At 62.2% G+C, this 56,966-nt stretch carries 53 protein-coding genes and 4 riboswitches (1 of these 57 running past the window's edge); of the genes, 31 read left to right on the top strand and 22 right to left on the bottom strand.

Annotated elements, in window-relative coordinates; all coding sequences use genetic code 11:
* The 3 genes in view from FJ977_RS24850 to FJ977_RS24840 are tightly spaced (each overlapping or abutting the next) and all read right to left on the bottom strand, a layout consistent with a single transcriptional unit that may run on beyond the window.
* Nucleotides 1-257, bottom strand: partial view of a DUF6492 family protein gene (locus FJ977_RS24850; RefSeq protein ID WP_140774823.1) — the beginning only. Its footprint begins 670 nt before the window's first position; only the first 257 of its 927 coding nucleotides appear in the window; it begins with the start codon at nt 255-257; the stop codon falls past the left edge of the window.
* Entirely contained in the window at nt 254-1,048 is a 795-nt protein-coding gene (locus FJ977_RS24845) for a WecB/TagA/CpsF family glycosyltransferase (RefSeq protein ID WP_140774822.1), read from the bottom strand. The genes FJ977_RS24850 and FJ977_RS24845 overlap by 4 nt, the downstream gene beginning before the upstream one ends.
* The gene (locus FJ977_RS24840; RefSeq protein WP_140774821.1) at nt 1,045-2,217 is read right to left on the bottom strand and encodes a glycosyltransferase; all 1,173 of its coding nucleotides are present in this window, start codon (nt 2,215-2,217) and stop codon (nt 1,045-1,047) included. Before FJ977_RS24840 ends, FJ977_RS24845 begins: the two co-directional genes overlap by 4 nt.
* Nucleotides 2,218-2,389: 172 nt before the next feature.
* On the opposite strand from FJ977_RS24840, the gene FJ977_RS24835 reads away from it, so the two are divergent.
* From FJ977_RS24835 to proC, 3 genes are read left to right on the top strand one after another with little or no spacing between them, the layout of a single operon-like run.
* Complete coding sequence (locus FJ977_RS24835; RefSeq protein ID WP_140774820.1) at nt 2,390-3,388, top strand: glycosyltransferase; 999 nt, start codon at nt 2,390-2,392, stop codon at nt 3,386-3,388.
* Nucleotides 3,357-4,685 (top strand): O-antigen ligase, encoded by a 1,329-nt coding sequence (locus FJ977_RS24830; protein WP_140774819.1) that lies wholly within the window; start codon nt 3,357-3,359, stop codon nt 4,683-4,685. Before FJ977_RS24835 ends, FJ977_RS24830 begins: the two co-directional genes overlap by 32 nt.
* A 60-nt stretch (nt 4,686-4,745) precedes the next feature.
* A complete protein-coding gene (proC, locus tag FJ977_RS24825) occupies nt 4,746-5,561 on the top strand; it encodes a pyrroline-5-carboxylate reductase (protein ID WP_140774818.1) in 816 nt (271 codons plus the stop codon).
* Nucleotides 5,562-5,563: 2 nt separating this feature from the next.
* Here the strand turns inward: proC and FJ977_RS24820 are convergent, their stop codons facing one another.
* Nucleotides 5,564-6,880 (bottom strand): NAD(P)H-dependent oxidoreductase, encoded by a 1,317-nt coding sequence (locus tag FJ977_RS24820; RefSeq protein WP_140774817.1) that lies wholly within the window; start codon nt 6,878-6,880, stop codon nt 5,564-5,566.
* A gap of 339 nt (nt 6,881-7,219) precedes the next feature.
* Between FJ977_RS24820 and FJ977_RS24815 the strand changes: the two genes are divergently transcribed.
* The 3 genes from FJ977_RS24815 (at nt 7,220) to FJ977_RS24805 (ending at nt 9,471) form a co-directional block, all read left to right on the top strand.
* A complete protein-coding gene (locus FJ977_RS24815) occupies nt 7,220-8,626 on the top strand; it encodes a PTS transporter subunit IIC (protein WP_140774816.1) in 1,407 nt (468 codons plus the stop codon).
* A 74-nt stretch (nt 8,627-8,700) separates the two neighbouring features.
* Complete coding sequence (locus tag FJ977_RS24810; RefSeq protein WP_140774815.1) at nt 8,701-9,162, top strand: PTS sugar transporter subunit IIA; 462 nt, start codon at nt 8,701-8,703, stop codon at nt 9,160-9,162.
* Between the two features lie 21 nt (nt 9,163-9,183).
* Nucleotides 9,184-9,471 (top strand): PTS sugar transporter subunit IIB, encoded by a 288-nt coding sequence (locus FJ977_RS24805; protein ID WP_140513359.1) that lies wholly within the window; start codon nt 9,184-9,186, stop codon nt 9,469-9,471.
* 37 nt (nt 9,472-9,508) lie between these two features.
* Here FJ977_RS24805 and FJ977_RS24800 read toward each other — a convergent pair whose 3' ends face one another.
* On the bottom strand, nt 9,509-10,903 hold the full coding sequence (locus FJ977_RS24800; RefSeq protein WP_140774814.1) for a multicopper oxidase family protein: 1,395 nt from the start codon (nt 10,901-10,903) through the stop codon (nt 9,509-9,511).
* A gap of 201 nt (nt 10,904-11,104) precedes the next feature.
* Nucleotides 11,105-11,319: riboswitch (cobalamin riboswitch) on the top strand.
* Nucleotides 11,320-11,420: 101 nt separating this feature from the next.
* Here FJ977_RS24800 and metE point away from each other — a divergent pair.
* Nucleotides 11,421-13,736: a 5-methyltetrahydropteroyltriglutamate--homocysteine S-methyltransferase gene (gene metE, locus FJ977_RS24795; RefSeq protein WP_140774813.1), complete on the top strand. Its 2,316-nt coding sequence runs from the start codon at nt 11,421-11,423 to the stop codon at nt 13,734-13,736.
* Nucleotides 13,737-13,812: 76 nt separating this feature from the next.
* Here the strand turns inward: metE and FJ977_RS24790 are convergent, their stop codons facing one another.
* From FJ977_RS24790 to FJ977_RS24780, 3 genes are read right to left on the bottom strand one after another with little or no spacing between them, the layout of a single operon-like run.
* Nucleotides 13,813-15,042, bottom strand: coding sequence for an aromatic ring-hydroxylating dioxygenase subunit alpha (locus tag FJ977_RS24790; protein WP_140774812.1), 1,230 nt, complete (start codon nt 15,040-15,042; stop codon nt 13,813-13,815).
* A 49-nt stretch (nt 15,043-15,091) separates the two neighbouring features.
* A complete protein-coding gene (locus tag FJ977_RS24785; RefSeq protein WP_140774811.1) occupies nt 15,092-16,153 on the bottom strand; it encodes a homocysteine S-methyltransferase family protein in 1,062 nt (353 codons plus the stop codon).
* Nucleotides 16,154-16,171: 18 nt separating this feature from the next.
* A complete protein-coding gene (locus tag FJ977_RS24780; RefSeq protein ID WP_140774810.1) occupies nt 16,172-16,471 on the bottom strand; it encodes a hypothetical protein in 300 nt (99 codons plus the stop codon).
* A 106-nt stretch (nt 16,472-16,577) separates the two neighbouring features.
* Nucleotides 16,578-16,784, bottom strand: a riboswitch (cobalamin riboswitch).
* 165 nt (nt 16,785-16,949) lie between these two features.
* A riboswitch (adenosylcobalamin (AdoCbl) riboswitch) is annotated at nt 16,950-17,039 on the top strand.
* Between the two features lie 44 nt (nt 17,040-17,083).
* On the opposite strand from FJ977_RS24780, the gene FJ977_RS24775 reads away from it, so the two are divergent.
* Nucleotides 17,084-17,293: a CbtB domain-containing protein gene (locus FJ977_RS24775; protein ID WP_140774809.1), complete on the top strand. Its 210-nt coding sequence runs from the start codon at nt 17,084-17,086 to the stop codon at nt 17,291-17,293.
* A gap of 119 nt (nt 17,294-17,412) precedes the next feature.
* Nucleotides 17,413-18,159, top strand: coding sequence for a CbtA family protein (locus tag FJ977_RS24770; RefSeq protein WP_140774808.1), 747 nt, complete (start codon nt 17,413-17,415; stop codon nt 18,157-18,159).
* Nucleotides 18,160-18,242: 83 nt separating this feature from the next.
* On the opposite strand, the gene FJ977_RS24765 is transcribed toward FJ977_RS24770, so the two are convergent.
* The 3 genes from FJ977_RS24765 to FJ977_RS24755 all read right to left on the bottom strand — a co-directional run bounded on the left by FJ977_RS24765 (nt 18,243) and on the right by FJ977_RS24755 (nt 23,480).
* Complete coding sequence (locus FJ977_RS24765; protein WP_140774807.1) at nt 18,243-19,361, bottom strand: ribonucleotide-diphosphate reductase subunit beta; 1,119 nt, start codon at nt 19,359-19,361, stop codon at nt 18,243-18,245.
* A gap of 24 nt (nt 19,362-19,385) precedes the next feature.
* Nucleotides 19,386-22,274, bottom strand: coding sequence for a ribonucleoside-diphosphate reductase subunit alpha (locus FJ977_RS24760; protein ID WP_140775207.1), 2,889 nt, complete (start codon nt 22,272-22,274; stop codon nt 19,386-19,388).
* A 105-nt stretch (nt 22,275-22,379) separates the two neighbouring features.
* Nucleotides 22,380-22,592, bottom strand: a riboswitch (cobalamin riboswitch).
* A 69-nt stretch (nt 22,593-22,661) separates the two neighbouring features.
* On the bottom strand, nt 22,662-23,480 hold the full coding sequence (locus FJ977_RS24755) for an alpha/beta hydrolase (protein WP_140774806.1): 819 nt from the start codon (nt 23,478-23,480) through the stop codon (nt 22,662-22,664).
* A 191-nt stretch (nt 23,481-23,671) separates the two neighbouring features.
* On the opposite strand from FJ977_RS24755, the gene FJ977_RS24750 reads away from it, so the two are divergent.
* The 5 genes from FJ977_RS24750 to FJ977_RS24730 all read left to right on the top strand — a co-directional run bounded on the left by FJ977_RS24750 (nt 23,672) and on the right by FJ977_RS24730 (nt 28,395).
* On the top strand, nt 23,672-24,925 hold the full coding sequence (locus tag FJ977_RS24750; protein ID WP_140774805.1) for an ABC transporter substrate-binding protein: 1,254 nt from the start codon (nt 23,672-23,674) through the stop codon (nt 24,923-24,925).
* A 3-nt stretch (nt 24,926-24,928) separates the two neighbouring features.
* Complete coding sequence (locus tag FJ977_RS24745) at nt 24,929-25,666, top strand: ATP-binding cassette domain-containing protein (RefSeq protein WP_140774804.1); 738 nt, start codon at nt 24,929-24,931, stop codon at nt 25,664-25,666.
* Complete coding sequence (locus tag FJ977_RS24740; protein WP_056566014.1) at nt 25,663-26,376, top strand: ABC transporter ATP-binding protein; 714 nt, start codon at nt 25,663-25,665, stop codon at nt 26,374-26,376. The genes FJ977_RS24745 and FJ977_RS24740 overlap by 4 nt, the downstream gene beginning before the upstream one ends.
* Nucleotides 26,377-26,488: 112 nt before the next feature.
* The gene (locus tag FJ977_RS24735) at nt 26,489-27,364 is read left to right on the top strand and encodes a branched-chain amino acid ABC transporter permease (protein ID WP_140774803.1); all 876 of its coding nucleotides are present in this window, start codon (nt 26,489-26,491) and stop codon (nt 27,362-27,364) included.
* Complete coding sequence (locus FJ977_RS24730) at nt 27,361-28,395, top strand: branched-chain amino acid ABC transporter permease (RefSeq protein ID WP_140774802.1); 1,035 nt, start codon at nt 27,361-27,363, stop codon at nt 28,393-28,395. Before FJ977_RS24735 ends, FJ977_RS24730 begins: the two co-directional genes overlap by 4 nt.
* Before the next feature lie 22 nt (nt 28,396-28,417).
* Here FJ977_RS24730 and FJ977_RS24725 read toward each other — a convergent pair whose 3' ends face one another.
* The 9 genes from FJ977_RS24725 to FJ977_RS24685 all read right to left on the bottom strand — a co-directional run bounded on the left by FJ977_RS24725 (nt 28,418) and on the right by FJ977_RS24685 (nt 38,564).
* On the bottom strand, nt 28,418-29,734 hold the full coding sequence (locus FJ977_RS24725) for an ArgE/DapE family deacylase (protein ID WP_140774801.1): 1,317 nt from the start codon (nt 29,732-29,734) through the stop codon (nt 28,418-28,420).
* 41 nt (nt 29,735-29,775) lie between these two features.
* A complete protein-coding gene (locus FJ977_RS24720) occupies nt 29,776-30,681 on the bottom strand; it encodes a MurR/RpiR family transcriptional regulator (RefSeq protein WP_140774800.1) in 906 nt (301 codons plus the stop codon).
* 171 nt (nt 30,682-30,852) lie between these two features.
* Nucleotides 30,853-32,505, bottom strand: coding sequence for a DUF882 domain-containing protein (locus FJ977_RS24715; RefSeq protein WP_140774799.1), 1,653 nt, complete (start codon nt 32,503-32,505; stop codon nt 30,853-30,855).
* A 224-nt stretch (nt 32,506-32,729) separates the two neighbouring features.
* Nucleotides 32,730-33,872: a hypothetical protein gene (locus tag FJ977_RS24710; protein ID WP_140774798.1), complete on the bottom strand. Its 1,143-nt coding sequence runs from the start codon at nt 33,870-33,872 to the stop codon at nt 32,730-32,732.
* Between the two features lie 209 nt (nt 33,873-34,081).
* Nucleotides 34,082-34,621, bottom strand: coding sequence for a prepilin peptidase (locus tag FJ977_RS24705; RefSeq protein WP_140774797.1), 540 nt, complete (start codon nt 34,619-34,621; stop codon nt 34,082-34,084).
* Nucleotides 34,622-34,630: 9 nt separating this feature from the next.
* On the bottom strand, nt 34,631-35,173 hold the full coding sequence (locus tag FJ977_RS24700) for a tetratricopeptide repeat protein (protein ID WP_082582534.1): 543 nt from the start codon (nt 35,171-35,173) through the stop codon (nt 34,631-34,633).
* A gap of 64 nt (nt 35,174-35,237) precedes the next feature.
* Nucleotides 35,238-36,161 carry a type II secretion system F family protein gene (locus tag FJ977_RS24695; protein WP_140775206.1) on the bottom strand — a complete coding sequence of 308 codons (924 nt, stop codon included), beginning with the start codon at nt 36,159-36,161 and terminating at the stop codon, nt 35,238-35,240.
* A 43-nt stretch (nt 36,162-36,204) separates the two neighbouring features.
* Nucleotides 36,205-37,176 carry a type II secretion system F family protein gene (locus FJ977_RS24690; RefSeq protein WP_140774796.1) on the bottom strand — a complete coding sequence of 324 codons (972 nt, stop codon included), beginning with the start codon at nt 37,174-37,176 and terminating at the stop codon, nt 36,205-36,207.
* Entirely contained in the window at nt 37,176-38,564 is a 1,389-nt protein-coding gene (locus tag FJ977_RS24685) for a CpaF family protein (RefSeq protein WP_140774795.1), read from the bottom strand. The genes FJ977_RS24690 and FJ977_RS24685 overlap by 1 nt, the downstream gene beginning before the upstream one ends.
* A gap of 529 nt (nt 38,565-39,093) precedes the next feature.
* Between FJ977_RS24685 and FJ977_RS24680 the strand changes: the two genes are divergently transcribed.
* From FJ977_RS24680 to FJ977_RS24625, 12 genes are all read left to right on the top strand, one after another.
* Nucleotides 39,094-39,273, top strand: coding sequence for a Flp family type IVb pilin (locus tag FJ977_RS24680; protein WP_140774794.1), 180 nt, complete (start codon nt 39,094-39,096; stop codon nt 39,271-39,273).
* A 46-nt stretch (nt 39,274-39,319) separates the two neighbouring features.
* Complete coding sequence (locus FJ977_RS24675) at nt 39,320-39,499, top strand: Flp family type IVb pilin (protein WP_140774793.1); 180 nt, start codon at nt 39,320-39,322, stop codon at nt 39,497-39,499.
* Between the two features lie 118 nt (nt 39,500-39,617).
* The gene (locus FJ977_RS24670; RefSeq protein WP_140774792.1) at nt 39,618-39,800 is read left to right on the top strand and encodes a Flp family type IVb pilin; all 183 of its coding nucleotides are present in this window, start codon (nt 39,618-39,620) and stop codon (nt 39,798-39,800) included.
* Nucleotides 39,801-39,875: 75 nt separating this feature from the next.
* Complete coding sequence (gene cpaB, locus FJ977_RS24665; RefSeq protein ID WP_140774791.1) at nt 39,876-40,931, top strand: Flp pilus assembly protein CpaB; 1,056 nt, start codon at nt 39,876-39,878, stop codon at nt 40,929-40,931.
* 55 nt (nt 40,932-40,986) lie between these two features.
* Complete coding sequence (locus FJ977_RS24660) at nt 40,987-42,432, top strand: type II and III secretion system protein family protein (RefSeq protein WP_140774790.1); 1,446 nt, start codon at nt 40,987-40,989, stop codon at nt 42,430-42,432.
* Between the two features lie 4 nt (nt 42,433-42,436).
* Nucleotides 42,437-42,715 carry a hypothetical protein gene (locus FJ977_RS24655; RefSeq protein ID WP_246683326.1) on the top strand — a complete coding sequence of 93 codons (279 nt, stop codon included), beginning with the start codon at nt 42,437-42,439 and terminating at the stop codon, nt 42,713-42,715.
* Nucleotides 42,716-42,793: 78 nt separating this feature from the next.
* Nucleotides 42,794-44,296 carry a pilus assembly protein TadG-related protein gene (locus tag FJ977_RS24650; RefSeq protein WP_140774788.1) on the top strand — a complete coding sequence of 501 codons (1,503 nt, stop codon included), beginning with the start codon at nt 42,794-42,796 and terminating at the stop codon, nt 44,294-44,296.
* Between the two features lie 5 nt (nt 44,297-44,301).
* Nucleotides 44,302-44,844, top strand: coding sequence for a TadE/TadG family type IV pilus assembly protein (locus tag FJ977_RS24645; protein WP_246683325.1), 543 nt, complete (start codon nt 44,302-44,304; stop codon nt 44,842-44,844).
* 2 nt (nt 44,845-44,846) lie between these two features.
* A complete protein-coding gene (locus FJ977_RS24640; protein WP_140774786.1) occupies nt 44,847-45,482 on the top strand; it encodes a TadE/TadG family type IV pilus assembly protein in 636 nt (211 codons plus the stop codon).
* The gene (locus tag FJ977_RS24635) at nt 45,479-46,642 is read left to right on the top strand and encodes an AAA family ATPase (RefSeq protein WP_140774785.1); all 1,164 of its coding nucleotides are present in this window, start codon (nt 45,479-45,481) and stop codon (nt 46,640-46,642) included. The genes FJ977_RS24640 and FJ977_RS24635 overlap by 4 nt, the downstream gene beginning before the upstream one ends.
* A complete protein-coding gene (locus FJ977_RS24630) occupies nt 46,626-47,216 on the top strand; it encodes a L,D-transpeptidase (protein WP_140774784.1) in 591 nt (196 codons plus the stop codon). The genes FJ977_RS24635 and FJ977_RS24630 overlap by 17 nt, the downstream gene beginning before the upstream one ends.
* Entirely contained in the window at nt 47,213-47,791 is a 579-nt protein-coding gene (locus tag FJ977_RS24625) for a hypothetical protein (protein ID WP_140774783.1), read from the top strand. Before FJ977_RS24630 ends, FJ977_RS24625 begins: the two co-directional genes overlap by 4 nt.
* 58 nt (nt 47,792-47,849) lie before the next feature.
* On the opposite strand, the gene FJ977_RS24620 is transcribed toward FJ977_RS24625, so the two are convergent.
* Complete coding sequence (locus FJ977_RS24620; protein WP_140774782.1) at nt 47,850-48,386, bottom strand: hypothetical protein; 537 nt, start codon at nt 48,384-48,386, stop codon at nt 47,850-47,852.
* A 446-nt stretch (nt 48,387-48,832) separates the two neighbouring features.
* On the opposite strand from FJ977_RS24620, the gene FJ977_RS24615 reads away from it, so the two are divergent.
* From FJ977_RS24615 to FJ977_RS24600, 4 genes are read left to right on the top strand one after another with little or no spacing between them, the layout of a single operon-like run.
* A complete protein-coding gene (locus FJ977_RS24615) occupies nt 48,833-50,281 on the top strand; it encodes a TolC family protein (RefSeq protein ID WP_140774781.1) in 1,449 nt (482 codons plus the stop codon).
* A 40-nt stretch (nt 50,282-50,321) separates the two neighbouring features.
* On the top strand, nt 50,322-52,454 hold the full coding sequence (locus FJ977_RS24610) for a type I secretion system permease/ATPase (RefSeq protein WP_140774780.1): 2,133 nt from the start codon (nt 50,322-50,324) through the stop codon (nt 52,452-52,454).
* 44 nt (nt 52,455-52,498) lie between these two features.
* Complete coding sequence (locus FJ977_RS24605; RefSeq protein WP_140774779.1) at nt 52,499-53,788, top strand: HlyD family type I secretion periplasmic adaptor subunit; 1,290 nt, start codon at nt 52,499-52,501, stop codon at nt 53,786-53,788.
* Nucleotides 53,778-54,419 carry a ribbon-helix-helix domain-containing protein gene (locus FJ977_RS24600; protein ID WP_181180054.1) on the top strand — a complete coding sequence of 214 codons (642 nt, stop codon included), beginning with the start codon at nt 53,778-53,780 and terminating at the stop codon, nt 54,417-54,419. The genes FJ977_RS24605 and FJ977_RS24600 overlap by 11 nt, the downstream gene beginning before the upstream one ends.
* A gap of 144 nt (nt 54,420-54,563) precedes the next feature.
* Here the strand turns inward: FJ977_RS24600 and FJ977_RS24595 are convergent, their stop codons facing one another.
* Complete coding sequence (locus FJ977_RS24595; protein WP_140775204.1) at nt 54,564-55,508, bottom strand: transglutaminase-like cysteine peptidase; 945 nt, start codon at nt 55,506-55,508, stop codon at nt 54,564-54,566.
* A 323-nt stretch (nt 55,509-55,831) separates the two neighbouring features.
* Between FJ977_RS24595 and FJ977_RS24590 the strand changes: the two genes are divergently transcribed.
* A partial coding sequence (locus FJ977_RS24590) for a hypothetical protein (protein ID WP_210243862.1) occupies nt 55,832-56,966 on the top strand: 1,135 nt, incomplete at its 3' end.

Here is a 56,966-nt window from a genome sequence, read left to right as displayed (position 1 = left end):
AACCAGCGCGGCAGCAGGTCGCGCTCGTCGACGACAGTGCGCCGGCTTGTTTCCAACTGGCGGAAAAGCGCAACGTCTCGATGCTCGACCAGGATATAATGGTGCGCGGCCCCCGAAACATGCCGGTCGAGGGTCTCGCACAACAGGCGGCAGCGCTCGAAATCCGGCGCGTAGCTTGCCGTCACCACTGCCGCCGCCGGCGTCTTCGGCAGCAGGCCCGGGCCGGCAAGCACGTCTGGAACGAACCGTTTGTTCAACGGAGTTCTCCCGCCGTCTCGGCTCCGCGCGACCATCTCTGCCTGACGACCCGCCACAGGAACACCGGATTGCCGACCACATAGCGGCGCCAGAGCCGGCCCGGCTCGACCGCCAGCCGGAACAGCCACTCCAGGCGCAGGCGACGCATCCACAGCGGCGCGCGCGGCACCGAGCCGCTGAGGAAATCGAGCAGCGCACCGACAGCGACCGGCATGGTGCAATGGCGTTCGTCGATATGGCGCGCTATCCACAGTTCCTGTCTTGGCACGCCCATGGCGACAAGCAGCATGTCGGGCTGCAGCGCCGCGATCCGGCCGATGATCTCGGGTTCCTGCGCGGCGGAGAAATAGCCGTCATGAACGACCACGAAATTGTGCTGCACGGCAAGAGCGGCCAGCTTGACCGACGCCGCTTCGGCATTGACACGCGTCGCGCCGAGCAGCCCGACGGTCAGCGGCCGTGTCGAGGCCTGCAGGAAGGCCGGCACGAAATCTGTGCCGTTGAGATTGTCCGGAAACGGCGAGCCATAGAGAAGCTTGGCTGCGAGATCGACGCCGATGCCGTCCGGCAGGATGAGGAAATCGTCGAGCGCCTCGGCGAAGACGGGGTCGGTATAGGCGATGTTGGCATTGTGGGCGTTGAGGAAACTGACCTTGGTGAAGCGCCGCTCGGCTATCAGCCGGTTCAGCAGGGCGATCGCATCGTCCCAGCGGATGGCAAGCACCGAAATGCCTAGGACCGTCTTCAGGCTGTCGAGGCCGAATGCGGCGCGGGCGGTGTGCATGTTCATGCAAACACCTCCCGCCTGACCGCCCCCAGCTTTTCCAGGCCGAGTTGGATGGCGGCATCGAGCGCCTTGACCTGCCGGCGATGGAACGCGCTGCCATCGACGTCCCGGATGTCGGCCGCGGCGGCCTCCAGCGCCCTGGCGAAAGCGGCTGGATCGTCGGTGACGACGCAATTGTCGGGACGATGGTCGATGCCGCGCAGCGAGCGGCCGGTGGCGACCGACGGCAGGCCGAGTTCGAAGGTTTCGATGGTCTTCAGTTGCACGCCGCTGCCGGCGGTGCTGATCAGCGGGATGACGGCCGCGCCGCTTACGAACGCCCTTGCATCCGGGACACGGCCGACAAACTCGACACCCGGATGCGCCGAGGTCACACCGGAAGGCATGTGGCCGGCGATGCGGATGCGGAAATCCCGCCGCAGATGCGGCACCACCTTGCCCAGGAACCAGTCGAGGCCGATGCGGTTCGGCTGCCAGGTCCAGGTGCCGATCAAGGCGGCGTCGCAGTCGATCTGGCGCGGGCCTTTGCGGGCGGGCGCGCTGGCGCCAGTTGCCAGCGGCAGCACGGCCGAGCGGTTATCGGTGGCGACGCCGAGTGCCGCGCGATCTTCCTCGGCCAGCGTGAAGACGAAGCGCGCGCGGCGGCAGAGACGCTCTTCGACGATCTCGAGCAGCCTTGCCTCGCGGCGGAACAGCAGGCGCTGGAAGAGGCCGCTGGCGGTGGCCGCGTTCTCCCGCGCCGAGAGATGCTCGACATTGTGGGCGACGAAGAGCGAAGGCCGGTCCTCCAAGAGCTTTTCGAAGGCACCGGCGAACTGCACGGAATTCAGCACATAGCCATCGAACGGACCAGCCCGTTCGAGAGCGGCCTGAACATCGCGCTCGGACACCGCGCGCAACTTGACGGATGCGAAGGTCAGGCCCGACAGCATCGCCTTGCCGACCCAGATGAGCTTTTTCAATGCCGAGGCACTTTCCGTGCGAACGTCGACTGCACCCAGCACCACGGTGTTTTCGGGATCGGAAGCAACTTTCCCGGGCCAGATGAAGCCGATGACCGTGACGCGCGCGCCAGCCCGCCGCAAAGCGGCGATGATCGCAGCATTGGCGATCTCGTAGCCCGAGGCGAGAGCACCGTCGGGCACGATCGATGTGGCGAACAGCAGATGCATCTCACCTATCCTGTGGTGTAGCCGGTAGCAAAACGCGGTGAACCCTTGATTAAGCGAGCACAATCAACGCCCGAAAGCCCCTGTCCGTCGGGCTTCTCCGTGCAAGGTGATTAACGAAACCTTATCACCGTACTGCTACCAGAGCCCCAACTCACCATGTGGCTGGACACGGATGATCCCTTTGCCATCGGATGGTTCGGTATCGATCGCTGGACGGTCTCCCCGGCTTGACGTGGAGGCTGTCGAAGCGGTGGTCACCTTGCCGACCTTCAAGCGGCCCGAACAGGTGCTGGAGACGCTGGCTTCGCTCCGCGCACAGCGGACCGGCAGGCGCTTTGCCGTCATCGTCATGGAGAACGAAGCCGAGGCGCGTGACGGCGCCAAGGCGGTGCTGCCGCTGTTCGAGAGCGGCGAGATACCGGGCATGGTCATCATCGCGCATGAGCGCGGCAATTGCAGTGCCTACAATGCCGGCTGGCAGACGGCGATCCTGCACTTCCCGAACTTCAGGCATCTGCTGGTCATCGACGATGACGAGATCGCCGATCCGCATTGGCTGGAACGCATGTGCCTGGCCGCCGAGACGCTCGGCGCCGATATTGTCGGCGGCCCGCAAGTGCCTGTCTTCGCCGACCCCGCCCATTCGAAATGGGCCGAACATCCTGTCTTTGCGCCACCCTACCGGGAGACCGGACGCGTGCCGGCGCTCTATTCGTCGGGCAATCTCCTGGTCGGTCGCAGCGTGCTGATCGCCATGGGGCCGCCCTTCCTCGATCTCAGATTCAACTTCATGGGCGGCGGCGATTCCGACTTCCTCAGCCGATCGGCGCAAAGGGGCTTCGTGCTCGGCTGGTGCGCCGAGGCAAAAGTGCACGAAACCGTTCCGGCGCGGCGTATCGAAGCCGACTGGATCCGGGCCCGCAGCCTGCGCAACGGCGTGATCTCGACATTGGTCGAAAAGAAGAAACGCGCGGGCACGCCGCTGGCCGGCGCCAAGGTATTCGCGAAGAGCCTGGCGCTGCTTGCCGCTTCGCCGTTTCGCGGCCTGATCCGGCTGGCGCGAACCGGATCGCCGTCGATCGCCATCTACCCCATGCATGTGGCGCTCGGCCGCGTGCTGGCCGAATTTGGATATGCCAATGAGCAGTATCGCCAGCCCGAGAAAAACTGAGCGCGCCCCGCTCAGCGCCGCGTTCACGCGCGCCGGCGTGGCGACCGCGATCGCCGCACTCCTGTTCACCGTCATCATGGTGTCCTTCCGCCCGTTCCAGCCGGCCGGCGCCGAACTCACCGGCGAGGGCGGCGACATCGTCAACCAGCTCGGCTTTGGTTCGCTCGGCGCCATTTCGATCTTCTCGTTGATGGCCTTCGCCGATCCCCGCATCGTGCGCTCGCTGCTCAGCCCCTCCTGGGTGCTGATGCTGGGTTTCTTCTTCCTGTCGGTGGTGCTGGCGACCGACCCGCCCTCGGCCATGCGCGCGGCTTCCTTCACAATGATCGGCATCCTGACCATGGCAACGATCCTGGCGCTGCCGCGTGATGCCGAGTCCTTCTCGAAAGTCATCATCTTCACCGCCGTCGTGGTCATGGGCCTTTCCTATCTCGGCCTGATCGTCTTTCCGCACGAAGCGCTGCACACGGCCGACTCCCAGGAACCGGAACATGCCGGCCTGTGGCGCGGCGTTTTCACCCACAAGAACATCGCCGGCCCGATCATGGCCTGCTTCAGTTTCGCCGGCCTTTACCTCTACCGGCGCGGGCAGCGCTGGTGGGGCGCGGGGATCTTTTGCGCGGCGATGATCTTCATGCTGCACACCGGCTCCAAGACCACCGCCGGCCTGGTGCCGTTCTCGATCCTGATCGTGGTGCTGCCGAGCCTGATGGGCATGCGGCTCGGCACGCCGATCCTGTTTGCGCTGGCGATCATCGCGACGGCGGTCGGCACGCTGGGCATTGTCTTCCTGCCGCCGGTGAAACATCTGGCGGCGATCTATTTCCCCGACATGACCTACACGGGCCGCACGACGCTGTGGGAGTTCGCCGGCTCGATGCTGGCGAAGAAGCCCTGGACCGGTTACGGCTATGAGAGCTTCTGGGGCACGCCGTTGCTGCTCAACCAGGATCAGCCCTTCGATCGTCCCTGGGACATCAGAACCATCGTGCACGGCCATGACGGCTATCTCGACATCGCCGTGCTGATGGGCGTTCCGGCGCTTTGCGCGGCGGTCTACACTTTTCTCATAGCGCCGCTGCGCGACTACATGCGCATTCCGCTGCGCAAGGAAAACATCTATCTCGGCGACTTCTTCATGATGGTGGTGCTGTTCACCGCGCTGAACGCCTTCCTCGAAAGCTTCTTTTTCCATCGCGGCGATCCGGTCTGGCTGTTCTTCGTGCTTGGCGTGCTTGGCCTGAGGCAGGTGTCACTGCGTCCGATCGCGGTGCGCAACCCTTCCCGCCCGGCCTGACAGGGCTTTCCGGACGCGGCGCGAACGTTTATGTGAGGCCTTTCCTCGGAGGGCTTTCAGATGACGATCAGGCTTGTTCTCGCCGGCTGCGGTAATATGGGTTACGCCATGCTCGCGGGTTGGCTGAAATCCGGCAAGCTTGCGCCGTCGGCGGTTTTCGTCGTCGAGCCCAACGCCGATCTTCGCCAGCGCGCCGCCGCACTCGGTTGCGGCACGGCTGGAGATGCCGGCGCTCTTCCAGCCGACGCAGTGCCTGATCTGGTCGTCATCGCGGTGAAGCCGCAAGTGATCCGCGACGTCACCGCCGACTACAAGCGTTTTGGGGACGGGCGCACCACGTTCGTCAGCATCGCCGCCGGCACACCAGTGGCGACCTTCGAGGAAATCCTGGGAAACCGCGCGCCGATCGTGCGCTGCATGCCCAACACGCCTGCTTCGATCGGCAAGGGCATGATGGTGGTGTTCTCCAATCAACTGGTTTCCGACGACACCAAGCGTTTCGTCGCCGACCTGCTGTCGGCGAGCGGCGAAGTGGCTGATATCGACGACGAGGGCCTGATGGATGCCGTGACCGCCGTGTCGGGATCGGGGCCGGCCTATATCTTCCACTTCATCGAAGCGCTGACCGTGGCCGCGGAGAAGGCGGGCCTGCCGCCGGCAACCGCCAAGCTGCTCGCGATGCAGACGGTCTATGGCGCCGCCTCGCTCGCCGCCGAAAGCCAGGAGGAACCGGGCGTGCTGCGCCAGCAGGTGACCAGCCCGAACGGCACGACAGCAGCCGCCCTTGGCGTGCTGATGGGCGAGGACCGGCTGACCAATCTGCTCACCGAAGCGGTTGAGGCGGCGCGGCTGCGGTCGATCGAACTGGGGAAATAAGCTCAGGTTGCCCCGTACAGCATCTCGTCCTGCAGCCGGCGCAAGGCGAATAGCCTCGTCGTCGGGTCGGGCGCGGCGTTATCGGCGGTCAGCAGTTCGCCTTTCCTGACCGGCTTCAGCACCTTGCCACCCTCGAGCAGGCCGACCGGCAGGGCGCGCTGGGCGCGAGCATCCTCGACCGTCATCGTCCAGGAGCGATAGCAGGTCTCGCCGATCGCATCGAAAATCTCGCCGGCGGCCAAGTCCCGCTTGGCGACGGCGCAGACTTCGGCGACGGGCCTTCGCAACGGCACCATGTCGGGCTTGCCGAAAAGCATGATGCGGGCGGCGGTCAGCGGCACTTCCAGCGATGTCAAATGATAGGGCCGGAACAGGCTGTAATAGGGACCGTGGCCGATATGCAAATCGTCCATGCGCTCGATGACGCGCGGATGCGTCGCCTCGACGATGACGAAGACGCCGGGCGCGACGCCCTTGCCGATGGTGTAGTCGACGACGCCCTTTTTCGTGAGCAGCCCGCCATCCTCGCGCGGGATCAGCACCTTGACGAGGTCGTCACGGTCGGCCTTCGGGCCATGCATGCCGGGCACGTCGGGCACCAGGCCGGTGGCGTTGGCGATGGCGCACATCTCGACCATGGTCTTGGAACCGTCGACGAACTCGACCAGCATGCGCGGGTTCATGTTGCGGCGGATCGCTTCCTCGCGATAATCGTCGGGCACGGCGTCACGATTGAGCGGGTTGTTCTTGCCCTTGCCGGCCGAGACGATGGTCAGGCCGAGCGCGGAAGCAAACTCGATCAGCTCCATGCAACTCGACGGCTCGTCGCCGGCGCCGACCGAATAGACCACGCCAAGCCGGTCGGCCTGCTGCTTCAGATAACAGCCGATGGTGACGTCGGCCTCGACATTCATCATCACCAGATGCTTGCCATGCTCCATCGCCATCAGGTCGAAATCGGCGGCGACGCCCGGCTTGCCGGTGGCGTCGATGACGACGTCGATAAGCGGATTGGTGACCAGCATCTCGTTGGAGGTGATGGCGATCCTGCCGCTCTCGATGGCACCGGTGACTTTCGACGCGGTGTCGGCTTCGACCGCCATCGCTTCATCGCCATAGGCGATGCGAATGGCCTCGCGCGCGGTGTGGGGACGCCGCGTGGAGACGGCGCAGACCGAAATGCCCGGCATCAGCATGCCTTGCGTGACCAGATCTGTGCCCATTTCGCCCGAACCGATGACGCCGATGCGCACCGGGCGGCCCTCTTCGGCACGATGGGCGAGATCGCGGGCAAGGCCGGTCAAGGCGACATTGGTCATGCAGGATGTCCACAGCTTCTTGATTTGCGGCCGGATTAGCAGGGACCGGTCGCGTGTGCCAATGAAACCGCTCGCAAGCCGCGATTCCGAGCCCAAAATGCCCGAAAAAGGCACCTTCCCCGGACCGATTGGCCCAAAGGGTTGCCAATTGACATTGTTGTGAACAGTCTAAATAAAACATTCGTTTGCTGACAAAGGCAAATGTTCATCGAGCCGATAGGTCGACGGGCATTCGCCGCGGGCAATCTGGGGAGTGCCTTTGCGCCAGACTGGCGGCAAAGGCGTGGATGAGATCAAGGAGCATTGCGAGGCGTAGGCTCGGGCTCCAGGGGAGGAAGAATGGATACAGTTCTCGCTGGCCTGAAGGGGGCCATCGACACGCTCGGTGCGACAATCCTGCTGCCGATCGTCATTTTCATCATAGCCGTGGTCTTGGGTGCCAAGGTCAGCAAGGCCTTCCGTGCCGCCGTCACCATCGGCGTCGCCTTCATCGGTATCAACCTTGTGCTTGGGCTGATGTTCACATCGATCGGCGACGTCGCCAAGGCCATCGTCACCAACACCGGCATCCATCGCGACATCATCGATGTCGGCTGGCCCTCGGCGGCGGCGATCGCCTTCGGCTCGTCGGTCGGCCTGTGGGTCATTCCGGTCGGCATCCTGGTCAATATCGTGCTGTTGCTGACGCGCATGACACGCACGCTCAATGTCGACGTCTGGAATTTCTGGCACTTCGCCTTTGTCGGCTCGCTCGTCGTCGCCGCCACCAACAATCTGGCCTACGGCATTGCGATCGCGGCCCTGGTCGCAGCCCTGTCGCTGCTGTTCGCCGACTGGTCGGCGCGCGCGGTGCAGCAATTCTACGGCGTGCCCGGCATTTCGGTGCCGCATCTCGCCTCGGCGCAGATCCTGCCGATCGCCATCATCCTGAACTGGATCATGGACCGCATTCCCGGCATCAACCGCATCAACATCAACACCGAGACCATCGAGCGCCGCTTCGGCGTGTTCGGCGAACCGGTTGTGCTCGGCCTGATCATCGGCCTCGTGCTCGGCGCCATCGCCTTCTACAACGCCGGTGATCTCAGCGTGGTGCTGGCCAAGGTACTGGGCACCGGCATGACACTGGCGGCTGTCATGCTGCTCCTGCCGCGCATGGTGAAGATCCTGATGGAGGGCCTGCTTCCGGTTTCCGACGCGGCGCAGGAGTTCGTGCGCAAGCGCACTGGCGACCGCGAGCTGCTCGTCGGCCTCGATTCGGCGATCCTGATCGGACATCCGGCCGCGATCTCGTCGTCGCTGATCCTGGTGCCGATCGCGATCATCCTGTCGGTGATCCTGCCGGGCAACCGCGTCATCCTGTTCGCCGACCTCGCGGTCATCCCTTTCATCGTCGCCATGACCGCGCCTCTGGTCAAAGGCAATGTGTTCCGCATGGTGGTGATCGGCACGGTGACGCTGGCCATCGGCTTCTACGTCGCCAACGCGCTGGCGCCGCTGTTCACCAGCGCGGCCGTCGCATCGGGCTTCAAACTGCCGGCGGATGCGCTGCAGATCACCTCGGTGGTCGACGGCTTCCTCTGGGTTCCCTATGTGATCATCGAAGCGATCCAGGGACTTGGGCTGCTCGGCATCATCCTGATCGCAGTCGTCATCGCCGCGCTGTTCATCCTCTACCGCCGCAACCCGCTCGGCTGGGAACGGGCAGCGGGCGCCGAGGACGAGCCGGCCGAAGGCACCGCCTAAGCGCCATCGCGCCTTGAATTTGAAACGGTCGTGCGCCCTCCTCGGGCGCACGACTTTTATAGACGGAGCAGAACATGTCCGACAGCCTCATGCAGCTTCTGGATCCCGAAGCGATCGTGCTCGGATCGGATGCCTCGACCAACGAGGAGATCATCCGCGTCCTGGCCGGCCGGCTCGAGAGCCTTGGCTATGTCAAAAGCTCCTATGCCGACGCGGTCGTGCGCCGCGAAATGACCATCCCGACGGGACTGCCGCTGGAACGCGCCGACAATGTCGCGGTGCCGCATACCGATCCCGAGCATGTGCTGAAGCCCGGCATCGCGATGGGCACGCTGAGAAAGCCGGTGACGTTCGCCAACATGGAAGATCCCGACGAGAAGCTGCCGGTCGGCTTCGTCTTCCTGCTTGCCATCAATGACAAGGACAAGCAGATTGAAGCGCTGCAGTCCGTCATGGCCACCATCCAGAATCCAGAGGCATTGGACGGCTTGAGGTCCGCCAGGACGCTTGACGACGTACGTGCCGTGCTCGGCTGATAACCCAAGGAGAAGCAAGAGATGTCCAGACAGAAAACTATTCTCTTTGCCTGCGGCACGGGCATCGCGACATCGACGGCGGTCAATGTCGCCGTCACCGAGGCCATGAAGCAGCGCGGCCTGACCTTCAACGCGCAACAGGCAAAAGCCACCGAAGTGCCGGGGCTGGCCGACAGCGTCGACTTCATTGTCGCCACCACCCCGATCTCGGCTTCGGTGACCAAGCCGGTCATCAAGGGCCTCGCCTTCCTCACCGGCATCGGCAAGGACAAGGTGCTCGACGAGATCGAGGCGCAACTGCGCAAGTAGATCACCGACGACGCGGCTCCGGCGACGGTGCTCGGCTTCAGGCCACCCTGACGTAGCTCGTCATGCCCGATTTCTGGTGCTCGATGATGTGGCAGTGCAGCAGCCAGTCGCCCGGATTGTCGGCGACAAAGCCGAGTTGAACCTTCTCGTTGGGCTGGATGAGATAGGTGTCGGAAATCAGCGGCTGCACCTGGCGTGTCGAGGACGACAGCACCTTGAAGCTCATGCCATGCAGGTGCATCGGATGCGACTGCGGCGTCAGGTTCTCCATGTCGATGACATAGCTCTTGCCGAGCTTCAGTTCGGCCAGCGGCGCGGTCGGATCGGATGTATCGCCTGGCCACGGCACCTTGTTGATGGCCCAGAAACTGTAACCGAGCGAACCGCAGATGCCGTCGCTCGGGACGTTCTCTGCCGTGGCGCTGAGTGCCAACGAAATATGCTGGGCGGCGGTGAGATCGACTTCCGCCACCGGATTTGCTTCCAGCGGTGGAAGATCGCGAACATCCCGCTTGAGCGAACTACCCGTCGCGTGCAGGCTAGCCAGGATTTTTGGCTTGGTGCCCCTGACGTCTCGCAGGCTGACGACCGCGCCCTCCTCGTCCGGCATGCGGATGGCGAGTTCCATGCGCTGGCCCGGCCCCAGCAGCAAGGCATCGGGCGAAAAACGTTGCGGCACGGGATTGCCGTCCAGCGCCATCACGATCGCCTCGGCGCCGTCGACCCGAAAGGCGTAGATGCGGGTAACGTCTGATATCGCAACCCGCAGGCGCACCAGCCCGCCGGCCGGCGCGTCATATCGCGGCTGGTCGAGCCAGTTGGCGGTGCGCACCGTGCCGTAGGTGCCGGTCCTGGCGGCATCGCGCGGCCGGAACTGGTCGATGAACTGGCCGTCGTCGCCAAGGCGCCAGTCGCGCAGATTGAGGACGAATTCGGCGTCGAATCTCGGATCGTTCGGATTCTCGACCACGATCACGCCGGTCAGGCCGTGGCCCATCTGCTCCAGCGTGTTGCAATGCGGGTGATACCAGAATGTGCCGGCGTCGGGCGGGGCGAAGGCGTAGTCGAAATGATCGCCGGTGTAGACATAGGGCTGCACCAGAAAGGGCACGCCATCCATCTTGTTGGGCAGACGAATGCCGTGCCAGTGGATGGTCGTCGGATCGTCGATGCCGTTGACGAGGAGCGCGGCGAACGGTTCGCCCTTCTTCATTCTCAGCACCGGCGGCATTCCGGCACTGCCATAGGTCAGCACATTGTTGGTCGGGCCGACGTCCATCAGGCTGGCCTGGATTTTCGCCGTCTGCAGCACCACCGGTTCAGGACTGGCGGCGGCCCAGCTGCCAAACCTGCCGATGGCCGAGAGCCCGACCCCGCTGGCGCCAGCAACCGCTGCCGTTTTCAAGAGCCCGCGGCGTGTCAATCCGGTCATTCAGCGCTCCAACTGCAAAGCGTGGGATTTATCGTCGCCTTGGATCACAGGCCAGCCACCAGTGCAAATGCCGATATTGGCACACCGCATCTCGCCATTGCCATGGCGATGTCGGTGGCATTCGCCGGCGATCATAGCATCACAACACGTAAAGATATAAACATCTCTTTATATCTTTCTTGACATGAAGCCTGTGTTGGTGGAACATGGTGGGGTCGTGGTTCTCCGGTCCTCATCGGGGTCGGAGCTAAGAGGGAATCCGGTGAGCATGGCCCGTGCCATGGCGATGCCGGAGCTGCCCCCGCAACTGTGAGCGGCGAGCCGCTGTCCAGAATGTCACTAGGCAAATGCCTGGGAAGACGGACAGAAGCGACGACCCGTGAGCCAGGAGACCTGCCCCGACGAACTGAAACGTCCACGGGCGGGGTGTCCCGGTGGTAGCCTGCAGGCCGCGGCCTTCGCTGCTGGTTCTGCATGCATCCGCTTGACCCATGCCCCCAACCTTATGGGGTATGCAATGTCTACTTTCTCAGTCCCGACCGCCACGCTCGGTGTTCCACGCATCGGCCGGCATCGCGAGCTCAAGGCCGCGTTGGAAAGCTACTGGTCGGGCAAGAGCTCGGCCGAAGACCTGCTCCAAACCGCCAAGCGCTTGCGCGAGGCCAACTGGATCGAACAGCGCGATCGTGGCATCACGAAAATCCCCTCGAACGATTTCTCGCTCTACGATCATGTGCTCGACACGGCCATCATGGTCGGCGCGATTCCGAAAGCCTATGGCTGGAACGGAGGCGAGGTTCCGCTCGACGTCTATTTCGCAATGGCGCGCGGCGATCAGGGCAACGACCATGAAGCTTGCGCCCACGGCGTTGCCGCGCTTGAGATGACGAAGTGGTTCGACACGAACTACCACTACATGGTTCCCGAACTGTCTGCCAACCAGACGTTCGAACTCCGTTCGACCAAGCCACTCAGCGAGTTTCGCGAGGCCGCAGCCCTCGGCATCCGCACGCGCCCGGTCATTCTCGGCCCGGTCACCTTTCTCAAGCTGGCCAAAGCGCGCGGCAGCACTTTCGACCCGATAGCGTTGCTGCCAAGGCTGCTCCCGGTTTACGCCGAGCTTCTCAAGCAATTGTCGCAGGCCGGTGCCCGCTGGGTGCAGATCGACGAACCCTGCCTCGTGCTCGACCTCGATGCGGCCGAACGCATCGGTCTCGAACTGGCGTATCAGAAGTTCGCGGCGGCGGCTCCCGATCTCGACATCATGCTGGCAACCTATTTCGGCGCGTTGGGCGACAATCTGGAAACGGCGCTGGCCTTGCCTGTCGCCGGCCTGCACATCGACCTTGTGCGGGCGCCGGAGCAGTTGGAACCCGTTGCCCGATTGTCGCGAAAGGACCAGGTCCTTTCGCTCGGATTGATCGACGGCCGCAACGTCTGGCGGGCCGACCTGCCCGCCATTCTCGACCGCATCCGCCCGGTCGTTGCCGGCTGGCCGCTCGACCGCATCGAGATTGCGCCCTCCTGTTCGCTTCTGCATGTCCCAATCGATCTGGAACTGGAGACCACGCTCGATGCGGACCTCAAATCCTGGCTGTCTTTCTCGGTCCAGAAGATGGACGAGCTGACGCTGCTCGCGGAGGCGCTTGTCGAAGGCAAGAGCGCGGTTGCGAAGGAGTTGCAGGCATCGGCCGAGGCCGTCCAGTCCCGCGCCACATCGCTCAAGGTGCATGATCCGCTGGTGGAAGGCCGGCTGCTGGCTGTCACGGAGCCGATGCGGCGCCGGCAGGGCGCGTTCGCCGAGCGGCGCGAGTTGCAGGCACGAAAACTTGGCCTGCCGAACTTTCCGACGACCACGATCGGCTCGTTTCCGCAGACCCCGCAAGTGCGCAAGGCGCGCTCCGCCCATGCCAAGGGCGAGTTGAGCTATATCGATTACGAGGCCTTCCTGAAGAAGGAAACCGAGACGGCGATCCGCTGGCAGGAAGAGATCGGCCTCGACGTGCTGGTTCACGGCGAGTTCGAGCGCAACGACATGGTGCAGTATTTCGGCGAGCAACTCGCCGGCTTTGCCTTCACCAAACATGCCTGGGTGCAGAGCTATGGCTCGCGCTATGTCCGGCCGCCGATCATCTTCGGCGACGTGTCGCGGCCACGTCCGATGACGGTCTCGTGGTGGAACTACGCGCAGTCGCTTACGGACAGGCCGGTCAAGGGCATGCTCACCGGGCCGGTGACGATCCTCAACTGGTCCTTCGTGCGCGACGACATCCCACGCAGCGTGGCCTGCCGCCAGATCGCACTCGCCATCCGCGACGAAGTGGGGGACCTGGAGGCGGCGGGCGCGGCAATGATCCAGATCGACGAAGCCGCCCTGCGCGAAGGGCTGCCGCTGCGCAAGTCCGACTGGCAGACCTATCTCGACTGGGCGGTCGAGTGCTTCCGCCTGGCATCGTCAGGCGTTGGAGACGGCACGCAGATCCACACTCATATGTGCTATTCCGAGTTCAACGACATCCTCGATGCGATCAGCGCGATGGACGCCGACGTCATCTCGATCGAGACGTCGCGGTCGAAGATGGAGCTTCTCGACGCTTTCCGGACCCACAAATATCCAAATGAGATCGGCCCGGGCGTCTACGACATCCACTCGCCGCGCGTTCCGGCGGTCGGCGAAATGATCGATCTGATGACGCTGGCCCGGCAACGCCTTGCCGACGGGCAACTCTGGATCAATCCGGATTGCGGCCTGAAGACCCGCGGATGGGACGAGGTCCGTCCGGCACTGGTCAACATGGTGGAGGCGGCAAGACAGCTCAGAGCCGCGGCCTGATCGGAGCGGAGCCGCCAGCGCATCCGATGGCGGCTCCGCTATCTCATCGTCTTGACGCATTCCCAAGGGAAAGCCCTCAGGGTCGGCTGATCTCCTCGAGATACCAGCCGATATAGCGCAGCTCGTTGTACTCCATCGGCGCGATCGGTCCGGGTACGAAATAGTGCGATCGCACGCCGCGCGCGGTGTGCTCGATGATTTTCTTGTCCTCGTCGGTGGTGACCTTCCACAGCCAGGTCAGTTTCTCCAGATCGTAATCCTGGCCCTCGACCGCGTCACCGCGCACCAGCCAGATGAGTTCCATCTCGCAGGTATCAGCCGTCTTCGGAATGAAGCGGTAGATCATGCCGTGGTCGGGGTAGCAGACGAGGAAGCTCGTGCCGCCGAGATGGATGGAGGTGACGCCACCATCGTAATCGGTGAAGCGGCCCATCAGCGGTGCCACCGGCGAGCCGTCCTGGCTGCCGCTCGAAACACCATCGTAGAGCGCGTAGCGGAAAGTGTGGATGGCTTCCTGTCCAGCGGCCGAATTCCGCCAGCGGTCGCCGCTGCCGATCTCGATACCGAGCGCGCGGGTGCGTTGCTCCATCGCGGCGTTGAGCTGTTCGATCATCTCGGTCGGTTTTTCCAGAGTATGCGTCTGCGAATATTCCGGATGCGCCGGACCGCAATGATAGCACTCGACATAGTTCTCGACGGCGAGCTTCCAGTTGGCGTCAACCTGATAGGTCTCGCGATGCGCCACCCTGGCATCAGCCCAACCATACTGGCCGCAGCTGGTTCGCAGCGACTGTTCGACCGGATCGAAATCCGGTGGCATCTCGGCGAAGGAAATGAACACCAGACCTTCGGCGAGGCGGACATGCAGCTTCTTCAATCCATGCGCGGCGCGGTCGAAATCCTTCGGCATCAGGCGGGCGGCGCGCAGCGAACCGTCACTGGAATAGGTCCAGGCGTGATAGGGGCAGACGAAGGCTTTCGCATTGCCCTTCTGCCTGGTGCAGACCTCGGCGCCGCGATGACGGCAGACGTTGAGCATGGCATGGATGGCGCCATCCATGCCACGGGTCAGGATGATTGCTTCATCGCCGAGTTTGAACAGCTCGAAATCGCCGGGGTTTGGAATGACGCTGGAATGCGCGAGGCAATGCCAGTGGCGGCGAAAGACGCGTTCCATGTCGCGCTCGAAGATCGCCCGATCATGGTAGAACGCACGCATCAGGCCGTGGCCCGGCCGGTGCGCGGCCACCAGCCGGTCGATCGTATCGCCGTCGGCATGGGTTTGCTGGAGAGGATGCACGTTCATAACCCATTCCTGTCTGGCGATTTGGATGTCTGTGGTGGCCTGGTGCGTGTCAGATCTCGAGGCGCCGGCCCTTGTAGGCTTCTGGGATCGCCGCATCGCTGCCGAAGAAGGCGTGCCTGGACATGTCGGGCGAATAGCGACTGCCGGGTACGCTGCGGCCAAGCGCTTCGGCCACGGCACGGATGTGATGCGGGGCCGCGCCGCAGCAAAGCCCGATATAACGGACCCCGAGATCAAAGGCTTCCCGTGCGAATTCGGCGCATTCGTAGCGATTGCAGGTGAACGGGTCGAGCGCGGTCGGGAACGGCCGGTTGCCGGGAATGCAGGAACAGGCGCGGTCGGTCAGCGACTGGAAGGTCGGTTCCGCGTCAGTCGTGCGGTAGGGCACCGGCAGTGCGGCGACATGGCATGAGATGGCGTCGCGCACTTTGCGCACCACCGGCATCAGCGTCTTCGGCCCGCGCTGGCAGTTCAGTCCAACGACGTCGGCGCCCGCCGCCTCCAGCCGCTTGCAGGCATCGACGACCGAGACGCCGTCGAACATCTTTTCCTCACGGTGGACGGAGAGCGTGACCACGGTCGGCAGGCCGGTTTTCTTCATCACGTCGAGCGCGATCTCGGCCTCGCCGCACCAGTCGATGGTCTCGGCGATGAGGAAGTCGGCCCCCTCCTCCACCGCCCAGCCGATCTGCTCCTCGAACATGGCGCGCACGGCATCGTGGGTCTTCCTGTCGTCGGCTTCATAGGCATTGGTGTTGCAGATGTTGCCAGCCATAAGGCAATCATTGCGGTCGGCGACATCCTTGGCTATGCGCAACGCCTGACGGTTGATCTTTTCCAGAATATCCTCACGGCCGATCACCCTCAGCTTCTGGCGGTGAGCGTAATAGGTGAAGGCTTCGACAACCTCCGAGCCGGCATGGACGAAATCCTCATGCAGACGTGTCACCGCGTCCGGATGTTCGAGAACCACTTCCGGTACGAACGGGCCGGCCTGCAGATAGCCGCGACGTTCGAGTTCGAACAGATAGCCTTCGGCACAGATGACGGCGCCGGCGTCGAGACGTTCGAGCAGGCCGCGCTTGGCCGTGAGAGTAGATTTTGCAGACATGATTTCTTTCCTCGGCACTTAGAGATTGCGGACGCGCGACGGCCAGGCGCTGGTTCCGGCGACGACGGCAAGCAAGGTGCGCAGCCGCAAGACGTCCGGATGCAGATGGCCGCAGCGGTCGATCAGCGCGATCTTTTTCAAGGCCGCGGCCTCCAGATCGGCGTCATGCGGCACCGACAGCAGCCAGTCGGAGAACACTTCTTCCGGTGGCGGCAGCGGCGAGACGGCGCGCATCGTCGCCGCATTGACGCGACGCACCGTGCGAGGGCGTTGCGGTCTGCCGGGCGCGAGCCCCGGTATTTCATTGTGCGAATCCATGTTCGTCCTTCTTTGCAAGGACTGAACCTGGTGGTGATGGAGGAAAGCCACGGTCGGCGCTGAGGCCGGTCCGCATCTACCTCTTGACCGCCCACCGCGATCAGTCGAGTTCAAATCTGTTCGAGGCTGGTTTCCGGGCTCCGAAGGGGTCTTTTTGGACCGGTTCCGACACCTTCCCAGGCATTTGCCCAGTGGTCTGTTGTCGGAACGCACGCTTCGCTACCGTTGCGGGGGCAGCGCCGGAATCTCACCGGCTTCCCAATTATCCCTCCGGCCGAATCGACTGAAGGGCACCTTGAACCCCACGATATAAGCACCTGCTCGCCAAGGCCGTCCACACGGAAACGACACGGTCGGGGCGGAAAGCCGATAGAGCACCGACACGAGGGCCTCGTTCCGGCAGGTCGAACACATTCCCGTGTGATCGATCACATCTCGTTGACAGTAACAGCGCCGGCTGAATAGGCTGGCGTCAGAGTTACGGGTTTGGAAGCCGGTGAAATTCCGGCACGGTCGCGCCACTGTGATCAGCAATTGTTCTTGCTGAAAGTCAGGCCTTCTCCCGTGAAAATGGTTTCGATCAACGGGACGCTGAATCCCAGGAGAGCCTTAATGTCCAATACCACCTTTGCACCAACCTACGGTCCGGTTCCGATCCCGGCGAAAGAGCTTCTTCCGTGGGCGATCTTCGGCGGTCTCTTGTGCCTGCTTGCGATCTATTTCGTCGGCGCGGAAGAAGGTGCCACCTCGATGATTTCGGGCATGTATGTCCATGAATGGGTACATGACGGTCGCCACCTGCTCGGCTTCCCTTGCCACTAAGAGTTGGCCATTGAGAGCTGGCCATCCCGAAGGGATGCCGTCCTGATCATTTGTTTTAGCGCGTGACAGCAACCGAAAGGCCGGGGGCTTTTCGAGGTCATGCTTCGGGGATCATGAACATGGTTGGTAGTCTTCTGCTGCGCGGCATGCTGGTCGGCATCGTCGCAGGGCTTCTCGCATTTGGTTTTGCCAAGATCTACGGCGAGCCGCAGGTCGACCGGGCCATTGCCTTCGAGGAACAAACCGCCCAGGCCGCTGGCGAAGCGCCCGAGCCTGAACTCGTCAGCCGTCCTACACAGGCCGGGTTCGGCCTCCTGACCGGCGTGCTGGTCTATGCCACGTCGATCGGCGGGCTGTTTTCGCTGGTCTTCGCCTACACCTATGGCCGCATCAGCAGCCTGGGACCGCGCGCCACCTCCGCAGTACTGGCCCTGGCAGCCTTCGTTTCAATCGTTCTGGTTCCGGACCTAAAATATCCCGCCAATCCACCTTCGGTCGGCAATCCCGACACGATAGGGTCGCGGACAGTGCTGTTCTTCATCATGCTGGTGATCTCCATTGCCGCATTGACGGCGGCGGTCGGGCTGTCACGAAGGCTTTGGGCACAGTATGGCCCTTGGAACGCAACGATCATTGCGGGCGCGGCATTCATCGCGGTCATAACGGTCGCCATGTACGTGCTGCCAACCATCAACGAAGTGCCGGAGAAATTCTCGGCCGATCTCTTGTGGCGCTTCCGTGTTGCCTCGCTTGGCATCCATATGGTGCTGTGGACCACCATCGGTCTTGTCTTCGGCGCCATCGCCGAGCGCAGCTTCGCCGATCAGGGCTCGCGTTCGGCGTCCTCTCGTCCTGCCTTGCGTTAAATACGTTCCGAAGGTTGAGGAGGCTGTATAGTGCGGCGCCCTTCATGGCCGCCGTTCTATCGTTCGCGAATAGCTGCGAGCTGTTAGTCCCAGGCTAGCGCACCGCCATTCTGGTATTCGATGACGCGGGTCTCGAAGAAGTTCTTTTCCTTCTTCAAGTCCATGGCCTCGGACATCCACGGGAACGGATTCTCGACCTCGGCGAAGACCAGTTGCAGGCCAAGCTGGGCGCAGCGGCGGTTGGCGATAAAGTGCATGTAGGTTTCGCAGAGGGCCGCATTGAGGCCAAGGAAACCGCGCGGCATCGTGTCCCGTCCGTAGGCGGCCTCGAGTTCGGCCGCCGTGCGGATCATGCCGCGCACCTCCTCCTGGAACGCCTTCGTCCACAGATGCGGATTCTCGATCTTGATCTGGTTGATGACGTCGATGCCGAAATTCAGATGGATGGATTCGTCGCGCAATATGTACTGGTACTGCTCGGCGATACCCACCATCTTGTTGCGGCGGCCAAGCGACAGGATCTGCGCGAAGCCGGTGTAAAACCACATGCCCTCGAAGATGACGTAGAAGGCGACGAGGTCGCGCAGGAACGACTGGTCGGCCTGCGGCGTGCCGGTGCGAAAATCCGGATCGTCGAGATGCTGCGTGTGCTTGAGCGCCCAGGCCGCCTTGTCGGTGATCGACGGCACCTCACGGTACATGTTGAACAGCTCGCCTTCGTCCAGGCCGAGGCTTTCGACGATGTACTGGAAGGTGTGCGTGTGCACCGCCTCCTCGAAGGCTTGCCGCAGCAGATACTGCCGGCATTCCGGGTTGGTGAGATGCCGGTAGATCGCCAGCACGATGTTGTTGGCGACCAGCGATTCCGATGCGGCGAAGAAGCCGAGATTGCGCTTCAGCATGCGCCGCTCATCCTCCGTCAATCCGTCCTTCGACTTCCACAGCGCGATGTCGGCCTGCATCGACACTTCGGTCGGCATCCAGTGATTGTTGCAGCCGTTGAGGTATTTTTCCCAGGCCCAGCGATACTTCAGGGGCAGCAGCTGGTTGACGTCGGCACGCGCGTTGATCATGCGCTTGTCGTCGACACGAACGCGGCCGCCGCCGCGTTCGATGAGACCAAGGCCGGTGGCATCGGCGAGCGGAGGCTCCGTCGGCGCGGGATGGCGGGCGGCGGTGGTTGGTTCTGACCAATCGAGCATTTTTTCTTCCTGTTCTTTTGCTGCTTACTGGCAGGCTTCGCATTCGGGATCGTCGACGGCGCAGGCCTTGCCCCAGGCGGCATCCTCACTGATGACGATTGGAGCGGCTGCAACGGCGGCAACCGACGACACCGCATTGAGCTTTCCGTCGGTGCCCTTGAGCGTCGATTTCTCGACATGCGAGGCCGAGCGCGAGCGCAGATAGTAGGTGGTCTTCAGGCCCATGCGCCACGCCAGCCGGTAGAGTTCATCGAGCTTCCTGCCGGAGGGATTGGCGATGTAGAGGTTGAGCGACTGCGACTGGTCGATCCATTTCTGGCGCCGCGACGCCGCCTCGATCAGCCAGGCGGAGTCGATCTCGAAGGCGGTGGCGTAGAGCGCCTTGAGGTCGTCGGGCACGCGGTCGATCTGGCCGACCGAGCCATCGAAATATTTGAGGTCGGAGACCATCACCTCGTCCCACAGGCCGCGGGCCTTGAGGTCATGCACCAGCGCGGCATTCACCACGGTGAAGTCGCCAGACATGTTCGATTTGACGAACAGGTTCTGGTAGGCGGGCTCGATCGACTGCGCGACGCCGCAGATATTGGAAATCGTCGCCGTAGGTGCGATCGCCATGGTGTTGGAGTTGCGCATGCCGGTCTTCCTGACCCGCTTGCGCAGGCTCTCCCAGTCGAGCGTCGATGAGCAATCCATGTCGCCCTTCGCGCCGCGCGCGTCCGACATCAGCCCGATCGAGTCGATCGGCAGCACGCCTTTCGACCAGAGCGAACCTTCGAAGCTGGGATAGCGGCCGCGTTCGGCGGCGAGATCGCAGGAAGCGGAAATCGCGTTGTAGGCGATCGCCTCCATGCTGATGTCGGCGAAGGCTATCGCCTCGGGCGAAGCATAGGCAATCCGCAGCGCCTGCAGCGCATCCTGGAAACCCATCAGGCCGAGACCGACCGGACGGTGGCGCAGATTGGACTGCCGTGCCTCGGGGATGGTGTAGAAATTGATGTCGATGACATTGTCGAGCATACGCATCGCCGTACCGGTCGTCCGCGCCAGGTGATCGAGGTCGAGGCCTTTCAGGGTGACGTGGTTGGCGAGATTGACGGAACCCAGATTGCAGACGGCGACCTCGTCCTTCGAGGTGTTGAGCGTGATCTCGGTGCACAGGTTCGAGGAATGCACGACGCCGACATGGCCTTGCGGCGAGCGGATGTTGCAGGGGTCCTTGAAGGTGATCCAGGGGTGCCCAGTCTCGAACAGCATGGTCAGCATCTTGCGCCACAGGTCGAGCGCGCGAACCTTCTTGAACACCTTGACACCGCCGGCGGCGGCCTTCGCCTCAAAGGCTTCGTAGGCCACCTTGAAGGCCGTGCCGTAGAGGTCGTGCAGGTCGGGCGTTTCATCAGGCGAGAACAGCGTCCACTCGGCATCGGCTTCGACGCGGCTCATGAACAGGTCCGGCACCCAGTTGGCGGTGTTCATGTCATGCGTGCGGCGGCGGTCGTCGCCGGTATTTTTCCTCAGGTCGAGGAACTCCTCGATGTCGACATGCCAGGTCTCGAGATAGGCGCAGACCGCGCCCTTGCGTTTTCCGCCCTGGTTGACGGCGATCGCCGTGTCGTTGGCGACCTTCAGGAACGGCACGATGCCCTGGCTCTCGCCATTGGTGCCCTTGATGTGGGCGCCGAGGCCACGCACCGGCGTCCAGTCATTGCCGAGCCCGCCCGAATATTTGGCGAGCAGCGCATTGTCCTTCACGGCCTTGAAGATGCCGTCGAGATCGTCGGCGACCGTGGTCAGAAAGCATGAGGACAGCTGCGGCCTGAGCGTACCGGAATTGAACAGCGTCGGGGTCGAGGCCATGAAGTCGAAAGACGACAGCAGGTCATAGAATTCGATGGCGCGCGCCTCGCGGTCGATCTCTCTGATGGCAAGCCCCATGGCGACGCGCATGAAGAAGGCCTGCGGCAGTTCGAAGCGCTTGCCGCTGGCGTGCAGGAAATAGCGGTCGTAGAGCGTCTGCAGGCCGAGGAACTGGAACTGCAGGTCGCACTCCGGCTTCAGCGCGGCGCCGAGGCGGGCGAGATCATAGCGGCCAAGTTCGGGATCGATCAGTTCGGCCTTGATGCCGGTGGACATACATTGCGGGAAATAGGAGGCGTAGCGGCTCGCCATCTCGGCATGCGTCGCCTGTTCCGCCCTGCCGGCGACAAAACTCAGCGCCTCGCGCCGCAGCCGGTCGAGCAGCAGGCGGGCGCTGACGAAGGCATAGTTCGGTTCGGTCTCGACCAGCGTGCGCGCCGCCAGGATCGGCGCCAGCGACAATTCATCCAGCGTGATGCCGTCATAGAGGTTGCGCCTGGTCTCGGTGAGGATGGTTTCAGCTGAAACCGCTTCCAGGCCGGCGCAGGCCTCGTCGATGACCCGACGCAGCCGCGCCTCGTCGAGCGGCGCCAGGCTGCCGTCGTCCGCCTTGACCTTGAGCACCGACGACGACGCGTCCGCCACGCTCGCGCTGTGGGCCTGGCGGTCGCGACTGCGCTCCTCGCGGTAGAGCACATAGGCGCGGGCCACCTTGTGGTGTTCGCTGCGCATCAGCGCCAGTTCGACCTGGTCCTGGATCTCCTCGATGTGGAAGGTGCGGCCAGCGTCCGCACGGCGGGTGAGCGCTGCCATAACCTGCGCGGTCAGTTCCTCCACGACGTCGTGGACACGCCGCGAACCGGCGGCCACCGAACCCTCGACCGCCAGAAAAGCCTTGGTCAGCGCAACCGCGATCTTGGTGGCGTCGAACGGCGTCACCGAGCCGTTGCGGCGGATGACCTGATAGGCCGGCCGCGCACGCTGGGCTGACGTATCGATGAGAGGGAAAGGAACCCGATCGGTCCCGTTGGTCTGGATGGTGGAAGTCGCCGGCATCATGATCCCCGATTGGTTGGAGACGGAGGCCTTGGCGCACGCATGCCTGAGTGACGGCCGGAGATCCGGCCGCAGCAAGCGCACCACCGGGACACCCCGCCCGTGGACGTTCAAATTCATCGCGGCAGGTCTCCTGGCTCGCAGGTCGTCGCTTCCGTCGGCCTTCCCAGCGCGTCCACGCCAGTGGCATTACTCGACTTAAGCTCGCTGCTTACAGTTGCGGGGGCAGCGCCGGCATTGCGAAGAATCGCTCACCGGCTTCCCTCTTAGCTCCCGAATCCAAACAGATTCGAAAGAACCACGATGGCTACATGTAGCGTCTCCGGACCCCAACCTGTCAATGGCTTGATGATTCGAATTTTTGGATCGTCAACAGGGGCGTCGACCCTAAGCCCTGTCGACGCTCGCCAGGAAGCGGGCGAAGATTGGATCGAAGCGGCCGGGCGAATCCCAGAACGGCGCATGGCCTGAATTGTCGAGCAGATGCGCCTTGCCTTCCCACAGGTTGGAAATCTTCACGGCCGCGACGAAATCGGTGTTGACGAACGGTTCGTCGATGCCGTTCAGAACGGCGATGGGCGGCGTCTTGCCGGCGACGATCTCGCGCTGGTTGCGGCCGGTGCCGGCCGCAAACTTCTCGAACATCAGGCGCCGTGCGCGACCGTCCGTGCGTGCGACAGTGTCGAGGAGAAACGGCTCGAACGGCTCACCACAGGTGCTGCGCGCATAGGCCTCGACATCGGCGGCAGTGAAACTTTCCTGTCCGGCAAGGTGCATGTGCGGGCTCGGTTTGAAGCCGTTGCCGACCTCCAAGGGCGCCACTGGCGGGGTGCCTGTGATCATCAGGCCGAGCAGGCCGGGAAAGCGGTCGATCATCTCCAATCCGATATGGCCGCCAAGCGACCAGCCGAAGACGATGGCCTTGTCGATGCCGAGCAGCCCCAGCACTTCGGTCATCGCATCGGCATAGCCCTCCATGCTGTAGGAGCGGTCCGGATCGATCGCATCACCTGATGCCCCGTGGCCCGGCAGATCGGGAGCGATGATACGGTAGCGCTCGCCCAACTGGCTCTCGAGCTGGTTGCGGAAAACAGCTCCGGAAGAGGAATTGCCGTGGATCAGCAACACGGCGGTGCCTTTGCCACCGGTCTCGCGAACGGCGATCTTGCCGTGGCTGGTTTCAAGGGTCTTCTGCGAGATCGTCATGGTCCGCTCCGTCTGGAATTGCCTTGTTTTAGTGCAGATGCGCAGCAAAGCGCCACGGCTTCCATACCTTTTGCGGGAACCGTCTTCCCGGTCAGGCTGCGTTGAAAAATCCTTTTCAAATAAGAACAATTATGCGTAGATTGTCAATTATCCAACTCCCGATGAACGGGAGGAAAACAGGGAACCGCACGATGAAATCCAAATCCGCAGGCAACAGAATCCGCCATATGCTGATGAGCAGCGCGCTGATCGGCGTGTTTGCCACGGCGAGCGCGCCCGCTTTCGCCGACGTCGTCAAGATCGGCCTGCTCGCGCCTATCACCGGGCCCGCCGCGGCGGACGGGCAGGAATTCCAGCGCGGCGTACAGATGGCGATCGACGAGGCAAACGCGGCCGGCGGCGTTGCCGGCAACACGTTCGAACTGGTGGTCGGCGACGTCAAGGATCAGTCCGCTGGCAATGTCACCAGCGCGGTCGAGCGCCTGCTTGGCGATCCCGGCGTGCAGTTCATGCTCACCGGTTACGCCAGCTTGACGAATTTCGAGATCGACAACATGGCCGAGGCCGAGATGCCCTACATGCTCGCGGCCACCTCGCAGCAGACCAAGGATATCATCGCGCCGAACCCTGACAAATACATGTGCTGCTGGTCGCTGACGCCGTCCTTCGACGCCTATAATACCGACCTCACCCTGTTCGTCGAGAAGCTCGCGGCCGACGGCAAGATCACCTTGCCGACCAAGAAGGTCGCCATCATCTCCTCCGACAACGCCTATTCCAAGACCATCTCCGAAGGCATGAAGAAGACCTTCAAGGAAAAGGGCTGGACCATCACGGTCGACGAGATCGTTCCGTTCGGCGAAGTGACCGACTGGCGCTCGATCCTCGCCAAGGTGCGCGAGAATGTCCCGGACGTCGTCATCAATACCGACTATCTGCCGGGCAATTCGGCATCCTTCCTGAACCAGTTCCTCGAGCAGCCGACCAAGAGCCTGGTCTTCCTGCAATATGCGCCGAGCGTTCCGGAATTCGTCGAACTGACCGGCAAGAAGTCGAACGGTGTGATCTACAATCTCCTGGGCGGGGCGCTGACGACGCCGAAGAACCCGCGCGCCGACGAGGTGGCGGCCAAGTTCAAGGCGAAATACGGTGTCGAGAGCGGGACCTACGGCGTTGGCCTCTACGAAATGACCAATGTCTATTTCGACGCGGTCAAGAAGGTCGGCGGCGCATCGGACCATGCCGCGATCATGAAAGCGCTGTCGGAGACCGACAAGCAGGTCGCCGAGGGTCGGCTGAAGTTCGATCCCGCAACCCACCTTGCCACGCAGGGCGACGACTATATCCCGATCACCTTCTTCCAGATCTGGGACGGCCAGCGCACGCTGATCTCGCCGGAGAAATACGCAACAGGCGCCTTCAAGCCACAGCCCTGGATGCAGTGAGGGATGGCCCTGCTTGAACTGGACGACGTGTCGAAGGCCTTCGGTTCGTTGAAGGCCGTCGATGGCGTGTCGTTCAAGGTCGAGGCCGGCGAGATTTTCGGCATCGCCGGCCCGAACGGCAGCGGCAAGAGCACGCTGTTCAACATCATCACCGGCATCCCGTTCGGACCCGACCGGGGCCGCATCCGCTTCGACGGGACCGCCATCAACGGCAGACCAGGGCACGCCATCGCGCGCCTCGGCCTTGCCCGCACCTTTCAGCGCGAGACCTCCTTCGACGGGCTGACCGTTTTCGAGAACGCCTTGATCGGCGCAAGCTACGGCAAGCAGGAAAAGGCGGCCGCTGCCGCCCGCGAAGCCGCCGCCGAAGCGTTGGAGTTCGTCGGACTGGGCTCCGCGTCGTTCGGGAGGCTGGCCGGCGAACTGTCCGTCTTCGAGCGCAAATGCCTGATGCTTGCGACCGCGATCGCCATGCAGCCGCGCATGCTGTTGCTCGACGAGCCGGCGTCGAGCCTGACCAAACCCGAGATCGAGACATCGATCGGCCTGATCCGCCGCACCGCCGAACGCGGCATCACCATCCTCCTGATCGAGCATGTGCTGACCTTCCTGATGAGCCTGTCGCAGCACCTGCTGGTGCTCAACAATGGCCGCGTACTCGCCGCCGGCGAACCGGGGAGCGTGATCGCCGACCAGCGCGTCATCGAAGCCTATCTCGGAACCAGGAGGGCGGTGGCGTGAATCCCATTCTCACCGTCGAGGGCGTGACCGCAGGCTATGGCCGCGTAACCGTGCTGCACGACATTTCGCTGGAGGCAGGCCGTTTCGGCAATGTCGGCCTGTTCGGGCCCAACGGCCATGGCAAGACGACGCTGCTGCGCGCCATCTCCGGGCTGCTGCAGCCGAAAAGCGGCCGCATCCTGTTCGACGGGCAGGACATCGCCGGCCGTAGCGCTCGCGCCATCGTCGGCACTGGGCTGATCCATGTGCCGCAAGGCAACCGGCTGTTTCCCGACCTCTCCATCGCCGACTGCATGGCGCTGGGCGCCTATTCGTCGCGCGCCCGCCCGCATGAGGCCGAAAACCGCGAGAAGGTGGTCAAGCTGTTCCCCAAACTGGCCGAACGCTGGCGCCAGCGCGTGCGCACGCTGTCGGGCGGCGAGCGCCAGATGGTGTCGATCGGCACGGCGCTGATGAGCCATCCGCGGCTATTGATCCTCGACGAGCCGACGCTGGGGCTGGCGCCCAAGATCAAGGACGAGCTCTGTGCGTCCGTCATGGACATTTCGCGCGGCGGCGTGCCGCTGATCGTCGTCGAGCAGGACATCGAATTCCTGCTCGAACTGACGCAGCAACTCTACCTCGTCAATCATGGCGCGGTGGCGACCGAGATCAAGCCGGGCGAAAGCCTCGACCACGGCGAGATCATGTCGATGTACTTTGGCCACTAGAGCGGGATGCAATTGAATTGGCTCCGGCATCCCGCTCTATCGGTTTGTTTTTGCCGCATTTCTGCGACGCCAAGCGATGCCGCTTGGCTGCAAAATGCTTGAGGATCCGAACATGAGCGCATTGGCGGAAATCCTGTTCGGCGGCCTGTTCCAGGGCTCGCTCTACGCCATGATGGCGGTTGGGCTCGCCCTGGTCTGGACGACGATCGGCGTGTTCAATTTCAGCCATGGCGTGTTCATGATGCTGGGCGCCTACATCGCGTGGCAACTGGTCGAACTCGGCCTGCCGGCAGCGGTGGCCTTTCCGGTCGCTGTCGTCGTCATGGCCGGCGTCGGCTGGATACTGCAGGCGAGCGTCGTGCGGCCGCTGATCGGCCGGCCCAACATCGTGCTGGTCGTCGTCATCACCACGCTTGCCGCCGGCTCGCTGATCGAGAACGGCGCCCTGACCATCTGGGGGCCGCGTTCGAAGCAGATCCCGGCGCTGGTCGACGGCAACGCCACCATCGGCGGCGTCGGCGTTTCGCTGCACCAGATCGCCATCATCGTCATCACGCCGCTGATCCTGGCGGCCCTGTGGATGTTCCTCAACCGCACACGGCTTGGGCTGGCGCTGCGCGCAGTGGCGCAGAACGAGGATGCCAGCCATCTGGTCGGACTGAACGTGACCGCGCTCTATGGGCTGGCCTTCGCCATCGCCGCTTCGCTGGCGGGGCTGGCCGGCATCTTCATGGGCGGCTATCGTTTCATGTCGCCTGTCATGGGCAGCGACCCGCTGCTCAAGGCGCTGATCGTCGTCGTCTTCGGCGGCATATCGAGCATATCGGGACCAATCTTCGCCGCTTACCTGATCGGCTTCTTCGAGGCCGCCTGCAGCTACTATTTCGGCCTCTACTGGACGCCGGCATTGCTGTTCGGCGTGCTTATCCTGACCCTGATGGTGCGCCCCGAGGGCATCTTCGCCAGCCGCTCGCGAGGCCTCGCATGACCGACACGACCTCGACGATGGCACCAGTCCGCACAGCAGCGGCAACCCCGATCGCGCCGGGCCGCACGCCGTGGAAGCATGAGGCCGTCGGCTTCGTGCTCGGCTTCGCGCTGCTGGCACTGCTGCCGCTGGTCTTCGGCGACACCTATGCCCGCCACATCCTGATCATGGCCTTCATCTATGCCATCGTCGCCTCGAACTGGGACCTCAGCCTCGGCTATGGCGGCGTCTTCAATTTCGGCCATCTGGCGCTGTTCGGCATCGGCGTCTATGCCTACAGCCTGTTGACCAAGCTGGCCGGACTCGACCCCTGGGTCGCGCTGTTTGCCAGCGGCATCATCGCCACGCTGGCGGCGATCCTGGTGACCATCCCGATCCTGCGGCTGAAAGGCATCTACATCATCCTCGTGACGTTCGGCTTCGCGCAGCTGGTGATGCAGGTGATCCTCAGCCAGTCCGACATCACCGGCGGCACGCAAGGCATCGTGCGCATTCCAGGCCTCTACTGGTTCGACCACAACATGGTCCGCGACGGCAAGTTCGCCTATTTCTACATCGCCCTGGCGCTGCTCGTGGCAAGCACTTTGTTCCTGCGCGTGTTCGTGCGCTCGCGTGCCGGCGCCAGCATCGTGGCGTTGCGCGACAATGAGGAATACGCCATCAGCCGCGGCATCTCGATCGTGCGCCAGCGCATGCTGACGCTTGCGGCCAGCGCCTTCTTCACCGGTGTTGCAGGCGCCTTCTATGCCGCTTACCAGCGCAATGCCTCGATCGACGTCTTCGGCATGAGCCTGGCGACCATCATCCTGTCGATGGTGCTGCTCGGCGGCACCAGCACCATCTATGGCGCCATCATCGCCTCCTTCGTGCTGACCGTCTTTGCCGAGTGGATGGCCGATTTCGGGGCATGGCGGCCGATGATCACTGCGGTGCTGATCATCGGCGTGATGCTGGCCTATCCGAGCGGGCTGGCCGGCATGATCAAGGCCGCATGGGGTGCCGTCGCCGGGCGGATCAAACGCCCGGCCTGAGTGCCCGAAACAGCAGCGCTGCTCAGCGGACGCCGCACCAGTCGATCACCGAAGCGGCAATCACCTTGGCGGTCTCGACCACCGACTCCACCTCGACATATTCGTTGGCGCCATGGAAACCATCGCCCGATGGACCGAAGATGACGCCGTCGACACCGGCGCCGGCATAGTGCGCGGCATCGCACACGGCGACGAAGCCGCGTGCCTCGGGCGCCTTTCCGACCGCGGCCTTGCGCTTCATCAGCGACGTCACCAGCGGATGGTCGACCGGCGTGTTCATCGGCGGGAAATGCAGACCGCCGAGCTCCCACTGGATGGTCGGCGGATTGTCGCGCAGCCAGGCGTCGGTCTGGGCGAAATGATGAACGAAATTTTCGAAGTCGCGGCGATAGTCGGCAGAATTCTCATCCGGCAGGAACTTCATGTCGAGATCGAGCACGGCGACATCGGGGATGATGGCCGGGTTGGTCATCACCGTCGGCAGGCCATGCTCGCCAAGACCTGTGCCGCCATGCACGACGCCGATATTGATGGTGTTCATGCCGAGCGGCAGCAGCGGATGCGACTTTGCCCGCGTCCGGTCCAACTCATACTGGCGGACGGCTGCAATGAAGCGCGCCGCGATCTCGATCGCGTTGACGCCCGGCTTCAGCCGGTCCTTGTCGTGGCGCTGCGGATAGATTTCGTTGTAGCGCAGCGCCGAATGCGCGTTGCGGCCACGGATCGTCACCCGCGCCCATTCAAGACCGCCCTCGACCGGCAGCACGTCGCCCCAGGTCGGCTCCGCGACAAGCACCGCCTTGGCGAGCTTGCCCCTCTTCACCGCGTCTATCGCGCCGAAGCCCCCGGCCTCCTCGTCGACGACGGAATGGATCGCCAATCGGCCTTGCAACGTGATGCCGGCCTTTTTGATCGCATGCGCGGCGGCGACGCAGGCCGCGACGCCGCCCTTCATGTCGACCGCACCGCGGCCATAGAGCCGGCCATTGGTGATCTCGCCGCCGAACGGATCGACGGACCAATCCTTCATCTCGCCGACCGGCACCACATCAATATGTCCGCACAGGATCAGGCTGCGGTCTTCGTTTCCAGCCCACTCGCCAACCAGATTGGGCCGGCCGGGCAAGGCATCCCATTGTTCGGTGCGGAAGCCATCCCGCTTGAGGATCGGTTCGAGCAGCGCCTGGACATCCGCCTCGCGGTTGATCGCCGGGTTGGATTCGAATTTGGGATTGACCGAGGGGATGCGGACCATGTCGCGGGTCAGCCCGATCAGCCAATCGCGGTCGGCCTCGATCTCGGCCTGCACGGCATCGATGATGGTCTGGGTGTCGGGCATAGTCGTTTCCTTCCTCGCATCGCCGCGCCGGCGCTTCGACGCTATTTCCTGGGGGGTCTGGGTTTGGCGGTTTCGTTGTCCGGTGCCGAGAGGGCGGCATCGAGGGTGACGGCATTGGCGCTGCGGATCTTCTCGATGTCCTCGATGCGCTTGCGCACCCCGGCGCCATGGCCTTCCAGCGCATGGGCGAAGACGGTCTCCATCTGCGCCACGGCGGTGGCCAGCGTGTCGAAGGGTGAATTGGCGTCGATCGCCGCGACCATGGTCAGGTCGGCGATCTCGGCGATCGGCGACAGCCAGACGTCGGTGAACAGCAGCACGGAGACGCCGCGTTCATGCGCCTGTTGCGCGAAGCTCACCACGTCCGACTGGTAGCGCCGATAGTCGAACACGACGAGAAGGTCGCGCCTGCCAAGGTCGATCAGGAGATCGAAATCGGCAGGGCTGAGCGAACCGATGTCGCGTACGCCGGAGCGGAATTGCAGGAGGTAACCGGCAAGCATGGAGGCGATATGCCGGCTGAAGCGGCCGCCCAGCAGCACGACCTGGCCCTTGGTCTCGAGCAGCAAATTGACCGCGCGCGTGTAAGCCTGCAGCGGCACCGCCGTGCGCGTGCGCTCCAGGCTGTCGGAGACCGAGTGGAAATAGGCCAGTGCGGTGCCTTCGCTGGAGCCGCCCGGGCGCTTGGCCTCCATCATCAGCAGCGGCGAGTGCAGCCTGGATTCGACCTCGGTGAGCAGACGCGCCTGGAAATCGGCGAAGCCGACATAGCCGAGCTTGGTCATCAGCCGTGTCACGCTCGGGTCGCTGACCCCGGCGCGCCGTGCCAGACGGGTCGCTGTTCCAAGTCCCGACATCGGATAATCGGCAAGCAGGACCTGGACGATCTTTTCTTCCGCCGACGTGAACGCCAAGGTCGTGTTGGCCAGTTCTTCGCGGATCGACATGGTCATCGCCTCTCGCTGACGGGAAGACGATTACCTTACAATTTCATGCGTGATTGTCAAATTTGGAAAATATCTTACAGAGCCGTCAGCGCGGCTTCGGCAGGGGTGACGGCCCGAGCATCCATATTGCACCACACCTGTCCACGCCGGGTCGAACGGCTGCGTCCGGCCCTATTTGAAGCTGGCGATGGGCAGGAACTTGACCGCCGAGCCGGTGAAGCGGCGGTGATCGGACGTCTGTCCACGCGGCTGGAATCCGTCGAGATAGACCTGCTCCGGCGCCGTGCGGATGAAATTGGCGGCGATGACAGGTGCCGTCGTTGGCCCGGCGGCTATGCCAAGGCGTGCCGCAAGCGGTCGACCGGTCGACGCGGCCGGCACGATCATGGCGGTGGCTTCGGGATCGAGACGTGGCTGGACACGGTCGGCCTTCGGGCTCGTCCTGACGCGATCTTCGGATTTCGATGCAGGGACCGCGACCTGCCGAGCGGCCAGTCCATGCCCATCGTCAGGATGATGCATGGCCAGCAAGGCAGCGACGGCATCAGCGGATTTGGCTGCTTCCGGCTGAGGCGCCGGGCTTGTCTGACTTTGCGGCCGCCATGTCGGCAAGGGGATGTTGAGCGCCACCATGTCCGGCGCGACGGCCGCTGGAGCGGCATCCGTCTTGCCCAAGGGCATTTCGGCATTGGCTGCCGCCGGCTTGGCGCCCGGCAATTCAGCACGCGCTGTGGACGCGCTGGCTATCGTGAACGGTGCGGTTTGCGGCGTCGGTATGCTGGTGGTCGGCTCGGCGCGCGGGGCGAAGGCGGGCAACGGCACCGCACTGGGCGCCATCGCCATGACGATTGCTTCCGGTGTTCTGCTGTTTTGCTCGGCGAGCGGTTCTTCGGCCACACCGGCGGTAGCCATCTGGATGTCCGCCCGCTGGGCTGCCTCCGGCGGCACGATGGCGATGCCCTGCCCGGCGGCGGTCTTGGGTTCAACGGACCTCGCCGGTTTGCGTGGCGCCGGCACGGCCTCCGCGACATCCTCCGCGTCGTCCGCGCCGCGCCCGCCCAGAAGCGTCGCCAGCAGGCCACGCGCCGGCCTGCGTTGACCGCCGTCGGCGCTTGCCAGCTCAATATTGGGCGTGCCGGCGGATTTGCGCGACTTGTAGGCGGCAAGCGCCTGGTCATAGCCGGGCAGCGGCCGGCCGTCGCTCGGCACGTGCAGCGTGTTGCCGTTCGGGAAGACCCTGGCAAGTTCCTGCCGGCTGATGCCCGGCCAATGCCGCACATTGCCGACATCCATGTGAATGAAAGGCGAACCGGAGGTCGGGTAGTAGCCCACGCCGCCGCCCTGCATCTTGAGGCCGATGTCGCGCAGCTTCTTCAGCGGCACGTCCGGCAGGAAGAAATCCATCGCGCGTCCAACCATGTGCTGGCTTTCCCGGGCCACGCCCTTCGAGCGGCTGCGCAGCATGGCGTTCGTCGCGGGCGAGCGATAGGCACTGACGACATGGATGTAGGATGTCGAGCCGCTGGCGCGATAGGCCTGCCAGACGAGGTCGAGCAGACGCGGATCCATCCTGGTCGGCTCGTTGCGGCGCCAGTCGCGCAGCATGAAATTGATCTTCTTCAATCCCGCCTGATCGTAGCGCCCATTGCGCTTGAAGACGATCTCGGCCTTCTCGCCGGTATGAAGATGTTGAATCCTCAAGGCGCGCGTCTCGGCGGACGCGCTGGTGACGCACAGGCAAAGGAACGCGACCACGATGGCCGGCAGCCATGTCCAACGATGGGAGGCGCCGGGCGCGTTCTGTTCGCTTTCAATCACGTTCATGCCTTGCACATTGTTTCTGTTTCGGGCGATTTGACGTCTTTCGCCGGCTGCTGAGCCTTCTTTTCGAAAACCTCGACCTGACAAGCAGGCTTGAACAGGCAGACGGGCATCCGTCCCACAACTCGTCCTGTCGATGAACAGCATCTTGGTTAACGAATCGTGTCCGTATCGGGAATGAGCCTTTCCGCACTGGCCGCTGCCCGGACTGAATTCAATCGACGGCTTCAGCGGAACAGATATTTCGAGACTTCCGGATTGCCGCGCCGCCACATCACATTGTCCAGGAAGTAATGGTGCACGTTGATGAATATCCAGGCGATGAACAGGAACAGCGACGATCCGAGCACCGCCTTGTTATAGGGAACGATGGCGGTCAGCGCCATCGGCACCAGCCAGAACCCGAGCGCTCCGAGAATTGCGCCAAAGACGATGAACGCCAGGACGCGCAGCCTGTAGCGCGCTCCAAGAATGGACAGCGCCTTCAATCCCGGCCTCGCGACGGCATCCGCGCGGTCGCGCTCGACATTGGTCTGGTAGCGCCAGACCACCGCCAGGTATTGCAAGGAATGGAGCGCCGGCACGACGAGCAGCCAGAGCGGGTTCAGCGTCACGAACAGGATCCAGGCATAGAGGGACACGACGTAGGCAACGACGCCGTTGTAAGGCAGCGCCCCACCATGCCTGCGCCAGCGATTGATGAACATCACGGCGGTGGCGGCCGATGAGGCAGCGGCAATCGACATGGCGATGGTGATGAGCCATGGCGGGACCGCGAAGGTGTAGTACTCCAGACCCCAGAACTGTCTTTCGGTGATGACCACGTTCGTCTGAAGCCAGGCGAACAGCCACACGGCGTAGCCGTTGAACAGCAACACCTTCTTGTCCTGGTCACTGAAGAATTTGCGTTTCAGCACGGCATCCACCATCAGCATGCCGTAGCCTTGCTTGACATAGTGCCAGCCCACGAAAAATCCCATCGCGTTGGTCGCATAGCCCAGAAGACGGACGTTGCACGTGAGCGAGCCATAGGCAAAGAAGGCAATCATGGCGAGTGGGACGACAATGCCCGCGATGACATAGCGGATCTGGAGATTGCGGCCGTACCCCTCACCGCGCACCTTGCGGGCGAAATTGCGATAGAAGATCTGGTACGAATGACCGAAATGCGGCTGGTTTATGAGGTGCGAGAGCAAGAACATCGTGAGCGTAACGGCAGCTTCGTAGCGCAGAGGCAGAAAATACAGGACCGGCAGGATCAGAAGCGCGCTTCCGCCAAGCATGAAGAAGTCGATGAACGGGCCAAAGAGATATTTTTGTGGCGTGGCCGCGACCGAAGCCGGGGCATCCGCCGAAAGGTGAAGTGCCATAATACCTTCCCCTGTGGATCGTTTATCTAGCCATCGAATTGATTGCTGGACAAGCCATGACCGCCGACAGGCAAGGCGGAGCGGCCAATGTAGGTCGTTGCGAAGATGGTGATGATGCTTCCCTGCCGTGCCCGGATGGCATGGGCGAAAAGCCCACGCCGGCTGGACTTATCATGGTGCGCGAATTCAGCGGGACCGGCCTGTAGAGTTCAGTTGAACTGGCCCAGGACTCCAGAATTGGTCGCCTGCACCAGATTTTCATAGATAAGGAAGGCTATCGTGCAGATCGCGGCCAGCGAGATCGGAACGCCGAACGGCACGACACCCTTGCGGTCGAGGTGCTGGGCATAAAGGCGGAAGGCGCCTTCGGGCAGCATGAACGGATTTTTCACGATCAAGGCCGTGGTGAGGGCAAAAACCAGCAGAGGGAAAGAAAAGACCGCAAGGCCACTGCCCCCGATCACGAAAGGCATGACCGCCATCAGCTTGACATCGCCCGCCCCAACCTTGTGCAAGACCCAGAATGGGAAGAGCGCGAGAAACAGGAGAAGGCCAGCAAGCGCACTCAAGCCCATATCCCACCATGACCCGGCCTGGACCGATAGAAGCTGGAGCGACCCAAGCCCCATACAAAGCAACAGCAGTACATTCTGGTTGGATATTTTCTGGGTGGTGAAATCGAGCCAGGCGACCCTGGCCAGCAAGGGGATGGCAAGCGCTTTCAGCAGCAAGGATGCGACAAGCAGCATACGGGCACCCTAGCGCTCGATGTTCTGTACGCTCGACGACAGCAGCTTCAGATTGTTGGCCACGGTCGGATCGTTGGGCGCCAGTTCGTAGGCCTTGAGGAAGTTGCTGCGTGCATCCTGCAGCTTGCCGCGCAGCAGGTAGGAATAACCGACATTGTTGTAATATTCCGGCGTCGCACCAGCCAGCTTGAAAGCCCGGCCATAGGCCCGGTCGGCGAGGTCGAAACGGTGGATGCGATCGCACGAAGCGGCCAAACCCATCCAGGCGTTACCATCATTGGGGGCCAGTTGCGTCGCCTTGAAGAACAGAGCGCCGGCGTTGCCGTAGTTTTCCGCGCGGAACTGGTTCTTGGCTTCTGCGACTGCCTGGTCCGATGCGTAATATTCGACGTCGCTGACAGTCTTCAACCCATCGAAGGCGTCGCCGAAAGACGTGACGTCGCCTTTCGATGGCTCGTTGGTGCGCACGACACCACCAGTGGTATCCGCCCCGTTCGTTTGACAGCCGGCGAGCGTCATCATCGACAGAATGGCTGCGGCTGCGAGGCGCATTGGCCTTGTCATTTTTGCCCCCAAGAGTCCACGACTCTATTTTAGAACCAAAGCATATACCTATTCAGAAGAAAATGCCCTTCATGCGAATGATGAGAGGCAGCATGATGACCATCATCACCACCGGGAAAATGCAAAGTCCCAATGGAATCATCATCTTGACCGGCAAGGCATTGGCGCGTTCCTCGGCCAGAAGAATCCGCTGGCCGCGCATCTCGTCGCTGTAGACGCGCAAGGCGTCGGTCAGGCTGGTGCCCAGTTCTTCCGACTGCCGGAACAAAACCGCCAGCGCCCGCGCCTCTTCGAGGCCGATACGGTCCGAAAGCTCATGCAGCGCTTCTCGCAGCGGCTTGCCGGCACGCAACTGCAAATTCATGATCGATAGCTGAATGCCGAGCCATTTGTGGGTGCTGGCCAATTCAGTCCCGACGCGCTCCACCGCCGCCTCCAGGCTCATGCCCGCGTCGGCGCAAGTGATCATCATGTCCATGAAGTCGGGAAAGCTACGGCGATATATCTGCTTTTGCCCATTCTCGAAGCGGTCGAGCAGGATACTTGGCACCACGATGCAGGCGAGGCCGAAGAGAGCAGCGCCGGCAAAGGCGAGAAAGCCGGGCAATTGGGGCGGCAACAGCCGGGACAGGAGTGCGTAACCAGCCAGAAAACCGACACAGACCGCACCGAGCCGCGACAGCGTGTAGATTACCGGCGCACTTGGCTGATGGAACCCGGCTCGAAACAATTTCGCTTCCAGCGCATTCGGCTGACCGCGCTCCTTCTCCAGCGCGCGGAAGTAGGCATCCACCGGCCGCTGCGCCGAAATCCTGGCCAGTTGTTCCTGGCCCAAAAGCGAGCGGCGATTGGTTATGCCCTCGGACAGCAGGCTCCGGGCAACCAGCCTTCTGGTCTGGAGGACCGGCGTGATGACGAGCGCGGCCACCAGAAAAAGCGCCGCCGCCGCCCCAAAGACGGCAAGAGAGAGCAGCATGGGCGAATTTCCAATATTGGTCACGAAGTCTATGTCCCGCCCCTCAGAGATCGAAATTGACCATTCGATACATGATGAAATCGCCCAGCAGCGCCCAAAGCCCAAAGATCAGAAACACCGGCAGAATGAGCGGACTGCCCCACACATCGCCGTAGAATGTCGGAGCGACGACATAGAGGATGCCGAACATCAGCACTGGAAACAGCGAGATGATCCAGGCCGACACACGGCCCTCGGCTGAAAGCGCCCTTATCTTCAGCCGCATCTTGCGCCGTTCGCGCAGCACGGATGACAGGTTGGACAGGATCTCGGTGAGGTTGCCGCCAGTCTTGGATTGGATCGAGAGCGATACCGACAGAAGGTGAAGTCCCTCGAATCCCACCCTCTCCGACAGCTTTCGAACCGCCTGTTCGAGACTGAGGCCGAATGTGATTTCATCGGACACGATGCCGAATTCAGTTCCTAGCGGATCCGGCATTTCACGGGCGACCAGCCCGATCGCCACGGTGGTCGGGTGGCCGGCGCGTAGCGAGCGAACGATCATGTCGAGCGCATCCGACAGTTGCGTGGCGAATTTCTGGATACGCTTGTTTCGGGCGCGCCGTAGAACGAGAATCGGCAGCGCGAATCCGACAAGCAAAAAAGCAATAACCGCGACCGGAACGGAAAAACCCAGAAGCAAAGTCAGCACAAGTGCCAGCGAGAGGCCCGCAAACAGGAACACGGCCGCGAAAGCCAGTGGGTTACCGGTGATGCCGGACTGGGTGTAGAGCCGGTTCAGCCCTATCGCGCCGAAGCTGAAATCGCCGGAACCTGTCAGGCCGCGCTCTTGCAGCAGTCCCTGCAAACTCTGTTCAGCAGTCGATTCTTCTCCCAGCCGCTTGAGCCGCCGATTGATCGCGCCCGCACGCGCTCGTCTTCCGGCGAAGGACAGATAGAAGGATTCGCCGGCAAGGATGACCGACGCCGCCGCCAGCACGTAAATGAAGTAGAGCAAGGTCTGCCCGGTCAGCATCAGAGTGGAACCTGCGGGTTGAAGGCATCCTTGGCGAACTGATGGCCGAGTGTCGCCGCTTCCTGGGCAAAGCGCGGCCGAACACCGGTGGCGCGGAATTCGCCCACGATGCTGCCGTCCGCGCCCATGTCGCGCCGGACGAAATGGTAGATTTCCTGGAGCTGGACGACATTGCCCTCCATGCCGGTGATTTCCGATATGGACGTCACGCGCCGGCCGCCGTCGGAAAGACGTTGCGTCTGCACGATGATATCGATGGCCGACGCGATCTGCGCCCGAATCGAGTCATGGCTCATCGGCATGCCGGCCATGCCGACCATCTGCTCGAGCCGCGAGATGGCGTCGCGCGGCGTGTTGGCATGGATGGTGGTCATCGAGCCTTCGTGACCGGTGTTCATCGCCTGCAGCATGTCGAAGGCTTCCTCGCCGCGTACCTCGCCGACGATGATGCGGTCGGGCCGCATGCGAAGCGCGTTTTTCAGCAGTTCGCGCTGGCGGACTTCGCCTTTGCCCTCGACATTGGGCGGCCGCGTCTCGAGCCGGCCGACATGCGGCTGCTGCAACTGTAACTCCGCCGCATCCTCGATGGTGATCAAGCGCTCCCTGGACGGGATGTAGCTTGACAGGGCGTTGAGCAAAGTCGTCTTGCCGCTGCCGGTGCCGCCGGAGACCAGTATCGACTTGCGCGCCTGCACGGCGATGCGCAGCAGCTCGATCATCGGCTGGCGGATTGAATTGAGCGCCATCAACCGTTCGAGCGAATATGGATTCTTGGAAAATTTGCGGATCGACACCAGCGGGCCGTCGACCGAGACCGGCCGCACCGCAATATTGACACGAGACCCGTCTTCCAGGCGGGCATCGACCATCGGCGCCGACTCGTCGACGCGCCTGCCGATCGCCGAAACGATCTTGCCGATGACGCGCAGCAGATGCGCCTCGTCGCGAAACCGGATCGCGGTCTCCTCGATTACACCGCGCCGTTCGATGAAGACGCGGTCGTGGGTGTTGATCAGGATGTCGGAAATCGAATCGTCCTTCAGCAGCGGCTCAATCGGCCCCAGCCCCAGCATCTCGTCGGCAGTGTCGCTGGTCAGCTGATCGAGTTCGCGTGCGTTGAGCGGCACGCTTCTGTTTCGAACGAACTCACGAACGATCGGGCGGATCTCATTCAGGATCTCATCCTTGGAGGCATTTTCAAGAGTGGCGAGGTTGAACCGATCGATAAGGTGGCGATGGAGTTCGACCTTGAGCGTCAGAAAATCGTCGCCATGCGATTCGATATCAGCGGCTGGCGAAAGGGACGGAGTGACAGGCAGCACCGCCGCCGACTCGGCCTTTGTCGCCGCCTGCTGTTCGCCTGCCCCCCTGATGAATCGCCCCAGCATAATCGCCTATATTCCCCTCAGACGCATATTAGCGGAAACTAAACGTTAACCACCGCCGGCACAAGCGCCAGGATGGCCTGCGAACAGCCAATACTTTCAACATAGTTAAAGTCATCGACCCGGCATTCATTTGTTTATTTGATGCGGCTCGCGACATGCGGCCATTCGATTCGCGCCCCTTCCATGCCCGAACGTCCCCTCCACCCGGACTCATCGCAGTACGCCTCTTAAACCCTTAGATATAAAGGAATATGCGGCATAGCTAATTCTTCTATAATCCCGCCGCATGCAGGGCGGAATTGTGAACGAATGGTTAAGAACGATTGAAAAATGATATGAATCAATCTCTTGCTAAGATTTTTATCCGCTGTCTTCTTGTCAAATCAGGTATATGAAAGTTAAGGGACCCTTAATCCCGTTTGACTCTGCTTTTTTGCGCGACCTAGGATCAACGTGACGGGGGATGCTGGGTATGGGGTACATCCTTGGCTCTGTCTCGTCGGGTTCAACTCCAAAAGGAGAAATTGACATGAAGAAACTCATGACGATGACCCGGCAGTTCCGCGACGATGAGAACGGCGCTGCCATGGTCGAATACACGATCCTGCTCGGCATCATCACCGTGGCAGTGATCGGAACCATCGTGACGGTCGGCACATGGGTCGGCAACAAGTGGACAGTCTTGAATTCCACGATCAACGGCCACTGATCTGAAGTCGGTTCAGACCGAAGAAACCAAAGAAGAGGAAGTTTTCGTGAAAGAGCTCATGACGATGACCCGGCAGTTCCGCGACGATGAGAACGGCGCTGCCATGGTCGAATACACGATCCTGCTCGGCATCATTACCGTGGCAGTGATCGGAACCATCGTAACGGTCGGCGGGTGGGTCAACACCAAGTGGACGGCCCTGAACGCTAACCTTACAGGCCACTGAATCTGAGAATCCGCAAAGGACCCAGGCTCATGTGGCTTGGGCCCTTTGCAAGAGAAAGTCAGGACGGATTGGTTCCTGCTCTTCTCATCCGGTTCAGACCGAACAAGAGGAAGTTTCCGTGAAAAAGCTCATGACGGTGACCCGGCAGTTCCGCGACGACGAAAACGGCGCTGCCATGGTCGAATACACGATCCTGCTCGGCATCATCACCGTGGCAGTGATCGCAACGATTGTGACGGTCGGCGGATGGGTCAACACCAAGTGGACGGCCCTGAACGCTAACCTTACCGCCGCCAATTGACGGTCGATACCCAGGCCTGAGCCCTGCGCCCAGGCCTGGATCTTTCCAGTGCAATAGCGGCCGAGGGCGGGAACCATGCGCGCTAATACTGTAATCATGATCGTTCTTGCCGGCGTGTTCGGCGTGCTGGCTGTGGTGCTCGCCAATATCTGGCTGGCAAACCAGCGTAGCGCGATGGCGCAGACAAATGACGTTCAGCGCGACACGGTTGTCGTGGCCGCCGTGGCACTCAAGTTCGGCGATACGCTGTCCGCCGACAAATTGCGTGAGGTCGCGTGGCCGTCTGGCGCGGTTCCGGCGGGCGCCTTCAAGACCGCGGAAGAACTCCTGACGAAGGACGTTCCGGCCGGCGGAGGCCCCAAGCAGGCATTGCAGGCGATCGGCGTCAACGAACCCGTGCTCGCCAGCAAGATCACGGGTCCGGGCCAGCGCGCCACGCTTTCGGCTGTGCTCGGCGAGGGCATGAAGGCCGTTTCCATCCGCGTCAATGACGTGCTCGGCGTCGCCGGATTCGTCTTTCCGGGCGACCGCGTCGACGTGTTGCTGACGCGAACCGTGCGCGGCAATGATGGCGCGGACCAGAGTTTTGTCGACGTGCTGCTGCAAAGCATGAAGGTGCTCGCCGTCGACCAGGTTGCTGATGCGAGCAAGGACAGCCCGACTGTCGTCAAATCGGTGACGCTCGAGGCCAGCACCAAGGATGCGCAGAAGCTGACGCTGGCGGCAGGCGCCGGCCAATTGTCGCTGGCGCTGCGCCAGGCCGCGGCCAGCAAGGGCGAGACCACCGAACGCGTGACGCTTTCCGACCTGACCGGCGAAACGCCGGCTGACGTCGCCGTAAGGCAGGCTGAGCTCAACAAGAAGGCCGCGGCGGAAGCGGAGGCCGCGGCTGAACGCAAGCGCGCGGACGACAAGATCGCCGGCCTTGCGCAGGCGGTGGAGCGAGTCGGCAGCCAGATCGACCAGTTGAGCAAGGTGAAGCCCGCTCCGGCCGTGGTGTCGGCGCCGGAAGTCCACGAAGTCGTCAAGGAAGTCGTCAAGTACGTGCAGCCAGAACCGCCGGCGCGCGCGACTGTCGGCGTCTTCCGAGGTGTGAAGCTCGAAACATATGACGTGCCGCGGCAGCCATAACAAAGGCGCCGCGACCAGGTTGGCGCCGCCACCAGCGGCGATTGGGGAGACGGGGATGCAAGGGTCTTGGGTGAGGATGGGGGCGGCCGCGTTGTCGGCTCTGGCTGCACTGTTGCTATCGAGCCTTACGGCCGATGCGGCCGACCGCTTCATCGACGTGTCGAGCCCCAGCGTCCACCGTGTTTTCCTGCCGATGTCGCAATCGGTGACTTTGCAGGTGAATGCCAATCTGGGCGATATCGTCGTTGGCGACGAGAAGATCGCCGATGCCCAGCCGATGACCGATCGCACGCTCTATGTCATCGGCAAGGGCGCCGGCACCACCACGGTCAATCTGTTCTCGACCGACAAGCGCTCGCTCGGTGTCATCCAGATCGAGGTCGGCGTCGACGTCGGCGACATGGCGCAAGCCATCAGGCAGGTGGCGCCCAAGTCGCGCATCGAGATCGGCTCGGTCAATGGCAGGGTCAGGCTTGCCGGCCACGTCAAGGACGGCGCCACGCTGGCGGCGATCATGGAAGTCGCGCAGCAATATGGTCCTGACGCCATCATCAACTCGGTGATCGTCGACGACAGCCAGCAGGTCAATCTGGAAGTGCGCGTGCTGGAAGCCAAGCGCAACTCAGGCCGCGACCTCGGGGTGTCGATCAAGAGCACGAATAGCAGCGGCACGACCAAAGTCGGTACGGGCATTGCCGCGGTCGATGAAAACAAGGAGGTGCTCGGCTCGGGAGCTCTGCTCAGCGATCTCCTGTCCACCTCCACGCCCTTCGGAGCGCTGCTCACTCGCGTCATCGACAGCAATATCAAGGTCGATTTGTATATCGAGGCGCTGGAGGCCAAGGGCGCGGTGCGCACGCTTGCCAATCCCAATCTCACCACGCTTTCCGGCGAGCAGGCAAGCTTCAACGCCGGTGGTGAAGTCCCTATCCGAACTCTCGACAAGGATGGCCAGATAAGCATCGTCTACAAGCAATTCGGCGTTAATCTTCTGTTCACGCCGGTCGTACTCGACGATGGCAAGATCCACATGAACCTGGCGCCGGAAGTCAGCGACCTGAACGGCTTCACCACCGCCGGCGACCCGATCTTCACCAACCGCAAACTGTCCACCGTCGTCGAATTGCGCGACGGCCAGAGCTTCGCGGTCGGCGGGCTTTTGTCCAGCAAGACCACCAAGCTGCAGAACCAGGTGCCGTGGCTTGGCCAGGTGCCTGTCATCGGGACGCTGTTCCGCAATTCGAGCAGCCAGAAGGAAGAGACCGAACTGGTGGTCATCGTCACGCCGCACATCGTGCGGCCGGTGAAGCCCGGCGAGCAGCTGGCGACGCCATTCGACAAGACGCGGCCGGCCAACGATCCGGAATTCTTCGTCCTTGGCCAGCTCGAGGTGAACAAGGACATGATCCGAAAATATGAGACCGGCGACGGCGTCACCGGCCCCTATGGGCACATGCTCGACTTCAAATCGAAGGACAAGATGCTCTATGTCAAGAAATAGGATCTTGATCCCCATCCTGTGCGCCAGCGCATTGTCAGGCTGCGCCGCGGACTATCTGAACCACTACGATTCAGTGACTTTGGCGGCCGGCGACACGCAGAGATACAACTCGCTGCTGCAGACGGTCGATCCGTTCAATCCGGCATCCAGGAATACACGCATCGAAGGCGACGGTGCGCGCGCGGCCGCCGTGGCCCACAACTACAAATTTCCACCACCCCCGCCGCCACCACCGGCCATCACGGTCAATGTCGGCGCGACGGGTGTGACTACGGGGCAGTGAACAGAACGGAAGGACGCGGTTTCAGCGCGCCGGGCCATACGAGGGATCCTGGCGTCAGGGGAGCAAGGGGCAAGGGCCATGCTGCGGACCATTCGCGCATTCTGGCGCGACCAGAGGGGAATAGCGCTGATCCTCGTCAGCATTACGCTGCCGGCGATCATCGGCTTTTCGCTGCTGGCGATCGACATGAGCCGGGTGAACAACCTGCACAATGATTTGCAGAAGGCGGCGGACGCCTTCGCCTTGGCTGGAGCCGCCGAGCTTGATGGCTTGCCCGGTTCATGGGCCAGGGCCGAACGCGCCATGGCGACGCTGGTTGCCAACGATGCCACTTTCTCAACCGTTGGCTCTACCGGCCGGTTCACCCTGACGTCCGGGCAACCGGGCGGCACCGCACAATGCAACAGCGCCGGCAACATTTCGTGGTGTTTCCTGAAGACCATACCCGCATCGGACGGAGCTCTGGTCACCAGCGCAAACTATGCCAATGCAACGCAATCCGTCGGCGAGGATGAAACCGCATTCATTGAAGTGAAGGTCACGCCAACCGGTTTCGCCGCGATATTTCCAGCGTCGTTTCTGACGGGCAATTCGGCCAGCAATAGCATGAGCATAGCTGCCCGGGCGACTGCCGGGTTCACGTCGGGCGTCTGCGATTACACGCCTGTTTTCATGTGCAACCCGTATGAGGACACAACCATCACCGGCGGCGTTACGCTGGAACAGGCGGCACAAACCAGGCAATATCGTCGCCGACAAATCGTGCTGCGCGGAGACGGATCCTACTTTCCCGGCAACTTCGCTTTCCTGGCTTCTCCGTTCGGCAACGGTGCCAACCAGCTCGAGAAAATGCTCGCCGACTCCAAACCGCAGAATTGTTATTCGCGCGACGGCGTCACCACCGAGCCGGGGCAGAACGCTGGCCCTGTCGAGAACGGCATCAACTCGCGCTTCGGCATCGATTCGTCCAACTACTCGGACGGACCCGCGGTCAATGTGCGCAAGGGCGCCAAAAACGGCAGCCAGTTCGTCAAGAGTAACAAGGTCGACTATGAAACAGACCCGACAAAGGGTGTTGGGCTTGAGCGCGATTCCTGCCAGATCGCCGGCAACTGCACCATGATGGGCGGCCGCATGGGCGCCGGTGACTGGAATTTCGCGCGCTACTGGGCCGCCAATCATCCCACACGTGCCGTGCCACCGGCTCTGTCAGGAACCGGCGTCAATCTCCCGACGCGTTATGAAGTCTATCGCTACGAGATCGACAACAATATCTATCAGGACCCTGCCGTCGGTGGCGAGACAGGCATTCCGCCTGGGGGAGCCGGCACCCCGATCTCGATCCCAGATCGCCGGTTGCTTTACGGCGCAATCCTCGACTGCAATGCGCTCCAGGCTTCGGGCACGAATTTCAGCGGCCGCCAGACGGGCATCCCGGTCAGGAGGTTCGGCAGTTTCTTCATTACCGAGCCCATCAAGGACGGGAAGAATATCTATGTCGAGCTGGTAGACATCACCGGCAAGGGCGGCAATGGCACGCTCGACAACTACCTGCGCGATGAAGCGCAGCTCTATCGGTGATCGCGATGTTCCAGACGCTGTCCCGATATCTTGATCGATTTCGACACGACCAACGGGGCGCGGTGATTGTCGAGATGACACTGATCACGCCGCTGATGCTGATCTTGTCGGCCGGGGTGTTCGAGTTCGGCAATCTGATCCACGACAAGCTGCTGATGGAGGCTGGACTTACAGACGCCGCCCGCTATGCCGCGCGCTGCAACAGTCAATTGTATACCGACTCCGGGCTGGCGGCGATCAACTGTACCACCATTGCCGCGAACATCGCCGTCTACGGCAAGCCATCTGTAACGGTTGTTAACGGCGTCGTGACTGATACTGCACGGGTGAGTGGCTGGCAGACATCGAATGTCACCGTGACCACGAACAATTCCTGCCAGGACACCGTGGTGGGCGGCGTTACCCAATATCGCTCCACCACGGCACAAGTCTGCACCGTCCGCGCGTCCGGTACCTACCCATATACCGGTGTCGGGATGCTGTCGTTCATCGGCATCGGTCCGATAACGCTGCAGGGTTCCCACGACGAGCGGTTGATCCGGTTCTGACCATGATCCAGCGTTTCGCAAAATCGGAAGACGGGGCGGCGATGGTGGAAATGACCATCGTATCGTCGCTGCTGTTTGCGCTCGTATTGGGCTTCGTCGACTTCGGCTACGCCTTCTATCAATGGAACGCGGCCACCAAGGCGGTGCAGGTCGGTGCCCGGCTGGCTTCGATATCGGATGCGGTAGCAACCAACCTCGCGACTGCGGGCCCGATCTCTTCTCCCGGCGCCCCGATGGTTGCCGGCGCCTATGGTCCCTTCGTCTGCACCTACACCGCCGGCACGGGCGGCTGCAGCAACAGCGGCGGCTTCAGCGCCGCCAATTTCAGCCGCATCTTTCGTGGCGACACCACAAACACCAATGACGACGTCTGTCCCAATCTGGCTGCAAACCAGCGGCCGGGCATGTGCCACTTCTTCCCGGGCCTGCTGCGCAGCAACGTCGTCGTCACCTACACGGCCACTGGTTTGGGCTATCAGACCCGGCTAGGCGGTCCGGTGCCGACTATCACCGTCAACCTCCAGAATATCACCTTCCAGTTCTTTTTCCTGAAAGGACTGATGGGTTTCACCAACATCAACATGCCCTCCATGCTGAGCACGGTTACGGGCGAAGATTTGAAGAGCACCTGGCCATGAATGCCATCAACACCAAGGTTACACCGACCAAGCGAAAGCAGGTGGCGTTGTTTTCGTCCGATCCGGCTTTCAAGCGCGAGGTGGCGACGCGGCTTGATGCCCTGGCGATCTATGATGTCAGGATCTCCGAGACGGATGATTTTCTGAAAGGTCCGCCCGCCGATACGCGCCCCGGCATCGTCATCCTCGATCTAGCCAATGGCGGCCTGCTCGGCAGGTCAGGCATTGTCGAGGCGCGTGCGCTGTGGGCGTCGGTGCCGCTGATCGCGGTTTCCGATGAGCTGACGTCGGAACAGACGCGCGTGCTGGTGCGTATGAATGCTTCGGACTGGCTGCACAAGCCGCTCGACGGGAAGGAACTGCTCAACGCGGTGACTTTTCATGATACCGGCAACCAGGGAACCAAAAGCCGCATCATCACCTTCATCAGCGCCAGCGGTGGCGCCGGTGCCACGACGCTCGCTCTGTCGGCCGCCGAATTCCTGGCCTCGAAATCGACTGAGCGCGCGGCTTCGACCTGCCTGGTCGATCTCGATTTCCAGAGCGCCAATTGCGGCGCCTACCTCAATCTGTTCAACCAGTTCGATCTGGCGGGCATCATCGGCCAGCCGGAAAGGCTCGATGTCGAGCTGATGGATGTCATCAAGCTGTCGCGCCCGTCGGGTCTCACCCTCTACGCGTTCGAGAGGCCGCAGCTGCCGTTCGAGCCGCAAGGCAGCGATTTCGTCTTCCGGCTGCTCGACCTCGTCGCCTACCGTTTTGACGACATCGTCATCGACCTGCCCAATCTCGAAACGCCGTGGCACAATTCGGTGCTTTCGACGAGCGACGAGATCTTCATCGTCTTCGAACTCAACGTCGCTTCACTGCGGCAAGGCAAGCGGCTCTACAAGAAGATCCGCGAGCTGCGCGGCAATGCGGTCAGCATCACGCTCGTCGCCAACAAGCACAAGCGCAAATGGTTCGGGAACCATTTTTCGCGCAGTGAGCTCGAGAAGATCTTCAAGGCGCCGCACATCAAATCGGTGGCCCTGGACAACACCCTTCTGGCCGATGCCTTGAACCGGGCGATCCTGCCTTCCGAAGTGGATGGCCGGGCACGCTTCAACAAGGATCTGAAGAAGATGTTCAAAGAGCGGCTCGATGACGCTGCCCGGTAGACATGACGCCGCTGCGAGACTGATCGGCGCCTGCGTGCTCAGCCTGGTGCTGGCGCTGTCGGCCCAGGACTTCGCCCATGCGCGATCGGGGCTTTCGGATCGGCCGCCACTGCCGGCGATGGGCCCCAGCCTGCGCAAGGCGGTTGCTTTCGCAACCACGGAGCAGCCGGGAACGATCGTCATCCGCAAGAACGAGAAGGCGCTTTACCTGGTGACCCGTCAGGGCCAGGCGCTGCGCTACCAGATCAGCGTCGGACGTGACGGATTCGGCTGGACCGGTGTCGTGAAGGTCGGCGCGAAAACGGAATGGCCGCAGTGGCGCCCGCCCAGGGAAATGCGCGCCCGCCAGCCGGAACTGCCGGAACTGGTGCCTTCGGGCCCCTATAACCCGCTCGGCGCACGGGCGCTCTATCTGCTTCGGGACGGGCACGACACGCTCTATCGCATCCATGGCACCAACGATCCCTCTGGCGTGGGGTTCGACGGCACATCTGGATGCTTTCGCCTTACTAACACGGATGTGATCGATCTTTTCAAGCGGGTGCCAATAGGCACCAAGGTGGTGGTTCAATGACGACGATCAGCGACCCGCACGTGCCGACCGTGGCCGCCGAGCCCATCGAACCGCAACTGCTCGACAGGGATGCGAGCCGGTCGCGGCTGGCCGTCGTGGTCGGCGTCGGATTGACACTGTTTGCGGTGCTGAACGCGACCGCCGCCATCTACCTCTATCGCGGCATCACCGACCTGCGCGTCGTGGAGGGACGTCTGGAGGAGCTCGGCGCGTTCGAGCAGCGGATCGTTGCCCGGCTCGACACGGTCAACAACGGTTTTCAAAGCCGATTTGAAAGGCTGGACAGCCAGTTGCAGGGCAGTTTCAACGAAGTCAACGGCAACCTGGCCCGGCTGGAACAAAACCCTCCGTCAGCGCGCGACGACGGCAGCGCGGGCGCGGCGGAACCCGTCGTCGTCACCACCAGCACCGTGGCGGATGCATCCTCCAACACCAGCGATATCGCGGCCGAACCCGCCGCTGTCGATACGCCACGACCAGCCAAGCGCAAGAGCACCGCGCCCCCTGCCCCGAACCCCTCCTACCAGCGAACCGAAACGCCGGACGGCAAGGTCTATTATCGCAAGATCAATTGAGGCGGGATCCGAGAAGCTGCTGAGATATTGGCACTCTCTCGAACGCCGGTACGGCAGGCTAGATATCGCGTCCCAAAACCATGAGACGCAGGGCCGGTGACTCTCCGCGCAGCCGCGTTTCGCGAAGGAACGCGACATGGCAATACGCACAGGCCGCGAAGCCCAGAACAAGCACGAGACTGTTCTGCAAGGTAAAATCGACTTTCAGTGCGAATTGGAGGCCATTCGACAGCGGGAATGCCGCGACGGTGCTCGCTGTCTCCGAATGACTGCTGGAAGCGATCATCAGTCCGGCAAAGAGCAGGGCGACGTGGTTGGCCAGGAAGAAGGCGGCCGGCCGCCTCATGCGGCAAGCGCCCCAGCACACCGCCGCCGCGGCAACCAGGATGACGGCATCCAGGACCATCGAACCGCCCAGCCCAAGATCGACCTGTTGCCAGAACATCGCCGACAGTGGGTGCAGTTCAAGCCAGATCCGCCACATGGCAGGGCTGGCGGCATAGGCTCCGAGCAGCAGGGTCGCTATTCGCTCGCTTGCCAGAAGCATCAGGATGAAAGCCGGAAAAGCGAAGAGTAATATCGACTTGCGCTTCATTTTATCCTCGACAATCTGGCGTCAGCATAGATTGCAGAGATTGCGTGAAGCTTAATGCGGGGCGCGACTACGGCCTGCTTGAGGGCTCATCCCGGCGGCCAGTACTTCAGCATCGGTCCATTCGTACCGCCACGGCGTGATCTTGGCCGAGATGTCATCAAATTTTCCGCGACGGCCTTTCAGGTCATGCGGGCTTACGATTCTCCCGCATCGACCATTTGCGCCTTTCGGCTTTCCGCTCCTGGCGACAGTCAGGCACGCCCTGACGGGCCGGTTGTTGTGCCATTTTTGCTACATTTCACAACCTTATGGTCAGAATCCAATTTTTAGGGACTTCTAATTTAATATTCACTCACGTATCGCGTGAAATTGTTGGATAATCAGGCGATATAAGGCTTGGTTGTAGCGCTGGAAAAGAGCGCTGGGGAAACGTTGGGGCGGATTAGATGAACACGACAAGCATGTCGACCATTGGCAGGCGCCTTGGTCTTTTGATGACGGCTACGATGTTGACCTGCGGGAGTGCGAGTGCGCTTTCGCTCAAGGAAGCAGTGGCGGTCGCCGTCGAATCCAATCCCGAAATCGGCCAGGCCATAGAAAATCGCGAAGCAATCGAGTTCGAATTGCGTCAGGCCAAGGGGCTTTATCTTCCCAGCGTCGACCTGGAAGCGTCGGCTGGTGCTCGCCGTCTCGACAATTCCTCCCGACGCGTGCTCTCCATACAGGATGACGCGCTTTATCCGGCAGAAACCGATCTGACGGTATCGCAAACACTCTATGACAGCGGCGCGAGACGGGCCGAGTTGAACCGCCAGGCCTCGCGCGTCGACGGCGCGTCGTTTCGTGTCCTGGAGCGGTCTGAATTCATCGGCCTCTCGGTTGTCCAGGACTATCTCGAATACATGCTTCAGGCTTCGATCGTGGCCGAAGCAAAGAAGAACCTCGGCTTTCATCAAGCAATGCTGCACGACATCCAGGAAGGCATTGCCGGCGGCGGGTTGAACGAAGCCGACCGGCAGCAGGCCGAAGAGCGGCTGTTCGCGGCCAAGGCCCGCATGCAGGAGGCCTCGGAGGAGCTCGAGGCTTCGAGGATACGCTTCTACAAGACTGTCGGGAAACCGTTGACCAATGCGTCGCGGCCGGCCGATGTTTCCGGCGCGCTGCCAAGGTCCCTGGACGATGCGATCGGCCTTGCGCGGGAGAGCAATCCGCGCGTCCATATGGCCAACAGCGACATCGCCGCGGCGGCCTCGCTGGTGGACGCGGCCCGCGCGAAATACGGCCCCTCGATCGTCGCCGAAGGCGTCGCCCGGGCCGGCTATGACATCGACGGCGACAATGGCGACACATCGGACCTGCAGGCACGCCTGGTGCTGCGGTGGAACCTGTACCGGGGCGGCATCGACAAGGCCAACGAGCAGGAGCAGATCCGTCGCACCAGCGAGCAGCGCCTTGCGATGCATCAGGTGCTGCGGGAAATCGAAGAAGCCGTTCGCACCTCCTGGGATCGCCGCTTCCGGCAGGCCGACCTGGCAAAGACCCTGAAGCTGCAGGCCGCCTCCAACGAGAAGCTGGTTGCGTCCTATCGCGAGCAATTCAAGGTCGGGCAGCGCTCGTTGCTCGACGTGCTGGATGCACAGAACACGCGCTTCAACACGGCGACACTGGCGGACACCGCATCCTATGCCTCGCTCTTTGCCCAATATCGGCTTCTGGCGGCGACCGGGCAGTTGCTGAAGACCATGGACATCCGCCCGCCAAAGCAGGCCGCGGCCTACGCACGGACAGAGTTCGCTGCGCCGGAAACGGCCGACACGGAAACCTACGCGCGCACGCCGTCGGAACAGAAGAACGACCTGCCTTTCGATATCCTGGCGCCGGTCAGGAAAAAGTAAGCGGATGTAAGGGGCGATCGAAAGTCCCTGCGGGCGGATCGTGAACCAGCAACCCAACATCCTCTCCCCGAAGGAGGCGTTCAAGGCCTGCTTCTCGGCCATTGCCGGGTATCTCGGCAGACCGAGCGCGCACACGGTGCTGTTCGCCGGCGTGCCGCTGTCGGACACGCGTATCGACATCGATGCCATCCGGCATCTTGCCGAGCGCATCGGCCTTGAGATCACCGAATTCAGCCATCGTGACTTCCTTCGGGGGCGCATCGATCTTCCCGCCATTGTGTTTCGCGCCGGCCAATTGCCGGTTGCCCTGCTGGCCGAAACCGAGGACGGCGCGTTCACCACCGCTCCCCAGGAAGACGGCCGCGTAACCATCACCAGATCCGAGCTGGCCGCCACCTACATCAGTGGCGGCGTTTCCTTCTCGATAACCTATGCCAACGCAGCAGAAGGGATGAGCGTCGGTTCCGCGCCGAAGATCGAGCGGCGACACTGGCTGACGGGAACAATGGGCCCGTTCTGGCGCACTTATTCGAAGGTCGTCCTGTCGGCAGTATTCATCAACCTGCTGGCCATCGCCTCGCCGATCTTCACCATGAACGTCTACGACAGGATCCTGCCGAACAAGGCGATATCGACGCTCTGGGTTCTGTCGATCGGCATCGCCGCGGTCATCCTGTTCGACCTGCTTTTGAAGACCGCCAGGGCGTCCCTCATCGACTATGCCGGACGCAAGGCGGATCTGCGCATCTCATACATGCTGTTCGAGAAAGTGCTGAACTCATCCCTGTCGGCACGGCCGGGCTCGACGGGCGAATACGCAAATCGGGTGACGCAGTATGAGTTCGTGCGCGAATTCTTCACGTCGAACACCATCAGCGTTTTCATCGACACGGCCTTCGTGTTCGTCTTCCTCCTGGTCATCTATGCGATCGGCGGCTGGCTGGTCATCATACCGGCTCTTGCCTTCGTGGCTTCCGTGATCGTCGGGCTGGTCACGCAGCGGAGCATCGGGAAGCGCGTCGCGGCCTCCATGAACGAGGCCTCGCAACGGCAGGCCCTGCTGGTGGAATCCATCTCCACGCTGGAGACGATCAAGTCGCTGCGGGCCGAGGCGTATCTGTTGCGAAAATGGGGAGAGCATTCCAAGAACGCATCAAACACGTCCGAAAAGATCAAGCAGTTGTCGGCGGCGGCCGGCAATATAACGCAGGCCATCCAGCAGATGGTCACCGTCGCTCTGATCGTGGCCGGCGCCTACGCCTTTTCTGAAGGACACGTCTCCACCGGAGCCATCATCGGCACCGTGATGCTGGCCAGCCGGGCGGTGGCTCCCCTTGGCCAGATCGCCATCACCTTGTCCAGACTTCGCCAGGCCATGCTCTCCTTGCGCATGGTCAACTCGATCATGGAGCAGCCGGAGGATCGCCCGGACACGGTGGGTTTCGTCAACCGGCCCATTCGCAACGGCGCCATGGTGTTCAGGAATGTCGGCTTTGTCTATCCGGGCTCCGAAAACGAAGTCCTGACCGGCCTGAATTTTTCGGTAAGGCCAGGCGAGCGGATCGGCATCATCGGCCGCATAGGCTCGGGAAAGACAACCATGGGTCGGCTGATCGGCAGGCTCTTCCTGCCGACATCAGGTGAGCTGCTGCTGGACGGGATCGACATCCGCCAATATCACCCATCGGAGGTTCGCGCCGCGGTCGGGATCGTCGCGCAAGCCAACGATCTGTTTTCGGGCACCATCAAGGAGAACCTCCTGATGGCATGTCCGGAGGCAACCGACGAGCAGATTGTCGAGGCGGCCAAGGCTGCCGGCGTCGACGATTTCGTCTCCCGTCACCCGCGTGGCTACGACATGAATGTCGGCGAGCGCGGCACCAATCTCTCGGGCGGCCAGAGGCAGACGATGGCGATTGCCCGGCTGTTGCTGACCAAACCCAAAATCGTCTTCCTGGACGAGCCGTCGGGATCGATGGATCTGGCCTCCGAGCGGCAATTGATCAAGCAGCTCAAAGTGGCTTTCGACCGGAACACGACGCTGATCGTTTCGACGCACCGCTTCAGCATGCTCGAGCTGGCCGACCGGCTTATCGTCATCGAGCAAGGCAGGATCGTCGCCGACGGACCAAAGGACCAAGTGATACAGGCGCTGCAGAAAACGAACGCCTGAAAAACAAACTTATTTAACGTATTCAATGCGTTGGGGCATATGACATGCTTGCAAGGGAAGACCGGCCGCCGCTCTTCGCGTCGGCGTCCTTATTGATCGTGGGGGCACTGTTTGTGTCTTCCGTCGCCTGGGCGTCCTTTGCCGAGGTCGATGAGATCGCACGCGGCGAGGGCAAGGTCATACCGGCATCCAAAACCCAGATCATCCAGGCCAGCGAGCCGGGCGTTGTCCAGGAAATCGCCGTGAAGATCGGACAGGTCGTCAAGAAGAACGATCTCATCATTCGCCTCGACAACTCGCTCAACACGTCCAGCCTTGGCGAGCAACAGGCCAAGGCACGGGCACTTGAGACGCGCATTGCGCGGCTCAAGTTCGAACAGGGCGGCAATATCGAGGGCCAATTTCCCTGCCCTCCCGAAATCCAGAAGGTTGCCCCGGAAATCTGCGACAACGAGCAGAAGCTTCTCGTCGCGCGCCGGGACAATTTCCAGGTCAAGCTGTCCGTTCTCAAATCGCGGCTCGATCAGCGCGAGAATGAATTGGACGAAGCCAACGCCAATCTCGACCGCCTCACCAAGAACCTCGAAGTCAGCGACCGGGAAACAGCGCTGGTCGAATCCATGGTCAAGAAGGGGCTGATGGCGAGGACCGAGCAGATCCGCGTCGAGCGCGAGCAGACCGAACTGCATGGGCAGCTGAACCTCGCCGGTGAAACCATCAAGAAGGCCAAGGCGGCCATCACCGAAGCCCAGCTTCAAGTCAACGAGCTCGGCCTGCAGTTGCAACAGGAGGCGCTGAGCGACCTGACACAGGCGCTGGCCGACCTTTCGGTTGTCGACGAGACCATACGCGGGGCCACCGACAAGGTGGCGCGCACGGACATACGCTCCCCTGTCGACGGGATCGTCAACACGCTCGATGTCAACACGCTTGGTTCCTTCGTGCAGCCCGGCGCGGTCGTGGCCGGCATCGTTCCGACTTCAGAGACGCTGCTGGTCGAAGCGCGGGTTTCACCACGGGATGTTGCCTTCATCCGGCCGGACCAGGACGCGCTGATCAAGATAACCGCTTATGATTTCTCGATCTTCGGCGGCATCGAGGGCAAGGTCTCCAACATCACCGCCGACAGCCTGGTCGACCAGAAGACGGGCGAGCCCTACTATCAGGTACGCGTGGCAACAGAGAGGTCGACACTGACCCGGGATGGCAAGACCTATTCGATCATCCCCGGCATGATCTGTTCGGTCGACATCAAGACCGGACGCAAGACCATCCTCACCTATCTGCTGAAGCCGATCAACAAGGCCCGAGAGGAGGCAATGAGTGAGCGATAGCGCCCCCTCCCCTCTCGCTGGTCGCGAGCGGCTGCTTCCACCCATGGCGACAGAGGATTTCGGGCTGGAATTCCGGGTTGTGGCGCGTGGCGGTACACGACGCGGCATTCGTCTGGAGCGGGCTTTCTGGACCTCGCTGAAGCAGATGGCCGAAAGCCGCAAATGCACCATCGGCATGCTCATCGACGAGATCGCGGAGAGCCATACCAACACAGGAAACCTGACATCGGCAATTCGTGTGGCTTGCATGCGCGGATTGGCCGACGAAAACCAGACCTTGCGAAGGCTGGCGTCGATCAAGACGATCAGCGCCATTCTGGTCAGCTGCCCGTCACCGGCTTTCGCGCTGTCTTCGTCCAAGAAGATCCTGACCTTCAACGCGCCGTTCCAGCAACTGGTCAGACGTCAATTGCCGGTGGCGCCAAATGAAGATGCGCGCAACGACCTGAAGCTTGCTCTGGACCTCAATGTCGCGGACATATTCGCACGGCTCGACGCCAATGGCGAAACGCCGGTCGCCACCGGTTTCGTCATCGGCGCGGGTGATCGCCGCTACCGTGGGCAGTTGAACGCGGTGCGGGCGCCGGTGCTCGAGCCGGAGCTGCTGATGGCCTTCGTTTTCGGCGGCTGATGCATGTCGCCCGAAAATGTCACGCTCCGGGAAGACGACAGGCGCGAAACCAAAACCTGAAGCGCCTCGCACGGATCCATTTCGACCCGACGCACTTCAGGGCGAAGATGCACCGTATCGAGTACTTTGCCCTTCCCAGAGCGCTTACGGCTGCAGGCCTTCGCCGGGTGCGACCGTCGCAAGGCCGCCTTTGACATCGGCGACTTGGGCCGCGCCGGCCCTGGCGCCGTGGATCCACGCGCGGTCGGTGCTGAACGAGTACAACGGTACATAGTCGGGGAGATCACTGTCGCGCGAGACAACGTTGCTCAGGCTGTCCAGGATGAACACACCGCTGCCGGTGCTGACAGACAGCACGGCATGGAAGAAACCGCGCTTGCGGTCCTGCAGCACGACGAGCGACATGCTCTGCGCCGGGATGCCGGCGCGCAACAGCGCCGCCATCTTGAGAATGGCGAAATCCTCGCAATCACCCGCCCGCCGCTCAAGAACTTCCGAAGGCTTGGCCCAGTAGTCGAGCTTGCCGTAAACCACGCTGTCCTTCTTGTAGGCGATCGCGTGGTTTATGCTTGAGTTGATGAAGGACAGCTTGTCGATGAACCGCTTGTCCTTGGCAACATTGACGATCGCGGTGAAGATGCTGTTCTTGCCGTCGCAAGCGCTGCCCGTGGAACAGTCGACGATCGCCCTGTAGACCGGTGCCCAACGCGCGGAGACCGGGAAATTGTGCATGGACAGCGCAACCGATCCGAACACGCCGGGAATTATCGACGCCGTATGGATGGAATCGATCCCGACATTGCCCTGCATCGCCGAAGAGCTGTTTTCCCGGTCGATGGCGGCAGGCCCGTAGCTGCCGAAAACCGTGCCGATCCTGTAGGCCGAGGCGGGCTGCCAAGGCTGCGGCCGCAGCAGCGAAATACCACCGAGGGTGGGAGGCGTTTCGACCCTTGCCAGCAGCGAATCAACAGAACCGACGCTGCTCGGGAACGTACTCGCGGACGACGGCTGCGGCAGGCCCGTGATTCCGATTGCCAGCAGCAGCGCCTTGAGCCCGATTGCCCCCAGGGCAGATTTTTCTTTTTTCATAACGCCCACCTTTGACTGTGGACGCTATCAATCCCGTCTCAAATTATTGCAAAGGAAGGTGGATAAGTTTCCTGTACTTGATAAATCCCATTTTGTTTAAAATTTTATGCAAATTTATACTTGTGTTTACCAAGCAACCGAAGCCAACCCGCGCCAGACGGATCGCATGCCAGCCCATGTATATCAGGTTATATGTTTCAAGTTTACCACGCGTAAAAAATGCTGAAGCTCGCATATCCGAATATATGAAACAGATTGCAGGATAGTTGCAAAGTAGAAGGGGCCACTGTCTCTATCCGGGAAATGCCGGAGGGGTTTTGGCCATGACGAACAGTAACGATTTGGACACCGTCTCGAATTCCTGGGACGAGCACTCTGAACATAATGGCTTGCCGTCGCAGGCGCAGATTCAGGTCGCGGAAGCAGCCCCGGCGCAAAAGGCAGCTCCGGCTGCCACTGAGCCGGTTCCAGTCGACGTCGGCAACGGCACGCCCGTCAAACCGGAAGCACCCGCGGAGGCCAAGGCCCCGGTGGCAGCGGCCCCGCACGAATATGTGGCCGACACCAGCAATGTGGTGAAACTTCCAGCCAACGTCTCGATCGACAACATCAAGGTCGACGGCCACAATCTCGTGCTCGAACAGGCCGACGGTTCGGTGATCGTCATCAAGGACGGCGCCCTCAACGTGCCGACCTTCATCATAGGCGACGTCGAAGTGCCGCGCGTTGCCTTGATCGCGGCGCTGGAAGCAAGCCATGTCGATGTCGCCTTTGGCGCCGACGGGTCGATGTCGGCGGGTTCAGGGGGTTCGACCTCGAGCGCAGGCGGAGACTTCTCGGTTCCCCCAGGCGGTATCGGCGACGGGTTCGGCCTGTCGGCACTGTTGCCGCCGACGGATCTGGCGTTCGGCCAGCCGGACAACCGCGAGCTGTTCCCGTCTCTTCTCAAGCCCGATTCCACACCGTCGATCGGCAACCTGACGCCCGAGGCCGGTGGCGGCGACACCATCGTGTACGAAAAGGGCCTGACCTCGGCTCCCGACACCAGCGAGATCAATACCGGCACGTTCACCATCTCCTCCCCCGACGGTGTCGGCTCGCTGACGATCGCCGGCCAGGTGATTTCGGGTGCCGCGCTTGCCAACAGCGCATCGACGCCGGTCAGCATCACCACGCCGCTCGGCAGTACGCTGACCATCACCGGCTACGATGCCAGCACCGGCCAGGTGAGCTACAGCTACACGCTTGTCCACAGCGAGACCCATCCCGGCGCCGGCACCGATTCCATCTACGACAACATGACCGTGACGGTGACCGACACCGACGGCGACACCTCGGCTCCGGCCACGCTGTCAGTCCAGATCGTCGACGATGTGCCTGTTGCGCACAATGCGAATGCCGGCGCGCTGACCGAGGACGGTGCCACGACCACCGTCGGCGGCAATGTCACGACCGACT

Source organism: Mesorhizobium sp. B2-1-3A, assembly GCF_006442655.1.
Taxonomy (GTDB): Bacteria; Pseudomonadota; Alphaproteobacteria; order Rhizobiales; family Rhizobiaceae; genus Mesorhizobium.
The sequence above is the reverse complement of the archived record's forward strand: the minus strand, read 5'-3'. Positions and strand labels throughout refer to the sequence as shown.

Bases quoted from the DNA above. Each gene is read 5' to 3' on its own strand.
- FJ977_RS24845 (WP_140774822.1), bottom strand. From the start codon at position 1,048: ATGAACATGCACACCGCCCGCGCCGCATTCGGCCTCGACAGCCTGAAG.
- FJ977_RS24840 (WP_140774821.1), bottom strand. From the start codon at position 2,217: ATGCATCTGCTGTTCGCCACATCGATCGTGCCCGACGGTGCTCTCGCC.
- FJ977_RS24835 (WP_140774820.1), top strand. From the start codon at position 2,390: ATGATCCCTTTGCCATCGGATGGTTCGGTATCGATCGCTGGACGGTCT.
- FJ977_RS24830 (WP_140774819.1), top strand. From the start codon at position 3,357: ATGAGCAGTATCGCCAGCCCGAGAAAAACTGAGCGCGCCCCGCTCAGC.
- proC (WP_140774818.1), top strand. From the start codon at position 4,746: ATGACGATCAGGCTTGTTCTCGCCGGCTGCGGTAATATGGGTTACGCC.
- FJ977_RS24820 (WP_140774817.1), bottom strand. From the start codon at position 6,880: ATGACCAATGTCGCCTTGACCGGCCTTGCCCGCGATCTCGCCCATCGT.
- FJ977_RS24815 (WP_140774816.1), top strand. From the start codon at position 7,220: ATGGATACAGTTCTCGCTGGCCTGAAGGGGGCCATCGACACGCTCGGT.
- FJ977_RS24810 (WP_140774815.1), top strand. From the start codon at position 8,701: ATGTCCGACAGCCTCATGCAGCTTCTGGATCCCGAAGCGATCGTGCTC.
- FJ977_RS24805 (WP_140513359.1), top strand. From the start codon at position 9,184: ATGTCCAGACAGAAAACTATTCTCTTTGCCTGCGGCACGGGCATCGCG.
- FJ977_RS24800 (WP_140774814.1), bottom strand. From the start codon at position 10,903: ATGACCGGATTGACACGCCGCGGGCTCTTGAAAACGGCAGCGGTTGCT.
- metE (WP_140774813.1), top strand. From the start codon at position 11,421: ATGTCTACTTTCTCAGTCCCGACCGCCACGCTCGGTGTTCCACGCATC.
- FJ977_RS24790 (WP_140774812.1), bottom strand. From the start codon at position 15,042: ATGAACGTGCATCCTCTCCAGCAAACCCATGCCGACGGCGATACGATC.
- FJ977_RS24785 (WP_140774811.1), bottom strand. From the start codon at position 16,153: ATGTCTGCAAAATCTACTCTCACGGCCAAGCGCGGCCTGCTCGAACGT.
- FJ977_RS24780 (WP_140774810.1), bottom strand. From the start codon at position 16,471: ATGGATTCGCACAATGAAATACCGGGGCTCGCGCCCGGCAGACCGCAA.
- FJ977_RS24775 (WP_140774809.1), top strand. From the start codon at position 17,084: ATGTCCAATACCACCTTTGCACCAACCTACGGTCCGGTTCCGATCCCG.
- FJ977_RS24770 (WP_140774808.1), top strand. From the start codon at position 17,413: ATGGTTGGTAGTCTTCTGCTGCGCGGCATGCTGGTCGGCATCGTCGCA.
- FJ977_RS24765 (WP_140774807.1), bottom strand. From the start codon at position 19,361: ATGCTCGATTGGTCAGAACCAACCACCGCCGCCCGCCATCCCGCGCCG.
- FJ977_RS24760 (WP_140775207.1), bottom strand. From the start codon at position 22,274: ATGCCGGCGACTTCCACCATCCAGACCAACGGGACCGATCGGGTTCCT.
- FJ977_RS24755 (WP_140774806.1), bottom strand. From the start codon at position 23,480: ATGACGATCTCGCAGAAGACCCTTGAAACCAGCCACGGCAAGATCGCC.
- FJ977_RS24750 (WP_140774805.1), top strand. From the start codon at position 23,672: ATGAAATCCAAATCCGCAGGCAACAGAATCCGCCATATGCTGATGAGC.
- FJ977_RS24745 (WP_140774804.1), top strand. From the start codon at position 24,929: ATGGCCCTGCTTGAACTGGACGACGTGTCGAAGGCCTTCGGTTCGTTG.
- FJ977_RS24735 (WP_140774803.1), top strand. From the start codon at position 26,489: ATGAGCGCATTGGCGGAAATCCTGTTCGGCGGCCTGTTCCAGGGCTCG.
- FJ977_RS24730 (WP_140774802.1), top strand. From the start codon at position 27,361: ATGACCGACACGACCTCGACGATGGCACCAGTCCGCACAGCAGCGGCA.
- FJ977_RS24725 (WP_140774801.1), bottom strand. From the start codon at position 29,734: ATGCCCGACACCCAGACCATCATCGATGCCGTGCAGGCCGAGATCGAG.
- FJ977_RS24720 (WP_140774800.1), bottom strand. From the start codon at position 30,681: ATGTCGATCCGCGAAGAACTGGCCAACACGACCTTGGCGTTCACGTCG.
- FJ977_RS24715 (WP_140774799.1), bottom strand. From the start codon at position 32,505: ATGAACGTGATTGAAAGCGAACAGAACGCGCCCGGCGCCTCCCATCGT.
- FJ977_RS24710 (WP_140774798.1), bottom strand. From the start codon at position 33,872: ATGGCACTTCACCTTTCGGCGGATGCCCCGGCTTCGGTCGCGGCCACG.
- FJ977_RS24705 (WP_140774797.1), bottom strand. From the start codon at position 34,621: ATGCTGCTTGTCGCATCCTTGCTGCTGAAAGCGCTTGCCATCCCCTTG.
- FJ977_RS24700 (WP_082582534.1), bottom strand. From the start codon at position 35,173: ATGCGCCTCGCAGCCGCAGCCATTCTGTCGATGATGACGCTCGCCGGC.
- FJ977_RS24695 (WP_140775206.1), bottom strand. From the start codon at position 36,161: ATGCTGCTCTCTCTTGCCGTCTTTGGGGCGGCGGCGGCGCTTTTTCTG.
- FJ977_RS24690 (WP_140774796.1), bottom strand. From the start codon at position 37,176: ATGCTGACCGGGCAGACCTTGCTCTACTTCATTTACGTGCTGGCGGCG.
- FJ977_RS24685 (WP_140774795.1), bottom strand. From the start codon at position 38,564: ATGCTGGGGCGATTCATCAGGGGGGCAGGCGAACAGCAGGCGGCGACA.
- FJ977_RS24680 (WP_140774794.1), top strand. From the start codon at position 39,094: ATGAAGAAACTCATGACGATGACCCGGCAGTTCCGCGACGATGAGAAC.
- cpaB (WP_140774791.1), top strand. From the start codon at position 39,876: ATGCGCGCTAATACTGTAATCATGATCGTTCTTGCCGGCGTGTTCGGC.
- FJ977_RS24660 (WP_140774790.1), top strand. From the start codon at position 40,987: ATGCAAGGGTCTTGGGTGAGGATGGGGGCGGCCGCGTTGTCGGCTCTG.
- FJ977_RS24650 (WP_140774788.1), top strand. From the start codon at position 42,794: ATGCTGCGGACCATTCGCGCATTCTGGCGCGACCAGAGGGGAATAGCG.
- FJ977_RS24645 (WP_246683325.1), top strand. From the start codon at position 44,302: ATGTTCCAGACGCTGTCCCGATATCTTGATCGATTTCGACACGACCAA.
- FJ977_RS24640 (WP_140774786.1), top strand. From the start codon at position 44,847: ATGATCCAGCGTTTCGCAAAATCGGAAGACGGGGCGGCGATGGTGGAA.
- FJ977_RS24635 (WP_140774785.1), top strand. From the start codon at position 45,479: ATGAATGCCATCAACACCAAGGTTACACCGACCAAGCGAAAGCAGGTG.
- FJ977_RS24630 (WP_140774784.1), top strand. From the start codon at position 46,626: ATGACGCTGCCCGGTAGACATGACGCCGCTGCGAGACTGATCGGCGCC.
- FJ977_RS24625 (WP_140774783.1), top strand. From the start codon at position 47,213: ATGACGACGATCAGCGACCCGCACGTGCCGACCGTGGCCGCCGAGCCC.
- FJ977_RS24620 (WP_140774782.1), bottom strand. From the start codon at position 48,386: ATGAAGCGCAAGTCGATATTACTCTTCGCTTTTCCGGCTTTCATCCTG.
- FJ977_RS24615 (WP_140774781.1), top strand. From the start codon at position 48,833: ATGAACACGACAAGCATGTCGACCATTGGCAGGCGCCTTGGTCTTTTG.
- FJ977_RS24605 (WP_140774779.1), top strand. From the start codon at position 52,499: ATGCTTGCAAGGGAAGACCGGCCGCCGCTCTTCGCGTCGGCGTCCTTA.
- FJ977_RS24595 (WP_140775204.1), bottom strand. From the start codon at position 55,508: ATGAAAAAAGAAAAATCTGCCCTGGGGGCAATCGGGCTCAAGGCGCTG.